Origin of the sequence: Azospirillum endophyticum (genome assembly GCF_016595245.1) — a bacterium.
GTDB lineage: Bacteria > Pseudomonadota > Alphaproteobacteria > Azospirillales > Azospirillaceae > Azospirillum > Azospirillum endophyticum.
The window spans coordinates 1-57671 of sequence record NZ_JAENHM010000004.1; the positions used below are offsets into that span (position 1 = coordinate 1).

Genomic DNA, 57671 nt, shown 5'->3' on the forward strand with positions numbered 1-57671 from the left:
TCGCCTGTCTCATGCTCGGAAAAGCTGTCGCCATCCTACAAGTCCCTAACAGCCTCTAGGGGCCGTCTGCCGCCGTTCCGTCGATCAGCCTTGCCGGACGGCCCTTGCGCAACGGCGCCGCCAGCTTCTCCCAGGACCGGGTGCGCAGCAGCCGGCCGGCCACCCCCAGCCCGACCGCCAGCAGGCCGGTCAGGCTGATCGCCGCGCCCACCGGCCCGCCGACCAGCAGCCCGGCCAGCCCGGCCGCCCCGGCCAGCAGGGCGCGCAGGCCGATGGTCAGCGCCACCGCCCCGGTGCCGGGCGCCAGCCGCGGCAGCAGGACCAGTAGAAGCCCGCAATCGACCGCGGTGCGCAGGCTCCAGGCCATGGCGGCGCCGACGGCGCCGTAGCGCTCGGCCAGCAGCCAGAGCACGCCCAGATAGACCGGCAGCTCGGCCAGCTGCAGCCGGGCGGTCACGTCGACGCGGCCGACGCTCTGGATCAGGGTGTTGGGCACATAGGCGGTGGCGTTGAAGAAGACGCCCAGCATCAGGATCGACAGGACCGACGCGCTGTTGGCGGCGAAGGCCGGGCCCAGCCACAGCTCCAGCGCCGTCTCGCCGCCGACGATGGTGGCGGCCTGCATCGCCAGGAAGACCGCCAGCGTCAGGTGGCCGCCGGCGTCGAGGATGCGGCCCAGCGCCGGCGGATCGCGCCGGAACAGGCTGGAGGCCAGCGGGAACAGCGCCAGCGACAGGGCGCCGGGGATCACCATCAGCCGCGACAGCAGCTCGAACGGGGTGGTGTAGAAGGCGACCATCGCCGCCGGAACCAGGCTGAGCAGGATGAAGCGGTCGGCATAGAGCATCGCCGGGCCGACCAGATTGTTCAGCATCATCCAGGCGCTCATGGTGAACAGCCCGCGTAAGGCGGGACGGCCCCAGCGGCCGGGGCGCAGCAGATCCGGTACCTGCCGCACCGCCAGGACGCCGTAGCCGACCAGCCCGATGAAGCGCCCGACGGCGATGGCGGCGATCACCGGCACCAGGCTCTGGCTGAAGGGCAGCACGAAGAGCGGGCTCAGATAGTTCAGCACCCCCACCGTCATCCGCACCAGGCTGATCGGGCGGAAGCGCTGGTGCGCCTCCAGCACGCCGCGCAGGCCGGCGGAGACCAGCGCGATCGGCACGATGGCGGCGGCCACCAGCAGGCTGGCCTGGATTTCCCCCGGCGAGGTGCCGGTCTCCAGTTGGAAGCGGTCGGCCAGCAGCCCGGCGCCCAGCGCCACCGCCCCGCCGGTCAGGATGCCGATCCCCCCCATCAGGGCGATGGCCGGTCCGGCGATGCCCGCCTCGTTGGCGGAGCCGTTCGCGGGCTCCGCCCCCTCCGCATGGCCGATCCGGTCGGCGACGACCTGCACCAGCGACCGTCCCAGCCCGAGGTCGAGCACGCCCAGATAGCCGAGCAGAGCCCAGATCAGGGTCAGAGCGCCGAAGCGCTCCATCCCGACGGCGGAGATGAGCCACGGAATCGACAGCAGGGCCGCCGCCATGGGCAGCCCCTCGCCGAGCAGATTCCAGAGCGTGTTGCGAAGCAAATTCGGAGATCCGTAGGCGGAACACTGTGGAGCGGCGTTCGGGATGACCCGGCCCCGGCCCTGCGGCTCCAGCCGTTGGACCTAGGACTATGCCGTCCTGACGATGCCATTGTTATCGGTCCATCCTCTCCAAAACGCTAACGGAATCGCTTGGGCGAAACGGTCGGAACCTGAAGTCCCCCAGGCTTCCCGGATAGACCCCCGGGGATACCCATCAGGACAGGACCCGCTCCAGCGCCGCGGCGACCCGGTCCACGTCGCCGTCGGCCATGGCCGGGAACAGCGGCAGCGACAGCGTGTGGGCATAATGGCCCATGGCGCCGGGCAGGGCGAGGTCGCCGTAGCGGCGGCGCCAGTAGGGTTGGCGATGAACCGGGATATAGTGCACCTGGGTGCCGAGCCCCAGGGCACGCAGGGCCGCCATCACGGCCGAACGGCTCCGTCCCGCGGCATCGAAGTCGATGCGCGCGGCGCACAGGTGCCAGGCCGGCCGGCACCAGGGCACCAGGGCCGGCGGCCGCACCAGCGGGGCCAGCGGCGCCAGCCGCTCGGCGTAGAGCGCCATCAGCCGGGCCCGTCGCCCGATGTAATGGTCGAGCCGGCCGAGCTGGCTCAGCGCCAACGCCGCATGGATGTCGGACAGGCGATGGTTGAAGCCCGGCTCCGCCATCTCGTAGTACCAGGGGTTGGGCTTTCCCTCGGCATCCAGTGCCGCGTCGGGATCGGCGAACTCTTCCCCCTTCTCAGGATCGCGCATCATGCCGTGGTTGCACAGGCGCCGCACCCGCGCCATCAGCGCCGGGTCGTCGCCGGTGACCGCCCCACCCTCCCCGGCCGCGATGGTCTTGACCGGATGGAAGGAGAAGACCGTGAGCGAGCCCGCTGCCACGTCCGGGCGCCCACCGCCGACCGGGATTTCCCGGCCTCCCGGCAGATCCCCGCCCGGCAGGTCGGCCGTGCCGATGGCGTGGCAGGCATCCTCGACCAGCGCCAGCCCCTCCGCCCGGGCGAGGGCGGCGAGCGCGGTCATCGGCGCCGTCTGCCCGGCATAATGGACGGGAGCGAGTGCACGCACGCGCCAGCCGGCCTTGGCCGCGCGGGCGAGGGCGGCCTCGGCCTCGGCCACGCCCATCAGGCCGCTGTCGGGATCGACGTCGGCGAAGGCGACCTCGGCACCGGCATGGCGGGCGGCGGATGCGGTGGCGAGGAAGGTGTTGGCCGGCACCACCACCGCGTCGCCCGGCCCGATGCCGAGTGCGGCATAGGCCAGCCGCAGCGCCGCGGTGCCGTTGGCGCAGGCCACCGCGTCCACCGCCCCGACTCGCCCGGCCAACGCCCGCTCGAAGGCGGCGACCGCCGGCCCCTGGGTCAGCCAGTCGCCGCGCAGCACCGCCGCCACCGCGGCGACGTCCTCCTCCTCCACCGACTGGCGGCCGTAGGGAAGGAAGGGCAGGCCCGTCTTCACGGGGTTTCGGCCAGCAGGGCACGCAGCCGCTCGCCGTCCAGCCAGTCGTCGTTGCCGTCGCTGGCATAGCGGAAGCCGTCGGCCACCGGGCGGGCGTTCAGACGCTCGTACGGCGCGTGCTGCCAGAAGGCGAAGGCCGGCTCGATGACGTAGCGGTCGGTCAGCTCGTAGGTCTGGCGGGAATCGTCCTCGGTGATCATCACCTCGTGCAGCTTCTCGCCCGGCCGGATGCCGACGATCTTCTGGGGAAGCTCCGGCGCCATGGCGCGGGCGAGATCGGCGATGCGCATGCTGGGGATCTTCGGCACGAAGATCTCGCCGCCCTGCATCATGGCGAAGCAGGACAGCACGAAATCGACGCCATGCTGCAGCGTGATCCAGAAGCGGGTCATCCGCTCGTCGGTGACCGGCAGATGGTCGGCGCCCTCGGCGACCATCTTGCGGAACAGCGGAACGACGCTGCCGCGCGATCCCACCACGTTGCCGTAGCGCACCACCGCGAAGCGGGTGTCGAGCGCGCCCGACAGGTTGTTGGCGGCGATGAAGATCTTGTCCGACGCCAGCTTGCTGGCGCCGTAGAGGTTGATCGGGTTGGCCGCCTTGTCGGTCGACAGCGCGACGACACGCCGCACCCCCGCCGACAGCGCCGCCCGCACCACGTTCTCCGCCCCGTAGACGTTGGTGTGGATGCATTCCATCGGGTTGTATTCGGCGGCCGGCACATGCTTCAGCGCCGCGGCATGGACGCAGAAATCGACCTCGCGCATCGCCAGGTTCAGCCGCTCGCGGTCGCGCACGTCGCCGATGAAGTAGCGCAACGTCGGCGCCCACTCCGCCGGCATGCGCTGCTGCATCTCGTATTGCTTGAACTCGTCACGGGAGAAGATGATGACCCGGCGCGGCCTGGCATGCCGCATCACCGTCTCGACGAAGCGGCGCCCGAAGGAGCCGGTGCCCCCGGTCACCAGGATCGACCGGCCGTCCAGCATGCGCAGCCCCGCCTCAAGCCCGGTGCCGGACAGGGCGGACTCCTCGGATCCATCCGCCGCAGTCCCTGGCTTGGGTCCGCCCGCCTTGCTGGAGTGTATCGTCACGCCGGTTCCGTCCCATTGAAGCCGCATCGCTCGAAGCCGCCGGGCCATACGCCCCGCCGACCGGATGATCGAGGATGGGCGCGGCATCGGGATCGACATGAACCCCGACCGTAACCGGTGCTTTCTGACAATCGGGTTAATTCACTCCGCCCTTCGGCGCAAGATCCGTGGCGGCCGGCGCAAAGCCGCGGGGAGTCAGCGGGAGGACGCGGGGGCAGGCGGCAACCGCCCGGCCTGCACCTCCTCCAGCAGGCGGATCTGCGCCGGCAGGCAGACGGTGGCGAGGTCGAAGCGCTCCATCGCCGTCCGCCGGGCGGCCTCCGACAGGACGGCGCGCAGCTCCGGATCGTCCAGGGCCGTCTCCACCCGGTCAGCGAGCGCAATCGGATCGAAGAATCCCGTCAGCAGCCCGTTCACCCCGTCCTCGATCACCTCGGCGACCGGTGGCGTGTCGGACCCGACGATGACGGCGCCGCAGGCCATCGCCTCCAGCATCGACCAGGACAGGACGAAGGGGAAGGTCAGGTAGATGTGGGCGCGCGAGACCCGCAGCACCGACAGGTACTGCTCATAGGGCAGCTTGCCCAGCACATGCAGCCGCGCCGCTTCCGGCCTGGGCGCGCCGGCGGCGTCCAGCATCGTCTCCCGCCACATCGCCTCGCGCCAGGTGCCGCCGCCCTCGGGCGGGGCGCCGTAGCTGACCTCGTCGCCGCCCACCATCAGGATGTGCAGGCCGGGCCGGCGCCGCAGCAGCTCCGCCGCCGCCCGCATGAAGGTGGGAAAGCCGCGGTAGGGCTCCAGGTTGCGGGCGACATAGGTCACCACCTCGTCGCCACGGGTCAGGACGCGGCCGTCGGGCAGGGTGACGGCGGCAGCCGGATCCGGCCGGCAGAGCGCGGTGTCCACCCCGTCATGGATCACCGAGATGCGCGGACGGAACGGCTCGGGATGCTGGCGCCGCTGCCATCCGGTCGGGCTGACGCCCCAGTCCATCGCTTCCAGCCCGGCCAGCAGGGAGGCGTTCTTGGTGCGGATGCGGCAGCGCGTCTCCAGCGTCACCGGGCGCTCCGGGTCGAAGCCGACGTCCGACCCGTCCGCCCGATAGAAGAACTCGCAATAGAGCAGCAGCCGGGCGTCCGGGAACAGGTCCTTCAGGAACAGGGCCTCGCCCCAGCCGGGATGGGCGCAGATCACGTCGGGGGTGAAGCCCCCCTTCTGCAGGGCCAGCCCGGCGCGCACCGCGCCCTGCCCGTGCAGGACCTGCCCCTCGAACAGGCGGATATAGGGATGGGTGCCCTCCCCCGGCTCGCGCGTTGGCCGGTAGAGCGCCATGCGCACGCCCGGCAGCTCGCGCTTGGTCTTGCCGATGAAGGCGACCTGATGGGCCGGATCGGCCGCGAAATGGCGGACGAGATGCTTGTACTGGCCGGGGGTATTCTGGTGGACGAACAGGATCCGCATGGAAGGACAGGGCTCGGAAACCGGAGAACGGGGCGACAGCCTGCAACCATCCGGCAGCGCTGTCGATGGATAAGACCGTGGATGGTCGAGGCGACAGGCTGGCATATGCTTGCGGAAAAGTTTAACAACGGGAAGCGATCACAACCGAATACCCCGCCCAGCCATGCAGCCCCGGCTCCTCCATCCCTGGCAGCAGGTCACCATCGGCAGCGGCCTGATGCTGCACGCTCCCCTGACCGTCCGCGCCGACCCTATTCTGCTTGAGCGCGAGTTCGCGGCCCTCGACGCTGCGACGGGGAATGAGGGCCGCATGTTCATGGCGGGCGACGGCAGCTGGTCGTCGATCACCCTGATCCAGGAGGGGCTCGGCCCCGACGGCCTCCGCATCACCGGCCGGCCGACCCCGGCGCTCGACCTGATGCCGAGCGTCCGCATCCTGCTGGAAGGGCTGGGTTGCCGCATCCTGTCCTGCTACGTCCACCGGCAGGAACCCGGCGGCCTGCTCCGCTGGCATTACGACAGCGCCGGCCTGCACCGGCCCGAAGCCCGGCTGATCGTGCCGGTCATCGCTCCGCCCGCCGCGGTGACCTGGATCGGCGACAGCCCTGCCGCCTATCCGGCCGGCATGCCATGGGCCGCCGACTTCACCTTCCCCCACCAGGTGGAGAACGCGCCCAGCGAACAGCGGATCGCCCTGCTGGTCGACGTGGCCAGCGACGACCGCGCCCGCTCCCTCGTCCCGATGGCGCTGTACGACCGACCGGCGCTCCGCTCGGCATTGGCGGAGCGGGCGGTCAACAGCTTCCTGGCGAACCGGGACGAGGGAGCCGGCCTGAAAGCCTGAAGCTTCGAAACCCGGCAGGCGCGGGACAAAGGCATGCCCTTACCCGTTGCGGGCCAGCAGGGCTTCATAGCGCCGGACGGTTTCGCGCATCTCCTCCAGGATTTGGCGCTGCTCGTCGGCAGCCACCCGCGCCTGCTCGGCATAGAGCCGCGCCTGCTCGGCGGACAGGCGGGCCTCCTCGTGGAACCGTCGCATCCGCTCTTCGGCCTGGCGCGCCTCTTCCGCCGCGCCTCTCGCCTGCTCCCCCGACCGGCGTCGCTCCTCGTCCTCGATCCGTCCTTCCTCGGACTCCTGCCGTTGCGTCTCGCCCGTGATCCGTCCCTCCTCGGCCATCAGGCGGTTATCCTCCGCCTCGGCCTGGAGCCCGGATGCCGCGCTGCGATCCCCTTCGGCCTGCTCGCGCCTCAGTTCGGCGGCGTGGCGGGCCTCCTCGTTCCTGTTGCGGCGCGCCTCGCTGCGCCGCCGCCAGTCTTCGGCATCAGCGCGCCGGTCCTCGGAAGGATCGGGGAGAGGCTGATCCAGGGGGAGGTGCGGGCGGGTCATCGTGCTTTCCCTCCATCGGGCCTTCCATCGGGCCCTCCATAAGGCGATGGGACGCAACCAGCGTCCTTTCGGCCAGGCGCAGGCGTTCGTGGCTTTGGTCCAGAAGGCGGCGCCTTCTTTCCAGCGCCTCACAGAGCATCGCTTGCAGGGCCTTGAGGCGATCGAGGGTTTCCATTCCACCGTCAACGCGCAAATCCGGCAACCCGCCCCAACGGCATAGCTGCGGGTTGGGAACGGCTCCGTCCGGAGGGGGCCTGCGCCGGGCTGTACCCCGGCCCTGTAGCCGGAAGGAGCCGTTCCGCCCCCGCCGCCTTGCGCCTATAAGGTGTCCGCCCGCCGGCTACGCTGGCCCATCGCGCGACGGAGCGCCGACGCCCCTTGCCCTCTTCCCCATCCTTTCACTCCTCGCCCCTGCCGTCCTCGCCCTGGCGCTTCCTGTGGATGTTCGTGCGCGACGGCTTCCTCGGCCGCGCCATCCTGCTGAACCTTGCCGCCGCCGGCGGGATCGGGCTGATGGGGCTGGAGCCGGTGGCGATGCGCGGGCTGGTCGACGCGCTTGCGGGGCTGTCGGGACAGCAGCCCTCCGGGACACCCGCCGGCGCAGCGGGCTGGACGGCCGAGGTGATGCACTGGTTCCTGCTGCTGGGCGGGCTGTGGATCGCGTCCGCCCTGTTCAACCGCCTACGCGAGCTGGTGGACCTCCACACCTCGCCGGCGCTGCGCCATGCCATCCAGGTCCGGCTGTTCGACCACCTGATCGACCATTCGCCGCGCTACTTCCAGGACAATTTCGCCGGCAACCTGGGCCAGAAGGTCAAGCAGGCCGGGCAGAGCGCCATCCAGATCCTGGAAATCCTGACCAACGACATCATCCGCATCGTCGTCATCCTCACCATCGGCCTGACCTTGCTGGCTTCGGCCCAGACGCTGTTCGCCGGCCTGCTGGTCGGCTGGACCGCGGCGCACCTGACCCTGTCGGCCCTGCTGGCGAGACGCTGCCTGCGGCTGTCCCACGCCTTCTCCGAGGAGGTGTCGTCGACCACCGGCCGCATGGTCGACATCATCGCCAACGCCGAGCTGGTGCGCGCCTTCGCCCGCCGCCGCCAGGAGCTGGCCGGCCTGTCCGACGCGCTGACCGGCGAGATCGCCCGGTCGAAGGAACTGCGCTGGTTCCTGACCAAGATGTGGTTCTGGCTGTTCAACGCCCTGCTGGTCTTCCAGATCACCCTGATCGGCATCGCCGTGTCGGAGGCGATGGCCGGGCGGATGAGCGTCGGCGACTTCGCCATGATCTTCTCGCTGGCCAGCATCGTCGGCACCAATGTCTGGGGCCTGTCGACGCGCATGCTGGGCTTCTTCGAACAACTCGGCATCCTGTCGGGCGCGCTGGAACTGATCGTCCGCCCGCACGAGATCCCGGACCCGCCCGGCCGCCCCAACCTGACCGTCAGCGAGGGCGCCATCCGCTTCGAGGAGGTCCGCTTCGCCCATCCCGGGAACGGGGCCGTCTTCGACGGCCTGTCCTTCGCCATCCGGCCGGGCGAGCGGGTGGCGCTGGTCGGCCCGTCGGGGGCGGGCAAGAGCACGCTGGTCCGGCTGCTGCGCCGGCAGTTCCCCGTAGAGGATGGCCGCATCCTGATCGACGGCCAGGACATCGCCACGGTCAGTCTCGCCTCGCTCAACCGCGCGGTGGCCGAGGTGCCGCAGCTGCCCAGCCTGTTCCACCGCTCCATCCGCGACAACATCGCCTATGGCAGCGAGGGAGCCGGCGACGACGCGATCCGCGCCGCCGCCGCCCGTGCCCATTGCGACCGCTTCATCGACGGCCGCGCCGCCGGCTACGACACCGTGGTGGGGGAGCGCGGCCTCCAGCTGTCGGGCGGCGAGCGCCAGCGGGTCGCCATCGCCCGCGCCTTCCTGAAGGACGCGCCGGTGCTGGTGCTGGACGAGGCGACCTCCTCGCTGGATTCCGAGACGGAGCACCTGATCCAGGACGCACTTCTCGGCCTGTTCGAAGGCCGCACGGTGATCGCCATCGCCCACCGGCTGTCGACCGTCACCGGTATGGACCGCATCCTTTATATGGAGAAGGGCCGCATCCTGGAGGACGGCGACCACGCCACCCTGCTGCGCCGCGATGGCCCCTATGCCCGGCTGTGGCGCCGTCAGGTCGGCGGCTTTCTGCCCGACGATGCCGGAGCGGTTTCCGACACCGAGGAGGTGCGATGAGACGATGGAGCCACTTGGCGCTGCTGCTCGCCGCCCGCCTGTTCACCCACGTCACGGAGGCCGCCGCTATGTCGCCCCTGCCCTTCTTCCAACAGGTCGAGCGCGTCGGCCTGCTCTGCGCGGTGGATGCCGAAGGCGGACCGGCCGCCGACATCGGGGATGACACGCTGTGCGGCCGCGCCGCGGTGGTGCTGTCGGGGCTGCTGACCTCCGGTCCGGCGGTCGCGGTCCTCGCCCCCAACGATGTCCGCATCGCCGCCCCCGGCACGCTGCTGGTGCTGGTCCATGCCACCCTGCGGCCGGAGGGCAAGGACGGGCGGCTCCTGGCCTTTGCCGCCACGCTTCAGCGCAGCGGATCCGGCAGCGGCCCGCCCTTCTTCATGACGCCGCCCCAGGCCCTGACCCTGTCCGGCAGCCTGGAAGAAAGCCTGCTGGATTCGGCTCTTCGCCGTCTGCTCGCCCCGTTGGCCGCGGCATTGCGGACCAATCCCTGAACGGCGGGGTTTGGAGTCTTGTCGCAGGGGGGAGGAAGCGGCAGCGCAGGCTTGAATTTTCACAAGCCGCCGTCCCCGCGAAGGGGGAATCCAGTCAGGTCAATTATTCGGATTGGAGGCCCGGATCCCCGCCTTCGCGGGGATGGCTATCGAACAGGCAGGGCGCAGGCTCCGCCGTCACCGGCAAAGCTGTGCGAACTTGCGCTCCGGGATCGGTGGCAGCGAGGGGTGCAGCATCAGCCCTTGCTCTTCCACATCCACCCGGGCGTCGGGATAGACGGCGAGCGCCAGTTGGAGCGCCTCGATGAAGCGTTTGCGGAAATCGCGCAGGCGGCTGTAGCCGGCACCGAATTGCTCGAACACCGCCGGCCAGGTGATGGGGGTGGAGCGGTTCAGGCTGTGCAGCCGGTAGGCCAGCCAGATATAGATGTCGATGCTGGTGCTGTTGTTCTGGATGTGGCGCAGCGCCGGCTCCCAGATCGGTACCGGATGGGCCTTCAGCTCGCGGAAGAAGGCTTCGGACAGCAGGACGCGGTCCTCCCACAGGGATCCTTGGCCGGGCTCCGCCCCGGCATTGGCCGAGAAATGGATGCCGCCCTTGACGATCGAGCCCTTTTCGAAGCCGATGCTGTGGGCGTCCTCCCAGGCGAAGGTCAGGTTGCAGGCGGCGATGCGCGAGGCCTGCTCGCGGATGTCGCGATAGGTCTGGCCGCCCACCGACAGGCCCATGCGGTCCAGCCATTCGTGCATGCTGCGGCCCAGCTCGACCTCCCGGCTGTCGGTCTGGATCGCCCGGGTCTGCAGATACAGCAGGATCATGCGCGCGCGGCTGCCGTACGGAACGCCGTAAAGCTTGAAGCCGCCGTTGCGGATCGGCAGTCGTCCAGGCTCGATCAGCAAGCGGATCTTATGTCCGCGACGCTCCCACGGCTGGTCGTCGGGAAGACGACGATGCGGAAGAGCCGTCAGTGCAAAACCCGAATAGGTGATGCCAAGCTCCTGCCGCTCCTCTTCGAGGACGGCAGCGGCGACATCGACTAGCGAACGCTGATCCGGATCGGTTTGCAGCGCCTTCGCTTGGTCGCGTCCAAGCTGGGTGATCAGGGTGTGTATCTGTCCCATAGCGAGCTGACCTTGGCACGACTTTGCGGAAAACGCTATATCACGGCCGGTCGGCCCCCAGCAATTTGGAGTCTTGTCGCTCAAACTATTTGTACGGTTATTTGATTCAGTTAATAGTTTGCGCGACAAGACTCCAGTAGAGAATCGCGAGTCGCGCGACAAAACTCCAGAACTCCCGCGACAAGACTCCAGCGGATAGTCCCGATTGCCTGTGGATTTTTCGGCCGACGCGACAAGACTCCAGGCAGGACATTTCGATTCGGTCGCGAATCGCCTCCGATTCGCTTTTTTCCGAGTCGCAGAAGCGGATCAGTGGCGACTCGTCCCCCCGGTTACGGCCGAGTCATCCCTTTTGCCTGCCGGATCCGTGTCGGAGTTTGGAGTTCTGTCGCGCCCCCTCCCGCCCGATCGCTCCCGTGGCGCCGCGGAAGCGGTGCCGCCGCTCCCGGATCCGGCCTTGGAGGTGGGGGGGCGCGACAAGACTCCAACCTCAATCCTGGCCGCGGTCCTGGTTTCCGCCCTGTCGCCGCTTTGGCTTTTGTCCCCGCCCCGCATCGTTCGGGGCCGGGGCCGGGAGCGGTCCGGCCGGGACCGGTTTGGAGTCTTGTCTCGCCCCTCCCGGGCTTCCTCCCGCCTCCCGTCCGTCCCCCTTCCATAAGAGGCGCTCCGGTCGGGTGGGTCTCGGAGGGGTGCTTGTGAAGCGTAGAAAACGCGGTCTATAACGAACCGCCATGGCGTCGGCCATTGGTTTCGGCCCCGGTTTCGGCCTCCGGCTTGGACCTTTGCTTTCCGGCGTTCGACCATATGCTCCCACAACAGATGGCGTCAGGATGAACGGCAATTCCGCGCAGAAGATCGTCCCGGTGCTGCTGTCCGGCGGTACGGGGTCCCGCTTGTGGCCCTTGTCACGCGAACTGTATCCCAAGCAGTTCCTGCCGCTCTGCTCCGACCGGACGATGCTGCAGGACACGGCGCTGCGGGTCAGCGCCCAACCCGGTTCCGGGACTGCCGCCGGGGTCGCCGCCGAGGCCGTCTTCTCGGCCCCCCTGGTGATCTGCAACCAGGAACACCGCTTCCTCGCCGCCGAGCAGCTGCGCCAGTCGCGCTGCACCCCCCGCGGCATCATTCTGGAGCCGGCCGGCCGCAACACCGCCGCCGCCTGCGCGCTCGCCGCCCTCGCGGTCGCGGCCGAGGATCCGGACGCGCTGCTGCTGATCCTGCCGGCCGACCACGAGATCCGCGACGCCGAGGCCTTCCGCCGCGCCGTCGCCATCGCCGCCCGCGCCGCCGAGGCCGGCCGCCTCGTCACCTTCGGCATCACCCCGACCCGGCCGGAGACCGGCTACGGCTATATCCGCCGCGGCCATTCGATGGACGAGGCCGATGGCGCCTACAACGTCGCCGCCTTCGTCGAGAAGCCGTCGCTGGAGGTGGCCGAGCGCTACCTCGCCGAGGGCACCTATGCCTGGAACAGCGGCATGTTCCTGTTCCCGGCCGGCCGCCTGCTGGCCGAGCTGGAGCGCCATGCCCCGGCGGTGCTGGCGGCCTGCCGCGAGGCGCTGGACCAGGGGTCGAAGGACCTCGACTTCTTCCGTCTCGACGCCGCCGCCTTCGCCAGGGCGCCCGGCATCTCCATCGACTATGCGGTGATGGAGCGCACCGACCGCGCCGCCGTCGTCCCCTGCGAGATCGGCTGGACCGACGTCGGCGCCTGGTCGGCGCTGTGGGACGTCGGCACCAAGGACGGCGAGGGCAACGTCGTCGTCGGCGACGTGCTGCTGGAAGGGGCGCGCGACTGCTACGTCCGCAGCGACAACCACCTGACCGCCGTGGTCGGGGTGGAGAACGCCGTTGTCGTCGTGGTGGACGACGCCGTGCTGGTCGCCGACCGCTCCCAGGCGCAGGACGTCAAGCGCATCGTCGACCGGCTGAAAGCGGAAGGGCGCAGCGAGTCGGTCAGCCACCGCCGGGTCCACCGCCCCTGGGGCTCCTACCAGTCGCTGCACACCGGCGACCGCTTCCAGGTGAAGAGCCTGACCATCGCCCCCGGCTCGCGCCTGTCCCTGCAGAAGCACCATCACCGCGCCGAGCACTGGGTGGTGGTCAACGGCACGGCGCTGGTCACCCGCGGCGAGGAGCAGCTGATGGTCTACGAGAACCAGTCGGTCTACATCCCGATCGGCACGGTCCACCGGCTGGAGAACCCCGGCAAGGTGCCGCTGACCATCATCGAGGTGCAGTCCGGCTCCTATCTGGGCGAGGACGACATCGTCCGGCTCGAGGACGTCTACGGCCGCAACTGAGCGGTCGACCGCGAACCCGGCGGCACAGCGATGCCGCCGGAGGGCCGCGGCTGCGGCCCCGCGGGCACAGGCCCGCGATGGAAAAGGGGCCGGACGGCCTCGCCGGCGATCGAGGTAGACGGACAAGCGCCTCCGCGCAAGCGGAGGCGTCGCCTGTGTCTCTTTGCGGCTGCGGGGATTGGCAGCTTGGTCCGGGTCGCCGCCTTCCGGTACAACGAAGGCGCGAGGGTGCCGCAGCGGCGCCCCGCCTTCTGCTGCCGGGACCATCATGACCATCGATCCGCCGCCGGACGACCGCATCCCCGAACTCTATGCCGACGGGGTCTTCGACATCGGCTTCGGCAACGGCATGGTCCGCATCGACCTGTTCAGCCTGTCGGCCCTGCGCAAGGACGACAACGGCCAGCCGCTGCCCGCCATCCGCCAGCGGGTGGTGATGAGCCTGCCGGGCTTCCTCGCCAGCCTCTCCGCCCTGGAGGGCATGCGCCAGCGGCTGGAGGCCGCCGGCGTGCTGCCGCCGAATTTGCCGCCGAATCCCGGCGTCGTGCCGGCTCCTGCTCCCTCTCACGCTCCTCCTTCCGCTCCGGCCTTCCAAAACCCGGTGCAGGCGACGATCCAGCCCGCTTCCCCTTCCCCCACGACTCCGGCCACCCAGCCTGGACGGCCCCGCTCGCCGAATTTCGGCTGACCGATGCCGGACGCCAGCACGACCGTCGCGCCGCCGTCGGACGCCGCACCCGGCTCCGACCCGGACGAGAGCACCGCTCTGCGTTGCCTGACGCTGGTGGCGCGTCATCACGGCCTGTCGGCCTCGCCGGCGGCCCTGCGCGCCCGCGTTGCTCCCGGCCGCGGCGAGCCCTCCACCGCCGACCTGCTGCGCATCGCCGCCGCCGCCGGCTTCAAGGCGATCGCCCGCCGGCTGGACTGGAAAGCCTTGCAGGCCCTTCCCCCCGTCTTCCCGCTGCTGGCGCGTCTGGCCAACGGCAACACCGTCATCCTGGTCGGGCTGTCGCGTCCTGTGAACTCCGCCGAGGAGCCCGCCGAGGAGCCGGTGGTCGGCGTCGTCGACCCGCTGGCCGACCGGCTGGACGTCATCGACGTGCCGCGCGACCGCTTCCTGGAGCGCTGGGACGGCGAGCTGGTCTTCCTCAAGCCGCGCCGCGGCCTGGCCGATCCGCGGCAGCCCTTCGGCCTGCGCTGGTTCGTGCCGGAGATTCTGCGCCAGAAATCCGCCTTCCGCGACGTGGTGGCGGCGGCGCTGGTCCTGCATGCCCTCGCGCTCGCCGTCCCGGTCTATTTCCAGATCGTGATCGACAAGGTGCTGGTGAACGAGACGGTCGCCACCCTGCAGGTGCTGACCATCGGGGTGCTAGCCGCCCTGCTGTTCGAGGCGGCCTTCCGCTTCCTGCGCCAGTTCATCCTGCTGGCGGCGGCCAACCGCATCGACATCCGCCTGCTGAACCGCACCTTCGGCCATCTGCTCGACCTGCCCATCACCTTCTTCGACGGGCATTCGGCCGGCGTCACCGTGCGCCACATGCAGCAGGTGGAGCGCATCCGCGAGTTCCTGACCGGCAACCTGCTCTCCACCGTGCTGGACAGCCTGGTGCTGCTGGTCTTCCTGCCGGTGCTGTTCTTCTATTCGGTCAAGCTGACGCTGGTCGCTCTGCTGTTCGCAGCCCTGATCGCCGGGGTGGTGGTCGCCCTGGTGCCGGTCTACCGCAGCCGGCTCGGCGAGCTCTACAACGCCGACGCCGAGCGGCAGGCCATGCTGGTGGAGACCATCCACGGCATGCGCACCGTCAAGTCCTCGGCGCTCGAGCCGCAGCAGCGCCGGGCTTGGGACCGCAAGGCGGCCCGCGCGGTGACCAGCCATTACCGGGTCGGCCGCATCTCCATCGCCGCCCGCACGGTGACCGAGTTCCTGGAGAAGGCGATGATGGTGGCGGTGGTCGCCGTCGGCGCCTTCGACGTCTTCGACCGCCAGCTGTCGGTCGGCGCGCTGATCGCCTTCCAGATGCTGTCGGGCCGGGTGGTGACGCCGCTGGTCCAGATCGTCTCGCTGATCCACCAGTACCAGGAGACCGCGCTCTCCGTCCGCATGCTGGGCGAGGTGATGAACCACCCGGCCGAGCCCCGGCGCGAGGGCAGCGGCGCCTGCCCCGCCCTGATCGGCCGCATCGAGATCGAGGATCTCGGCTTCCGCTACGACCGCAACCGGCCGTCGGCGCTCGACGGCGTCACCCTGACCGTGCCGGCCGGATCGGTCGTCGGGCTGGTCGGGCGCAGCGGGTCGGGCAAGAGCACGCTGATGCGGCTGCTCCAGGGATTCTACCCGGTGCAGGAGGGCAGCATCCGCTATGACGGGCTCGACATCCGCGAGCTGGATCTGGGCCATCTGCGCCGTTCCATCGGCGTGGTCTTGCAGGAGAATTTCCTGTTCCGCGGCACCATCCGCGACAACATCGCCATGACCATGCCCGAGGCCAGCCGCGAGGAGATCGTCGAGGCCGCCCGGCTGGCCGGCGCCGACGAGTTCATCCACCGCCTGCCCGACGGCTACGACACGCTGGTGGAGGAGGGGGCGAGCAACCTGTCCGGCGGCCAGAAGCAGCGCATCGCCATCGCCCGCGCCCTGCTGCCCCAGCCGCGCCTGCTGATCCTGGATGAGGCGACCAGCGCGCTCGACCCCGACAGCGAGGCCATCGTCATGGCCAATTTGCGGCGCATCGCCCATGGCCGCACCGTGCTGATCGTCACCCACCGGCTGTCGACCCTGACCGGCTGCGACACCATCGCCGTGCTGGAGCAGGGTCGCCTGCTCGACCTCGCCCCCCACCTCACCCTGCTCGACCGCTGCGCCGAATACCGGCATCTGTGGCAGCAGCAGAACCGGGGGCGCTGAAGCCATGCCCGACGCACGCATATCCGAAGCAGGGATGCCCGGAATCGACGGCCAGGACGCCGTGCCGGCCGCGACCGGCCGCGAGGTCGTCCCGGCCAAGGCCGCCCCCTCCCCTCCCCCCGCTCCTGCGCGGCGCCGCGCCGTCCTGACGGCACCGTCGGCACCGCCGCCGGGCTTCGCGCTCGATTACCTGCCGGATGGGGCGGCCATCGAGCATGCGCCGCTGCCCTGGTTGGCACGCTCCACCCTCTATGTGCTGGCCGGGCTTCTGGTAGCGCTGATTCTATGGGCCGGCTTCGCCCAGGTCGACCGCATCGTCACCGCCGGCGGCCGGCTGGTGACCACCGCCCCGCTGGTGGTGGCCCAGCCGCTGGAGACGGCGGTGGTGCGCGGCGTCGACGTCCAGGTCGGCGACCGCGTCCGGGCCGGCGACCGTCTGGCGACGCTCGATCCCACCTTCGCCGCGGCGGATCTGGCCGACCTGACCGCCAAGCTCGCCAGCGTCGAGGCCCAGACCGGCCGGTTGCGGGCCGAGCTGGACGGCGGCGACTACACCCCCGCCGACACCCCCGATGCCGCGGTTCAGGCCGCCATCCTGGAGCGTCGCCGCGCCGAATACCGCTCCCGCCTCGCCTCGCTCGACGAGAAGGCGGGGCAACTGGACAGCGCCATCGCCGCCGGCCGCCGCGCCCAGGCCGGCCTTGCCGAGCGGCTCGCCGTGGTCGGCGAGGTGGAGGAGATCCGCCGCCAGCTTCAGGAACGCCAGACCGGTTCCCGCCTGACCTGGCTGGAGGCGCGGATCGAGCGGCTGCGCATGCGCGACGACCTCGTGGCCTTGCAGGACCGTGAGCAGGCGAGCGCGCACGAGCTGCGCGGCGTCCAGGCCGACCGCGCCGCCTTCATCGACGAATGGCGGCGCAAGACGGCGGAGGAGCTGGTGGAGCAGACCCGCCAGCGGGCCACCCTGGTGGAGCAGATCGCCAAGGCGGAGCGCCGTCGCTCGCTGGTCACCCTGACCGCCCCGGTCGACGCGGTGGTCCTGGAGGTCGCCAAGCGCTCGGTCGGGTCGGTCGTCAAGGAAGCCGAGCCGCTGGTCACCCTGGTCCCCGCCGACGTGCCGCTGGAGGTGGAGGCGGAGATCCCGTCCCGCGACATCGGCTTGGTCCGGGTCGGCGATGTCGTGCGGGTGAAGCTGGACGCCTTCCCCTTCCAGCGCCACGGCACCCTGCCCGGCGAAATCCGCACCATCAGCGCCGACGCCTTCACCCACGACGCCCAGGGTGGAGCCCAGGCGGCCGTCAACCCCGACGCTTCCCGGCCCGCGGCGGGCGCCGTCTTCCGCGCGCGCATCCGCCTGACCGACACCAGGCTGGAGGAGGTGCCGCAGGGAACGAATCTCAGCCCCGGCATGGTCGCCTCGGCGGAGATCCGCGTCGGCACCCGCTCGGTGCTGTCCTACTTCCTCTACCCGGTCATCCGCGTGCTCGACGAGGGCATCCGCGAGCCGTGAGGTCTGTGGCCCGCTTATTGGCCTGCGGGCTTCAGGCTGATCTGCTCGAGCCGGTAGTAGGTGGCGACGCAGGCGTTCAGCCAGTATTTGGGATCCGGGGTGATGTCGCCGATGTAGAGCCAGCGGGCCGGTTCCAGGGTGAACTGGTTGACCGACAGCGTCTTCTGCCCGGCGGCCAGAGCTTGGTTTATGGCTTGGATACGCGCCGTCTGCTCGATGCCGTAGCCGGGCGCGAAGCTGCGCAGATCCTGATTGAGGCTGAGGAACTCAGGGTGGAGAAGCTGGGCGAGGCCGGCGGCGAGAACGGCATAAGGGGCTGCGGCGGCTGGCCATCCCTGCCCATGACGCGCAACCGGCAGATGCCATCCCACCGCCAGCGACAAGAGGATCACCCCCAGCCACAGCAGGCTGCCCGACTGGTCGATGACCCGCCCGGGGGCCGGTTCGCCGGCAAGGAACGAATAGATGAACAGCTGGATGGGGAAGCTGAGCAGCAGGCAGGCCGCCATCGGCCCCCAGGCCCGCCAAGCCTCCAGCTTCAGATGCTTGCGGGCGCCCATGCCGATCAGCACGCCGCTGGCCAGGGCCAGCAGCAGGGCCGGAACGGTCGGACGCATGGCGCTTGACCAGTAATGCCGCAGAGCGGCGATCAGCATGTCGGTGGCGGGGCCGATCTTGTGGCGTTCGGTGGTCAGGCCGCCGTCGCGAAAGAAATTGCCGGGAGCCAGCACGGTCACCGCCATGAACACCGCCCAGGCCGCCATCAGCAGCACGGCCTTGCGGTTCCAGCCATGGCGTCCATGGGCAAGCGTGTACAGGCCCAACAGCATGCCGGCACTGATCGCGAGCAGCTCGTTGAAGCCGATCACCGCGAACAGCAGCAGCATCGTCGATGCCGTGGGCCAGCGGGCCTCGAGCCGCGTGGTGTACTCGTCGTGGATCCGGACTGCCAGGAGCAGGAAGGCGCTGATGGCGATGCAATACACGGCCGAGCCGGTGACCCAGTAGATGCCCATCGCCTTGTCGGGCATCAGCAGCAGGCAAAGATCGGTGACGAGCAGCGAGAGCAGCAGGCGCAAGCCCGTGTTGTCGGTCAGGATCCGGCTGAAGGCATAAAAGGCGGCGAAGACCGACAGCAGATAGGCAAAGACGAACAGCCGGTAGACGGTCAGGATGTCGAAGGGAACGATGCGGGAGACCGATCCCGGCAGGGCGATCAGAAAGCTCGACGTGTAGCGGCCGGTCCATTCATTGTAAAGGAATGCCGTTTCCGTAAATGGGTTGCTGTTGTGCAGATAGAATAGGCGTCCGAATGTGCAGAAATCATCCCCCTGCAAGAACGTGTAGAAGGATGTCAGCAGAAATATACCGCCGATATAAGCCAGTAGAAGGGTGGATGCATGTTGGATTTTCTGGTGAGACATTGTTTTTATCAACCATGCATTGGCGGGGGAAAAGCAGGAATCACGTCCAGGCCAGCAGAACGACCCCGCCGACGATCAGTGCGATGCCCCCCAACTGCGGGAGGCCGAGGGGTTCATGGAAAGCCAGATTGCCGAGCACGGCGACGGCGACATAGGACAGCGACACGCTGGGGAAGGCCACCGACACCGGCAGCCGGCGCAAGGCCACCAGGTAGAGAAGGGCGGAGACCACATACAGCGCCAAGCCGCCGACGGTGTGCGGGCGCAGCATTTGCGCGACGAAGGTCTGTCCGTCTATGGCGCCCTGCTTGAGCAGGATCTGGCCGCCCACGCCCAGCAGGATGGAGATGCCGAGGCACACGTAATATACCATCGCGGATTTCCTCATCCTGATGTCGCGTCGCCGCCGCTGGGGAGGGCGGCCAAAGGGGGATCGTAGAGAGGTGGCCGGCGCCGGGCTCAGCCTGCCGCCAGATCGGCCATGGCTTCGCGCACCATGGCGATGACGGTGTCGACGCGCTTGTCGTCGAGTTGCGGGAACATCGGCAGGCTGAGGACCCGGCCGGCGGCGGCCTCGGTGCGCGGCATGCCGGCCGGGCCGAGCGGAACGCGGCCGGCATAGGCCGGCTGCTGATGGACGGGCTGGGGATAATGGATGTTCGTCATCACCCCCCGCACGCGCAACGCCTCGCGCAAGGCGTCGCGATGGGGCGTTTCGATGACGTACTGATGGAACGTGCTGGCGCTGCCCGGGCGTCGGCGCGGCAGGTCGAGGGGCAGCCCCTCCAGTCCGCGGTCGTAGGCGGCGGCGATGGCTTGGCGGCGGGCGTTGTCGGCGGCGAGCCGCTCGAGCTTGACCCGCAGGATCGCCGCCTGCAGCTCGTCGAGGCGGCTGTTGTGCCCGGCCAGATGGCTGATGTAGCGCTCCTTCCAGCCATACTCGCGCAGATGGCGCAGCCGCTCGGCCAGGGCGTCGTCGCCGGTGATCAGGGCGCCGCCATCCCCGATCGCGCCGAGGTTCTTGGTGGGGTAGAGGCTGAAGGCGGCGGGGGGAGCCNCCGCCGAAGGTGGCGCCATGGGCCTGCGAGCAATCCTCCAGCACCGCGACGCCATGCTGCCCGGCAATGGCCATGATGCGGTCGAGGGCGACAGGCTGGCCGTACAGATGCACCGGAATGACGGCCTTGATCGGCTCCACCAGGCTGGCTCCCGCCGCCAGACGGCCGGCCAGCACCGCATCGAGCTGGTCGGGATCCATGCCGTAGAACTCGTCGGTATCCACGAGCACCGGGCGGGCGCCGGCCAGTTCGATGGCGGCCACCGTGGCGACGGCGGTGTGCGAGACGGTGACCACCGCATCGCCGGGTCCGACCCCCAATGCACGCAGGCCGAGCACGAGGGCGTCGGTGCCGTTGGCCACGCCGATGCCGTGGCCGACACTGTGGAAGGCGGCGAACTCCTGTTCGAAGGCGGCAACCTCGCGTCCCAGGATGTACCATCCGCTCTCGAGCACGCGGGCGATCGCCTGATCGATGGCGGCGCGCTGGGCCAGATAGGCGGCCTTGGGGTCAGTCTGCGGGATGGTGGTGCTGGACATGGGAGGACGCAAACCCTTCTTGGTGGAGCGTGCCCTGGACAGGCGCACCGTGCCGTTGCACAAGGGCGCCTGTGGCAGGATGGAACCGGCGGTCGCTTGTCGGCAGGCCTGTCCGGAGAAGATTGCGGCTGTCAGGACGGGGCTGCTGTCAGCGGGACCGTGACGGCGGGCGATCCAAGGCAGCCAGGAAGGCATCGTAGTCCCGGATGTAGTCGTCCGCATCATAGTGATCGGAGGCGAAGACCAGCAGGACGGCGTCGGACGAATATTTGTACTGGACGCCCCAGATCATCGGCGGCATGTAGACCGCGATGTTGGGAGCGTCGAGACGGATTTCCTCGCGCCGGTGGCCGTCATCGACCATGACGGAACAGGACCCATGCGGGCAAATCAGGAACTGGTGGCAGATTCTGTGGGCATGCTGCCCGCGGACGTTGCTTCCGGGGACGTCGAAGACCATGAAGAAGCGATTGGGCGTGAAGGGCACATGCTGCCCGACCTCGCCCACCGTCAGATTGCCGCGCATGTCGCCGACCAGCGGCAGGGTGTGGATCGTGACACCCGGCACGGAGCAGTCCCGCACCCCGGTCTGCAGAGCGGGGGTCAAGGGAGCGGGAGCATCCTGCACGGCATCCGCGTAATTGATGATGCGGGCCGGGTTGCCGGCGATGACGGCGTTGGCCGGCACGTCGCGCGTGACCACCGCACCGGCCCCGACCATGGCGTTGGCACCGATGCGCACGCCCGGCAGGATGGTGGCGTTGGCACCGATCGAGGCGCCGCGGGCCACCACGGTCTGGGCGAACTTCTCGGGATAGCTCTTGCTGCGCGGGAACGGATCGTTGGTGAAGGTGACGTTGGGTCCGACGAAGACGTCATCCTCCAGGCGCACGCCGTCCCACAGTTGCACGCCGCACTTAACCGTTACGCGGTCGCCCACGATCACGTCGTTTTCGACGAAGACATGATCGCAGATGTTGCAGTCGCGCCCGATCCGGGCTCCCGGCAGCACATGCGCGAACGCCCAGACGCGGCTGCCGGCCCCGATGTCGTCGGATTCACACAAGCCTTGAGGATGGATGAAGACACTCATTGCGGGGTTCCACCTGAAAAGCGTTCGCGCGACATCTCGATGCAGTTCGGTCGGTGCTTGGTGTTCTCGAAGGCTCGCCAGATGTAGGAGCCGAGCAGACCTAAGCCGAAAATATTCAAGGCCCCGAAGAACATGATGCTGAGCATGATCGGGGTGTAGCCGGAAATCTGGATCCAGCCAAGACTCCAGAACAGGAAAATGGCCGTTCCTATCACAAATGACGTTATGACGCCCAAAAGGCCGACGATGTTCAGCGTGATGATCGGTAGGTTCGAGAAGGCGAACATGCTGTCGGTCATATAGCGGAACTTGCGCCGGAAGGTCCAACCGCTCTTGCCTTCCTTGCGCGGAAGCCTGTGATAGGGAATTTCTTGGCGACGGAAACCGATCCAGAGCAGAAGCCCGACCAGCGTGCTGTTGGATTCCTCCAGAGACAGCAGGCAGTCGCGGACCTTCTGGTTGCATCCGAACATGTCGACCCCGCCGCGCGGCATCTCGGGCTGGATGAAGCGGCAGTAGGTCGCCCAGAACAGGCGGGACAGGGCTTGGCTGAGCGCCGGATCGTCGCGTGAGGCGCGCACACCGAGCGTGACGTCCGCATTGTCCCGACGCAGGGTGGCGAACATTTCGCGCACAAGGTCTGGCGGTTCCTGGAGGTCGGCCGCCATGACCGCAAAGAACGAGCCCTGCGCAGCCTTCAGCCCGGTGCGGATCGCTGCAAAGGAGCCGAAATTACGGGAGTGATTGATGAGTATCGCCGGGAACGGGGCATTGGCCAGACGGGTCGACAATTCCCGATAAGAGTTGTCCGGGCTGCCATCGACCACAAAGATAGCTTCGAGCAGCCCATCCAAATCCCTGTTCAGGTTCGTAATGGCGTCAACAAGTTCTTGAATTGTTTTTTCATTATTGTAAACTGGAATTATCAATGAATACATGCTACAATCCAGTCACTAACAATCTTTTTCTGCGCTCCTTTTGTGGAGCATTGCCAATGCCAGCGTTTAGAGCCCGCACAGGCTTGTAACATGCAAAAGGTTCGAAGTACATCCGTAACTGCTTCCGGAGCGGGCGTTCATACTCCTTCGGCATGACGGCCAAGGGGTTTATGTGCTTTTCGGCGGGTATACCGCCAAGCTGTCTTGGGGGACGCCGCGCAACGAATCCGGGCCGCCCGCTCATGCAAATGTCAGGCTCAGCGCTTCCCCATCAGTTTCACAAGAATGGTCCTGTGGCCGGCCACAGTGTCTCTCTGCCATCGGTTGATGAGCATGGTCTGGAGCGGCTTGGGAGCAGAAAGAGGTGGCCGCTGGCTCTCGGATCGCTTGGTCATCGTGTCGCAGGGGCAACCCCTAATTCTTATAAGAATATTTCTATAAATGGACAGGTTATGATTGCTACCATTTGGCAATGCAAGTTATCTGTAGAGTTGTGGCGAATTCTGGAGGTTGGTGTGTCCTCGCCGTTTAGTCGCTCGATCCAAGCTCTACGAGGGATTGCCTCCTCGTGGGTCGTTCTTTCCCATATCCTGGTCAACGCGGGCGGTCTGTCGTCCGACTGGCTGTGGGTCGGATTTGCCAAGGCCATGGAGCCTCTGGCAGTTGCCGGCGTGGATTTGTTCTTCGTCATCAGCGGGGCCATCATGGTCATGGTGACCAGCCGGCCGAAGCACTCCACGGCCATCGGGGAGGCAGCCGACTTCGCGTTCCGGAGGATCTTCCGGGTCTACCCTCTATACCTTCTCACACTCGCCGTTACGGCCACCGTTTTCTTCCGGGTCCAGGGGGCCTGGGCTCCCGAAGTCGGCAACCTCCTTGGCATCGCGACCCTGATCGATGGACCCGGGCTGGCGCATCCCGTTGCTTGGACACTCATTTTCGAGGTGCGGTTCTATCTGGTCGTGGCGCTCCTCCTGCTGATCGACCGCTGGCACATGGAGTGGCTCTTCATGGGCTGGATGGCCCTCCAGACGGCAGCTGTTCTCGCTGCCTTAATGGGGTGGATCCCCACGACCTTCTGGACGATGCCCTTCATGATCGAGTTCGTGCTGGGCGCCGCCGCCGGTCTCCTGATCGTCAAGGGAAAGCAGGGGGGGGCCACGCTCAGCCTGATGGTGGGCGCCGCATGGATCGTTGCCGGCTACTCGCTGGTCTTGCTGGACGGCCCCTCGATGGCTCCCTATAGGGCCATCCTCTTCGCGGCTCCCTGTGCGCTCCTGCTGTATGGCATTGTGACGAAGGAACGTGACGGGAAGCTGCGCGTCCCGAAATCGATGAACACCATCGGTGATGCGTCCTACTCGATCTACCTGTGGCATTACCCGATCCTGGTGCTGATCGTTTCCTCCTGGACTCTCAAGGGGACCAGCAGCGGCAGCTTTCTGTACACGGTCACTGTGCTAGCGGTCACCGCGGTGGTGTCTGGGCTTAGTTATTACTGGTTCGAACGTCCGGCCGTCCGAGCCGGACAGGGGGCATATCGGTGGCTGTCCAGGCTCTGTTCCCAGAGGCAGGCAGCATCGGCTGTCGTTTCCGTCGAGGAGGATTTGACGCCTTCCAGGAAGCGCTCCATGTGAATGCGCTCATGGCGTCCATTCGGACCTGGCCGGTGCCGCCGGCCTGTCCGGCACGGTACAGCGAGGCTGTTCACAAGGTGGTAACGCGGCGGAAGCCGGCATCCTCTCCGACCTCTCCGGAAGTCCTTGTTCTAAGCCGGAAAACCAGATGCCGGGAGCTTTGGACACGCTACTTTCAAGGGGATGCGTGCCAACGACGACGAGCGGACCATGACCACGAGCGAGAACGAGACCGTATTGGTGACCGGCGGCGCCGGCTATATCGGCTCCCATGTGGTGCTGGCGCTGCGCGACCAGGGGCGGGCCGTCGTGGTGCTGGACGATCTGTCCACCGGCCGGCGCTCGGCGATCCCGGACGGCACGGCCCTGGTCGAGGGCGACGTCGGCGACAAGGCGCTGCTGGCCGAGACCTTCGCCCGCCACGGCATCGGCACTGTCTTGCATTTCGCCGGCAGCATCGTCGTCCCGGAATCGGTGGAGCGGCCCCTCGCCTACTACCGCAACAACACGGTCAAGAGCCACGCCCTGATCGAGGCCTGCGTCGAGGCCGGGATCGGCCGTTTCATCTTCTCCTCCACCGCCGCCGTCTACGGCATGCCCGACCGGCTGCCGATCGACGAACAGACACCGACCAAGCCGATCAACCCCTACGGCTCCTCCAAGCTGATGACGGAGTGGATGCTGCGCGACAGCGCGGCGGCGCATGATCTGCGTTATGTGGCGCTGCGCTATTTCAACGTCGCCGGAGCCGACCCGCAGGGTCGGTCCGGCCAGGTTTCGAAGGTCGCCACCCACCTGATCAAGATCGCCGCCCAGACCGTCACCGGCCAGCGAGCGGAGCTGCAGATCTACGGTGACGACTACGACACGGCCGATGGCACCTGCGTGCGCGACTATATCCATGTCAGCGATCTCGCCGACGCCCATGTCGCGGCGCTTCGCCATTTGGAGGCGGGCGGCGCCTCGGAGGTGCTGAATTGCGGCTACGGCCGCGGCTATTCGGTGCGCGAGGTGCTGGCGATGGTGGAGCGGGTCACCGGCAAGCCGCTGCCCATGCGCATCGGCCCGCGCCGCGCCGGCGATCCCCCGGCCCTGGTGGCGGGGGTGGAGCGGATCGGCCGCACGCTCGACTGGACCCCGCGCCACGCCGAGCTGGAGACCATCGTCGCCTCGGCGCTCGCCTGGGAAGAGCGGCTGGTCCGCCAGGGCTGAGGTCGCTGGGCCAAGAAAAAGGGCGCCGGTCCAAAAGGCCGGCGCCCTTTTTCACGGACGGTTTCCGTCAGGCGAAGAAGCGGCCGCGGAAATAGGCGATGGTGCGCTCCAGCCCTTCGTCCAGCGGCACGGCCGGTTCCCAGTCCATCAGTGCGCGCGCCTTGGCGATGTCGGGCCGGCGCTGCTTGGGATCGTCCTGCGGCAGCGGCTTGTGCTCGATCGTCGAAGCCGAGCGGGTCAGGCGGACGACCTTTTCCGCCAACTCCAGCATGGTGAACTCGCCGGGATTGCCCAGGTTGATCGGGCCGGTGATGCCGGCCGGCGTGTCCATGAAGCGCAGGAAGCCTTCGATCAGGTCGTCGACATAGCAGAAGGAGCGCGTCTGTTGTCCATCGCCGTAGATGGTGATCGGCTCGCCCTTCAGCGCCTGGATGATGAAGTTCGATACCACACGCCCGTCGTTGGGATGCATGCGCGGGCCGTAGGTGTTGAAGATGCGGATGACCTTGATGTCCAGCTTGTGCTGGCGGTGATAGTCGAAGAACAGCGTCTCGGCGCAGCGCTTGCCCTCGTCGTAGCAGGCGCGCGGGCCGATGGTGTTCACGTTGCCCCAGTATTCCTCGGGCTGCGGATGCACCGCCGGGTCGCCGTAGACCTCCGAGGTCGAGGCCTGCATGATCCTGGCATCGACCCGCTTGGCCAACCCCAGCATGTTGATGGCGCCGTGCACGCTGGTCTTGGTGGTCTGGACGGGGTCGTGCTGGTAATGGACCGGCGAGGCCGGGCAGGCCAGGTTGTAGATCTCGTCGACCTCGACATAGAGCGGAAACGTCACGTCGTGGCGCATCAGTTCGAAATGCGGGGCGTCCAGCAGGTGCAGGACGTTGTCGCGGCTGCCGGTGAAGAAGTTATCGACGCACAGCACGTCGTTCCCAGCCGCCAGCAGCCGTTCGCACAGATGGGACCCCAGGAAGCCGGCGCCGCCGGTGACGAGGACACGCTTTCGGTTGGTGAGGGCCGGCAAGGTTGTCTTCCTGTCTTGGTTGTTGGCATCGGCAGCGTCCGGCGGCCGTCGACGGGCGGCCCCGGCAGCCACAAAGGGCAACGCGGCAGGAGGGCCGCCCGATCCTCTGTCTTCGGCCCTTTGTCTTCAGCCCTTGGTCTTTAGCCTAGCAGTCCGAGCAGGTAGCGCCCGTAGTCGTTCTTCTTCAGCGGTTCGGCCAGTCGGCCCACCTGCTCGGCGTCGATCCAGCCGGAGGTGTAGGCGATCTCCTCCGGGCAGGCGATCTGCAGGCCCTGGCGATGCTGGATGGTGCGGACGAACTCCGCCGCTTCCAGCAGGCTGTCATGGGTGCCGGTGTCGAACCAGCCATAGCCACGGCCCATCTGCTCGACCGACAACCGGCCCTGATCCAGATAGGCGGCGTTGACCGAGGTGATCTCCAGCTCGCCCCTGGCCGACGGCTTCACGGCCGCGGCGATGTCCAGTACGTCGTTGTCGTAGAAATAGAGGCCGGTCACCGCCCATTTGGAGCGCGGCTGGACCGGCTTCTCCTCAATGCTCAGCGCCCGGCCCTGGCCGTCGAATTCCACCACGCCGTAACGTTCGGGGTCGCGCACGGCATAGGCGAAGACGCTGGCGCCATCCGCCTTCTCGCCGGCGGCGCGCAGGATGTTGGTCAGGCCGTGGCCGTAGAAGATGTTGTCGCCGAGAACGAGCGCGCAAGGATCGTTGCCGACGAAGGCGCGGCCGATGATGAAGGCCTGGGCCAGCCCGTCGGGCGAGGGCTGGATGGCGTAGGTCAGGTTCAGGCCCCACTGCGATCCGTCGCCCAGCACCGTCTGGAACAGCGGCTGGTCGTGCGGCGTGGTGATGACCAGGATGTCGCGGATGCCCGCCAGCATCAGGGTGCTGAGCGGGAAATAGATCATCGGCTTGTCGTAGATCGGCAGCAACTGCTTGCTGATCGCCCGCGTTACCGGGTAGAGCCGGGTGCCGGACCCGCCGGCCAGGATGATGCCCTTCATGGTCTTCGTCCTCACGCCTGCGGCGGGTTGGTGAACAGCTCGTCGATCACGCGGTCCAGGCTTTCCTGCCACGGCGGGCAGGAGACGCCGAGCATCTGCTTGGCGCGGCTGCAGTCCAGCCGCGAATTGGCCGGGCGGCGCGCCGGGGTCGGATAGTCGGCGGTGCCGATGGCGGTCAGGCGCGGCCGCTTGCCGGTGCGCTCTTCCAGCCGCCGGAAGATATGCTCGGCGAAATCATGCCAGGTGGTGTAGCCGCTGCCGGTCAGGTGGTAGGTGCCCCAGGCGGCGGCGCCGGTCTTTTCAATCGTCCCGGCGATCTGCACGATGGCGGCGGCGAGGTCGGCGGCGGCGGTGGGGGAGCCGTGCTGGTCGGAGACCACCCGCATCTCCTCGCGCTCCGGGCCCAAGCGCAGCATCGTCTTGACGAAGTTGTTGCCGTAGGCGCTGTAGACCCAGGAGGTGCGCAGGATGACGTGTTCAGGCGTCGCCGCGCGCACCGCCTCCTCGCCCGCCGCCTTGCTGGCGCCATAGACGCCCAGCGGGTTGATCGGGTCGTCCTCGGTGTAGATGCCGTCCTTCGTCCCGTCGAACACATAGTCGGTCGAGACATGGATGAAGGGGATGCCGCGCGCGGCGCAGGCCGCCGCCATGGCGCCCGGCCCGTCGCGGTTGACGGCGAAGGACAGGTCGACCTCGCTCTCGGCCTTGTCGACGGCGGTGTGGGCGGTGGCGTTGACCAGCAGGTCGGGCGCGTGGGCGGCGACCGCCTTTTCCACGTCGCCCGGCCGGGTCACGTCGAACTCGGGATAGGGCAGGCCGACCACATCGGTGCCCGGCGCCCAGTTTGCCCGCATCAGCTCGAAGCCGAGCTGGCCGTTGCTGCCGAGGACGAGGACCTTCATTGGGCGGCCCCCTCTTCCTTGAGGCCGAGCCGTTCGCCCTGGTAGGAGCCGTTGAGGATGGCCTGCCACCAGTCGCGGTTCTCCAGATACCAGGCGACGGTCTTGCGCAGGCCGCTCTCGAAGGTCTCCTGCGGGGTCCAGCCCAGCTCGCGCTCGATCTTGCCGGCGTCGATGGCATAGCGCTTGTCATGGCCGGGGCGGTCGGTGACGAAGCTGATCAGGCGGTCGTGCGGGGCGCCGGCCGGGTCCATCTCGTCGAGATGCGCGCAGATGGCCTGGACGACCTCCAGGTTGGTGCGCTCGTTGTGGCCGCCGATGTTGTAGCTCTCGCCGACCCGGCCCTTCTCCAGAACCAGCCGCAGGGCGCGGGCATGGTCCTCGACATAGAGCCAGTCGCGGATGTTGTCGCCCTTGCCGTAGACCGGCAGTTTCTCGCCGGCCAGACCCTTGAGGATCATCAGCGGGATCAGCTTCTCCGGGAAATGGTAGGGGCCGTAATTGTTGGAGCAGTTGGTCAGCACCACCGGCAGCCCATAGGTCTCGTGCCAGGCGCGCACCAGATGGTCGCTCGACGCCTTGCTGGCCGAATAGGGCGAGTTGGGGCTGTAGGCGGTGGTCTCGGTGAAGAAGCCGTCATCGCCCAGCGTGCCGAACACCTCGTCGGTCGAGATGTGGTGGAAACGGAAGCGCTCCTTGCGCTCGGCCGGCAGCGCCGACCAGTAGCCACGCGCCGCTTCCAGCAGGCGGAAGGTGCCGACCACGTTGGTCTGGATGAACTCGCCCGGCCCGTCGATGGAACGGTCGACGTGGGATTCGGCGGCCAGATGCATGACCGCGTCGGGCTGGTGGGTGTCGAACACCCGCCTCAGCTCGGCGGCGTCGCAGATGTCGACTTGCTCGAAGGCGTAGCGCGGATTGCCTTCGGCCCCCGGCAGCGAGGACAGGTTGGCCGCATAGGTCAGCTTGTCGACGTTGACGACGAAGGCGTCGGTTTCGGCGAGAAGCTGGCGGACCACCGCCGAGCCGATGAAACCGGCGCCGCCGGTGACGAGAATGCGCGTCATCAAATCACCCTGCCCCAACCATGCCGAAAATCGAAAAGCGGTCCGCCCTGGTAGCGTGGGGACCGTCCCCACTCCATAGCGCGGTCAGAACAAATCGCCAAGCCGGGCGAGGGTCGGATGCTTGTGATCCTTGTCCGACAGCCGCGCCTTGTCCGCCGGTACCGGCCAGTCGATGCCGAGGTCCGGGTCGTTCCACAGCAGGCCGCGGTCATGCTCGGGCGAATAATAGTTGGTCACCTTGTAGATGACCTCGGTGTCGGGCTCCAGCGTGCAGAAGCCGTGGGCGAAGCCGACCGGCACCAGGATCTGGTTCCACTCCGCCGCGCTGATCACCGCGCTGACATGGCGGCCGAAGGTGGGGGAGTCCTTCCGGATGTCGACCGCCACGTCCAGGATGGCGCCGCGCACCACCCGCACCAGCTTGTCCTGGGCGAAGGGCGGCAGCTGGAAATGCAGGCCGCGCACCGTGCCGACCTCGGCCGACAGCGAGTGGTTGTCCTGCACGAAGTCGTAATGCAGCCCGGCCGCCTCGAAGGTCTTCTTGGTGTAGGTCTCCGAGAAGAAGCCGCGATGGTCACCGAACTTCTTCGGGCGGATGATCTTGATCTCGGGAATGTCGAGGGAAACGACGTCCATGCTTCATCTCCGGCTGGCGGCCGGGCGGATCGGACGCCAGCGGCACGGTTTGGCAAACATTGGTGCGCAAGGGCAGGCGCAGGGACAGGCAGAAGGGCGGACGCCGGGGATCAGCGGGCGCCCGTGAGTTCCCCCAGCTTCTGCCTGATCCGGCCATTGGTCCGGAGCTGGCGGTGCAGGTCCTGGATCGACAGGCCGTTTCGCGGATGCGGCAGGCCGAGCTGCGCCTGGATCGCGACCGACACCGCGGTCATCTCCTTGCGCTCGCGGATGCGGCGCTGCACCGTTTCGTAGAGCGCCAGCTTCTCGCCATCGAGCCCGCCGGCCTGGCCGACGGTGTTGCTGCCGTCGGTCTTGTAGACGTAGTAGCCGATCTCCGTGCCGATCAGCGAGAAGTCCGCAGGATGCTGGGCGCAGATCCGCAGGAGCAGATCGTAATCCTCCTCGATCGTCAGCGTCGGATCGAAGCGCAGGAGATCGGCGGGAAGCTTCGAACGGTCGATCAGATAGCTGTGGATCGGACAGAAATTATGGTCGAACAGATCGCCCAGATCCCGCCCCCGGTATGTGGGGGTCTGCGGCCCGATGGTGCGGAAGAAGCGGTCGCGCACCTCGACCTGCATCACCTGGACCGAGGCGAAGGCGATCGCCGCCTCGCGGTCGCGCAACTGCGCCGCCAGCAGCTCGTAAGCCTCGGGGAACAGCAGGTCGTCGTAATCGAGGAAGGCGAGATAACGTCCCCGGGCGGCCTCCACCCCGCAGTTGAGCAGATGGGTGCGGGCGTCGGCGATCCCGTCCTGGTTCCAGTTCCGCACCGTCAGGCTAGGGGCGCCGGGCAGCTGCAGCAGCGGGGCGAGCCCCGCTTCGGTCGCCGCGACCTCGGCCGGGCTGAAGCGCTGGAGCACCAGGACGATGTTGAGCGGTCGGTAGCGCTGACCGACCAGGGAGAAGACGCAGCGCTCCAGCTCCGCCAGACGGCGGATGTCATGGAAGCGGACGATGCAGTCCAGCAGTTGGGTGTCGTCTTGCATGCCGTGCATGAGTTTACCAGCGCGCCTTTGCGAAGCTGAAATGGTGCGAGAAGTCGGCGTAGCGCCGCCAGTCGGCGGGCACCGGGGTCGGCTGTGCGTCCGGCGGCTGATGGCCGAGGCCGCGCAGTTCGCCGGTCACCCAGCTCTGGAAGGCCGGCGGCGCTCCCCACTTGCGCGCCAGAAGCACCCCGGAGTCGTGGATCATGCGGAGGACGGCCGGATTGCGCGGCCGGTTGGTCACCTCGTGCAGGAACAGCGCCGTCGGGCAGCTGCGCAGGACGAAGCCGCCGGCCCGCGCCCGCCAGGACAGATCCACGTCCTCGCAATACATGAAGAAGGTCTCGTCGAAGCCGCCAAGCTCCTCGAAGGCCCGGCGCGGGATCATCAGGCAGGCCCCCGACAGCCAGGGAGTCTCGAAGGTAAAGGGGTCGTAGGGCTTGGGATGCTCGACCGGGAACTGTAGGGCCTCGACGAGGGCGCGGTCCTGCTGGGCTTGCATCATGCGCAGCAGCGCCAGGATCGCGTCCGGGTGGAAGGCGCCGTCGGGGTTGGCGGCGATGTAATGGTCGGCATCTGAGGCGAAGGCGGCGGCCATCAGGCGGTTGTGGCCGGCGCCGAAGCCGATGTTGCCCGCAGTTTCCAGCCGGTGGACGGCCGGGTCGCCGGCCGTCATCGCCGCGCTCGACGATCCGTTGTCGATGACCAGGATGCGGCCGTCGGTCGGGCAGCCGGCCTTCGCCAGGGCGATGCGGGTGCTCTGGACGATGCGACGGACGGCATCCTCGTCGTTGTTATAGGTGACGATGCCGACGGCGACGGTGGCCGGTGCGACCGCGCGGTCCAGCCCGAGGGCTCCGGCGCTGCGGCGGTCGATCAGGGCGGGATCCGGCTGGGCGATCGGCACCGGATGGACGGCGCGCGGCGCCGGCAGGTCGGTGCCGGTCAGCTTGAGGCCATGCTCGACGATGAAGCGGTCGAGGTCGGCCGGGCCGGCGATCGCCGCGATCGCCGGAGTGTTGGGGTACAGCGCGGGGACGGCGATCTTGAGCCAGCCGAAGCCGGCGCTCTCGCAGACGTGGAAATAGCTGCGCTCGATGGCGTGGGCGAGCGTGCCGTCGATCTGGCCGCGCTCCTCGGCGAAGTCCTCATAGGACAAGTCGAGGTCGAGCAGCGGCTTCAGCGCGGCGGCGCGGGCCCAGAACATCGAGCCCGAGGGGAAGTCCAGCACCTGGGTCTCTTCCAGCGACAGCCCCAGCCGGACCATCAGCCTGGCGGCGTAGGGGAAGTTGTTGCCCCAGTTGATCCAGTGGCGGACCGGCTCGAAATGCTGGGCGGCGACCATGCCGAGGTCGGGGCGCTGGACGAAGGCGCCGATGATGCTCTCGACGATCTCCGGCGAGCCCAGCATGGTCTCCAGCAGCTGGCCGCGCCAGTTGGCCAGCACCGAGGCATGGTCGGACTGCTTGGAATGCAGGTGCAGGACCAGGTCGTAGCGGTCGTAGACGTCGCGGAACCCGAGGAGCTTGGGCGCGATGTCCCGGCCGCGGTTCGGAGTGACGCGGACCTCGACCGTGCCGCGGTCCCAGCCGGCGAAGGCCTTCTCGATCACCGACTTCTTGAAGGGGTCGGAGGTCGACAGGAACAGGTCGGCCGGGACCGGGATGTTCAGGAAGTAGCGGCGGAACTCCACCGCCAGGTTCTCGTGGAACAGGTGGCAGACGATGGCGACGGCCGGCGGCGTGCCGCCGGCCCCGGCCAGGGGCAGGCGATAGCCGAACGGCACGGCGACGCTGTGGTCGGTCTCGATCGGGCGGGCGACCTCGGGGAAGGAGGGGGCCTCCAGCGCCGCCGGGACGGCGACCGGCGTCTGGCCGCCCTGGACCTGCTGGATGATCCGGCGCCAAGCCGGGCGAAGGCCCTCGCGGTGCAGGGCGTCCAAGGTCTGGCGCCGGCAGTCGGGGCGGGCCAGCAGCATCGGCAGGGCGCGCCGGGAGATGCCGACGATGAAGCGTGCCTTGACGGCGGCGGTGCGGGAGCGGGTACTCGCCCAGCGCAGGCCCGCGGTCGCCCGCCAGGAGGTCGAGCGCTCCATGGCGTCCAGCCGGTGGGTCTGGCGGGCGATCTCCGCCTGCGCCTCGGCCAACGCGTCCTGAAGCGCACGCGCATGCGCCGTCTGGCGCCGGATCTCTTCCTCGGCGGCGGCGAGCTGATGCTCGCGCTCGCCCAGCGCATCCATCAGCAGATGGAGCTGCCGGTCGGTCTGGGCCTGCAGCGCGTTGATGTCGGCAGCGAGCGCATCAATCTCGGCGTCGCGGTCGGCGGCATGGGCCCGCAGCGTGCCGATGTCGGCGTCGCGGTCGGCGACCCAGCCGGTCAGCCGGTCGATCGTCGCCTCGCGGTCGGCGACCTGCGCGGATAGGGCGTCGGCATGCCTGGTGTAGTCGCCGATCTGCTTCAGCCGGTGTTGCGCCCAGAAGCGGTCGACCAGACCCTGCCCCAGCCGGTCGAAATGGCGCCGGACCAGGGCTTGGCGGTCGCGATTGCCAGTCACCTCGAACAACCAGCGCAGGGCGGGCGGCATCGCCTCGGGCTTGCCGACATAGGCCACGCCCAGGCCGTTGGAGTGCAGGAAGGCGAAGGAGGGATAGGCGGCACTCACCTCCTCCCAGACCTGCCAGACGCCGAAGCCGCGCTCGCGCACATTGATGTCGTGGAACAGCACCAGCCCACGGCCGCTCATCTTCGGCAGCCAGCTGCGAAAGTCCTGGCCGACCGCCTCGTAGGTGTGCAAGCCGTCGATGTGCAGCAGGTCGATGCCGCCGTCCGGGAAATACTCCAGCGCTTGGTCGAAGGTCATCCGCAGCAGGCGCGAGAAGCCGGCGTAGCTGGCGTCATGGTGGGCGCGCAGGTCGTCATAGACCTCGTCGCCGTAAAGGCCGGCGTGGGGGTCGCCTTCCCAGGTGTCGACCGCATAGCAGGAGGTCGACAGGCCGCAGGCGGCGATCGCCTGGAGGAAGGCGCAGTAGGAGTTGCCGCTGTGGGTGCCGAGTTCCACCAGGGAGGCGGGCCGCAGGGCGTCGATGATCCAGAAGGCGAAGGGGATGTGCCCGATCCAGGGGGGCGGGAAGACGAGCCGGTTCGGTTCGCTCAGCACGATGGGCCGGTAGAGGGCCTGCAGATCCTGGGGGGGCGCCTCGGGGCGGTCTTCGGGACGGCCCTCGATCGGTGTGGCGTCAGGATGGAGGCTGAAGGCGGGCTCGGGCATCTGAGGCGGCATATCCGGCTGGTTCTGGGAGTACGGAAGAGACGATGGCGCGGTGCGTGTCCCCGCCCGGCCGGTACCGTCCCGGGGGGCCGCATCGGCGTCAGGAGGATGGGGGCTGGAAACGGGGCCGGTCGGCCGGCTGGCGCACCTCGCAGCCGGCAGGCTGGGCGGCTTTGTGTTGGGTGGCGCCATGGCGTCTTGAAGGCCTGTCCTGTCCCGACCGAGTTCTCACGCATTCCGTCGAGCGGCACGACAACCGACAGCAATGACAAGAGACCACAAGAAGCTGTGGCTTATCGTCAAACCCCCTGCCCTGTCAACCTGGACCCCCGGCCACTCCGGTGCCGCGAACCGGTGCTGCGGAAGGCCTTCCGCGCCGGTGCCGGTCAGGCCGGGCCGGCCTGCTTGGCATCGCCCACACCATTGCCGGCCCCATTGCCGGCGACGGCGCCGTCGATGGCGATGTCCAGCATCGGAATGCCGACCAGCCCCTGGACCACATGGCTGGAATGGACCTTGAAGAACAGCGCGTCCTCGATCCAGTGATGCTGCACATGGTCGTTCTGCGTGCCTTCGGCGAGAGCGACGGTGATCGAAAAGTCGCCGCTCGGCAGATAGGGCATCTGGAAGCGGAAGCGGGCGGTGAAATTCTGGCCGGCCGCTATGCGGAGGGGGGTGAGCTGATAGGTGAGATGGGTGTTGTCGCCGAACAGGTTCTGGCCGAGCCGGTCGCGGACATAGAAGCCGACGATCGGCTGGAACACCTCCTTTTCGGTGTGGCAGATCACCTCCAGGACGATCTCTTCGCCGCCTTCCAGCGTGCTGAGCGGAGCGTGGCTGCCGTCGAGCAGACGGACACTGGTGATGCTGGCCCCGCGTTCGCCGAACCAGGGCGCATCGGGATTGAAATCGAAGATTTCGATGGCGTTGCGGTGCTGCGAGCCTTTCAGCAGCTCGGCGCGGGCATCCTCCACCGGCTCCTCGCGCTTGGCCTGGGGCAGCGCCTGGCGGGCGCCGCCGATGCGGAAACCGCGCGAAGTGTCCTGGTCGCTGTACAGAGCGGCGAGGTAATCGTGGCAGACTTCCTTGGCCGGGCCGATCGCCCGCACCGACCCGTTGTCCAGCCAGACCACCCGGTCGCACAAATTCACCACCTGGCCCGTGTCGTGCGACACGAAGAACAGGGTGCCGCGCTCCTTGAAGCGGTGGATGAAGCGCATGCATTTCTGGGTGAAGGAGGCGTCGCCGACCGCCAGGATCTCGTCGACGATCATGATGTCGGCGTCGACATGCGCCGCCACCGCGAAGGCGAGGCGGGCGTACATGCCGCTGGAATAGAGCTTCACCGGCTGTTCGATGAAGTCGCCGATGCCAGCGAATTCGGCGATGGAGTCGTAACGCTCGGCGATCTGCTCGTTCGACAATCCCAGCACCGAGGCGGCGAGATAGACGTTCTCGCGCCCGGTGAATTCGGGGTTGAAGCCGGCGCCCAGCTCCAGCAGCGCGGCGATGCGGCCGTCGACCACGATGCGTCCGGAGGTCGGCGTCAATGTGCCGCAGAGGAGCTGCAGGAAGGTCGACTTGCCCGAGCCGTTGCGGCCGATCAGCCCGACCGTCTCGCCGCGGCGGACCTCCAGATCGACGCCGCGCAGCGCCCAGTACTCGTCGTAGTATTTGCGCCGGCCGCGCACCAGCATCTGCTTCAGCCGGTCCTGCGGGCGCTTGAAGATGGCGTAGGCCTTGCCCAGCCCCTCGGCGCGGATGACGACAGGGGTGTCGGCGGCAGGGGAAGCGGCGGCGGGGGTTGCGGTCTCAGACGACATCGGCGAACCCCCGGCGGGTCTTCATGAACCAGAGATAGCCGAGCCACGCCACCACCCAGGCGCCCAGCGTCGCCAAGCCCCATTCGACCGGCGACGGGACGCGGCCCCAGAACAGCAGGTCCTTCGACTGCTCCAGGATCGCGGTCATCGGGTTCAGGTGCAGGATGGCGCGGAAGCGCTCGGGGATCGCGGTCATCGGATAGAAGATCGGGCTGAGGAACATCAGCACGGTCACGCCCACCGTCACCACCTGCCGCAGGTCGCGCAGGAACACGCCGGCGGCGGCGAAGAACCAGCTCAGCCCCAGCGTGGTCAGGCAGAGCGGCGCCAGCACCAGCGGCAGCAGCAGGGCCGTCGGTGGCGGCAGCCCGGCCACCAGCAGGTGGAACACCACCAGGATGACGAAGCCGATGCCGGCGTTGAACAGCGCCACCGCCAGCGACACCAGCGGCAGGATCTCCAGCGGGAAGACCACCTTCTTGATGTAGCTGACATTCTCCAGCAGCAGGCCGGGCGCCCGGTTCAGGCATTCGCCCAGCACGTTGAACAGGATCAGACCGGAGAACAGCAGCAGGGCGAATTCGGTGTTGCTTCCCCCTGTCGCCCCCCAGCGTGCCTGGAACACCACCGAGAAGACGAAGGTGTAGACTGTCAGCATCAGGATCGGGTTCAGCACCGCCCAGACGATGCCCAGCACGGATCCGCGGTATCGGGCGTCGATCTCCCGCCGGGCCAGCCGCAGGATCAGCGACCTGTGATGCCAGGCGGTCTGGAAAAGGGCAAAGGGACCGGCGCCGAAACCCGCCACCTTAGGGTTTCCCGACTGAGAGTTAAACAATTTAAAGTATTCCCCGTCTGCGGCCGGCCGACCATACCCCCCGCCTCCACGGCGTTCAAGCGAAAGCATCCGGGACGCTTGGAGGCCATGGGGAGAGGGGTTGAAGGGAGCGGCGGAGGCCCGGAGGAGAGAGCGTTTCCCGACAAGAAGGGTCGGGGGAACAAACCTTCGGTTTTCCCCGTTTACCCGAAAGATCGGATGAGTGGTGACTTCAGCCAAGGATTTTCGTTATCACAAAAGAAAACTATATAATAAACATTTGGGAATTTCATACTATAAGAGCTAATTCCACAGACAGTGAAGGAGTGATGCGCCCTATACGTATCAGTAGAGTACAAATACCAATCAGAAGGTATTTTCCTATTATCAAGATAGAGACATTCATTATCACGAGTCTGCCACCAGAGATGCGACGCACCATTGATGGCGGTATCGGTATGTCTGTACACCCATGGGGTTAGATCCGGATTAGAACTAAAAAAGCCCATCCGATGGGACCATAACTGGCCTTGAGAGGTGGCGATTGCCCGATTTGCAGGAAAGACGCACCGATTGCCGATGCCCGGGAAAAATTGGGCTGCCCGGTGGAGCGGTGACGCAAAAGGAGGCCGTTGTGTTTTGGAATACAAAGACGCTGACAGCCGATCATTATGCCGCGTCGTTAAGAAACCATTTCGGCGATGGTGCCGCCCATCGACTTCAGAGAGAGATCGGCTTTGTCGGGAAGCGGCTTTTTAGACTTCCAAGCACGGAAAGATCGAGCTTCTTCGATCCCTGGTTCACGGAAGACAATGCCCGTCATCTGCGGTCGGTGGCCCGGTCGGTTCGCGGGATCGCGGCGGAGGCCTCCGGCACCGCCGCCGCCGTTTCCCGCTCGGCACCCCGCATCGTCTTCCTGCACGGGGTGATGCCGCGCAGCGGCACCAACTATCTCCAGAGCCTGCTGGAGCTGCATCCCGACGTGGCGGTCAATCCCTACGGCGTCCGCGAGCTTCCCTTCCTGAACACGGTCGAGGACGCGCGCGCCTATGAGGGGCGCTTCCTGCGCCTTTACCAGCGCAACCGGGAATCGTTCCGCGACCTGGAGATGTTCTGCTATATGGTGAGCGGCTTCCTGCGCCGCATCGAGAGCGAGTTCCCGGCGGACAAGACGGTCCTGATCAAGTCGCCCCACACCCGGATGATGCGCTATTTCCCCTACCTGTTCCCGACGGAGCGCTGCCTGATCGTGCTGCGCGACGGCAAGCGTGCGGTCCAGTCCACCATCGACACCTGGCCGCTGCGTTTCCTGGGGCGGACCTTCGCCGACGTCTGCCGCGAATGGAGCTTCGGCACCGAGGCGGCGCTGGAGGCGCAGAGCCGGATGAGCGCCGACGCCTGCCGTCTGGTCCGCTTCGAGGACGCGGTGGCCGCCCCCGACGGCGCGGCCCGCGACCTTATGCGCTTCCTGGATCTGGACGAGGGGCGCTATCCGTTCGAGCGGATCGGCGAACTTCCCATCCTGGGATCGTCCCGCGTCTCGCGCCGCGACGGCGAGGTCAGCTGGACCCCCGTCAAGAAACCCGAAGGCTTCGATCCGTCGAAGCGCCCGATCGACTGGTCGCGCAAGCGTCGGACCGTGTTCGACGCCGTGGCCGGAGACATGCAGAAGAAGGCCGGCTATGCTGCTTGATCCATTGCTCGACACCCGCCCCGCGGCCCGGGATCTTCCCGGTCCCGGCCCCGCAACGGGCCCCGTCCCCGGTCATGAGGACCGCTTGCCCGCCATCCTGACCACGCCGGCCCGCCTCACCCATCTCCAGCGGCTGGAGGCGGAAAGCATCCACATCATGCGCGAGGTGGCGGCCCAGTTCCAGAAGCCGGTCATGCTCTATTCGGTGGGCAAGGACAGCTCGGTGCTGCTGCATCTGGCGATGAAGGCCTTCCACCCGTCGAAGCCGCCCTTCCCGCTGCTGCATGTCGACACGACCTGGAAGTTCCGGGAGATGATCGCCTTCCGCGACCGCATGGCGCAGCACTTGGGTGTCGACCTGATGGTCCACATCAACCAGGAGGGCGTGCGCCAGGGAATCGGCCCGGTCAGCCATGGCTCGGCCGTCCACACCGACGTGATGAAGACTCAAGGGTTGAAGCAGGCGCTCGACGCCCACGGCTTCGACGCCGCCTTCGGCGGGGCGCGCCGCGACGAGGAGAAGAGCCGCGCCAAGGAGCGCATCTTCTCCTTCCGGACCTCCAACCACCGCTGGGAGCCGAAGAACCAGCGGCCGGAGCTGTGGAGCCTCTACAACGGGCGCATCCACAAGGGCGAGAGCATCCGCGTCTTCCCGCTGTCGAACTGGACCGAGCTGGACATCTGGCAATACATCCACCAGGAGAACATCCCGGTGGTGCCGCTCTATTTTGCCAAGCCCCGTCCGGTGGTGGAGCGAGACGGCACGCTGATCATGGTCGACGACGACCGCCTGCCGCTGAAGCCCGGCGAGACGCCGGAGATGGCCTGGGTGCGCTTCCGCACGCTCGGCTGCTATCCGCTGACCGGGGCCGTGCGCAGCACCGCCGCCACCCTGCCCGAGATCATTCGCGAGATGCTGCTGTCCACCAGCTCCGAACGGCAGGGCCGCGTGATCGACCAGGATGCCGCCGCCTCGATGGAAGCCAAGAAGCAGGAAGGCTACTTCTGATGCTGAAGGAACTCGATCCCGCCACCGCTCCTGCGGATGCCGCCCCTTCGGATGCCGCCAATGAGGTGCAGGAGTATCTGGCCCGCCAGAACGGCAAGGACCTGCTGCGCTTCATCACCTGCGGCTCGGTGGACGACGGCAAGTCCACGCTGATCGGCCGGCTGCTCTACGACTGCAAATGCCTCTTTGAGGACCAGCTGGCCAGCCTGGAGGCGGACTCCGGCCGCTTCGGCACCACCGGCGCCGGCCAGCTCGACCTCGCCCTGCTGGTCGACGGGCTGGCGGCGGAGCGCGAGCAGGGCATCACCATCGACGTCGCCTACCGCTTCTTCACCACCGACCGCCGCAAGTTCATCGTCGCCGACACGCCGGGCCACGAGCAGTACACCCGCAACATGGTCACCGGCGCCTCCACCGCCGACGCCGCGGTGCTGCTGGTCGACGCGCGCAAGGGCGTGCTGACCCAGACCCGGCGCCACAGCACCATCGTCTCGCTGCTGGGCGTCCGCCATGTCGTGCTGGCGGTCAACAAGATGGACGCCGTCGGCTGGAGCCGCGAGACCTTCGAGCGCATCGCCGCCGACTACCGCGTCTTCGCCCAGCGCATCGGCATCACCGACGTCACCTGCATCCCGGTCTCGGCGCTCACCGGCGACAACGTCACCAAGCCGTCGGAGCACATGGCCTGGTACGGCGGCCCCACCCTGCTCGGCCATCTGGAGAGCGTGGACGCCTGCGCCGAGGAGAAGCTCGGCGCCTTCCGCCTGGCGGTGCAGTGGGTGAACCGGCCGAACCAGGATTTCCGCGGCTTCTGCGGCACGGTGGCCGGCGGTGCGGTCCGCCGAGGCGACGACGTCGCCATCCTGCCCAATGGTCGGACCAGCCGGGTGGCGCAGATCGTCACCATGGACGGCGAGCTGGAGACGGCGCTGCCCGGACAGGCCGTCACCCTGGTGCTGGCCGACGAGGTCGACGCCAGCCGCGGCGACATGATCGTCGCCGCCGCCGGCCGGCCGGAGGTGGCCGACCAGTTCGCGGCGCATGTGGTGTGGATGGACGAGCAGCCGCTGCTGCCCGGCCGCTCCTACCTGCTGCGCGCCGGCACGGCGACGGTCGGCGCCCAGGTGACCGAGCTGAAGCACGCCATCAACGTCAACACCCAGGAGCATGCCGCCGCCAAGCACCTGGATCTCAACGACGTCGGCTTCTGCAATCTGGCGCTCGACCGGCCGATCCCGTTCGACGCCTATGCCGACAGCCGCGAGACCGGCAGCTTCATCCTGATCGACCGGCTGACCAACGCCACCGCTGGCTGCGGCATGATCCGCTTCCCGCTGCGCCGGGCCTCGAACATCCACCGCCACGCCTCGAAGCTGGACAAGGCGGCGCGGGCCGGCGGCCTGCAGAAGCCTTGTGTCCTGTGGTTCACCGGCCTGTCCGGCTCCGGCAAGTCCAGCGTCGCCGACCGGCTGGAGCAGGAACTGCACCGGCTCGGCCGCCGCACCATGATCCTCGACGGCGACAATGTCCGCCACGGCCTGAACCGGGATCTGGGCTTCACCGACGAGGACCGGGTCGAAAACATCCGCCGGGTGGCGGAGGTGTCGAAGCTGATGGTGGAGGCCGGGCTGATCGTCCTGGTCAGCTTCATCTCCCCCTTCCGCGAGGAGCGCCGCATGGCGCGTTCGCTGGTGGAGGACGGCGAGTTCCTGGAGATCTTCATGGACACGCCGCTGGAGGTCTGCGAGGCCCGCGACCCCAAGGGCCTCTACAAGAAGGCGCGTGCCGGCCAGCTCCCCCACTTCACTGGCATCGACAGCGCCTATGAGCCGCCGGAAGCCCCGGAGATCACGCTGAAGGGCGGCGAGCACGGCACCGACGAGATGGTCGCCCAGGTGATCGAGGAATTGCGGCGGCGCGAGGTGATCTGAGGGGCGGCGTAGAGGCACCGTGCCGGACAGGGGCGACCGGAGCGCGCGGGTTTTCCCAATGGCTTTCTAGGCTTTTGATTTTTCCGTGTGATCGGTTCAAGCGGAGACGCTTGAACCGATCACGCTCTATCCCCCCGTTGGGGGTCAATTCACCCACCCTCCAGCCTCATGAATCGATTCATGATCCTCCAGGGCAGCGTGCGTCACTTTCAAACCGCATGAGCATCGAGCTTCGAGCCGCGTGGCGAGGCGTCGCCGCGCCGCCGTCTCGCCGGTGCTGAGCACCCGGCTTACCCATGATCGCCGTCGCGATCCCCACCTGTCAGCGCGCCGCGGCTTGCCGGGCCGGCAAGCCAGCCGCCACCGCCTTCGGCACGCAGTCCCGCAAGCATTGCTTGCTGTGCGTCTGTGAAGCGCCTTCCAAAGTTCTGCGATTGCGGCCTGGCTACTGCCGGTTTCCCGCTGCGGATATTTCTTCTTTCGACGCTGAGCACGGGGTTCAGCCTGGAAAGAAGGTTCAAGACGATGGCACTCAAGGATATTCTGCCGGGGAAGCTCGGTTTCGGCGCCGCGCCGCTGGGCAATATGTTTCGCGACATCCCCGAAGCGGAAGCCCGCGCGACGGTCGAAGCGGCCTGGAATGACGGCATCCGGTATTATGACAATGCGCCCTTCTACGGCGCGGGTCTTGCCGAGATCCGCATGGGCGCGGCGTTGGCCGATAAGCCGCGCGGGGATTTCGTCATCAGCACCAAGGTCGGCCGTATCATTCTCGATGAGATCGAGGATGTGAGCGCCCGTGATCTGGGCGAGAAGGGCGACGTCTTCAAATATGGCCGTCCGAACAAGATCGTGAACGACTACTCGGAAGAAGCCGCCTACCGCTCGATCGAAGACAGCCTCAAGCGCCTGAAGACCGACCATATCGATATCGCCTGGGTCCATGACATCGCGCAGGACTTCTACGGTGACGAATGGCTCGCCATGTTCGAGCAGGCGCGGCGCGGGGCGTTCAAGGCGCTGGACCGGATGCGTGACGAGGGCGTCATCAAGGCCTGGGGCCTGGGCGTCAATCGCGTCGAGCCGATCGAGCTGCTGCTCGATCTCGAAGGGCCGCGTCCCGACGGCTTCCTGTTGGCCGGGCGCTATTCGCTGCTCGACCATGACCGCGCGCTCCAGCGCGTCATGCCGAAAGTGGCGGAGCGGGGGCTGGGGATCGTGGTCGGCGGCCCCTACAGCTCCGGTGCGCTCGTCGGCGGACCGAATTTCGAATATGCGCCCGCCACACCGGCCATTCTGGCGAAAGTTGCAGCGATCAAGGCGATCGCCGATCGCCACGGCATCTCGATGAAGGCGGCCGGCCTTCAGTTCGCGCTCGCCAATCCCGCGGTCGCGGCGGTGATCCCTGGCGCCAGCCGTCCCGGCCGCATCGCCGAAGATCGCGCCGCGCTCGATGAAGCCGTGCCGGTGGAATTCTGGCGCGAGCTGCGCGATGCCGGTCTCGTCAATCCGGCGGCGCCGCTTCCCGTCACCGGCTGAACGCTCCCCCCTCCTTGACGCTTTCCCGGTCACTGCGCCCTGCGGCGACCGGAAGGATCCCTGCGCCTTGTATCGGGTGCTCCCCAATCAAACCGAAGGAGAATGATCATGGACAGCGTGCGTAAAGATGATGCCACCAATCTCGGCAGGCGGGACGTCCTTCGCACCACCGGCGCCGTACTGGCGATCGGCGCCGCAACCGGCTTGGGCGGTCAGGCAATCGCGCAAACCGGAGGGAGCGTGTCGGCCGCCTCCCGCAATGCCGCGCCGCTCGGCCTGCGGCTCCAGGGCGTTCAGCATTTCGGCCTGACCGTGCAGAACATGGAACGGGCCTATGAGTTCTATACCGAGGTGCTGGGTGGCACCGAGGTGTTCCGCCACGGGGATTTTCAGGGCGATCCGGTCCAGAACACCCTGCTCGCCGATCAGGAGATCCGCGCCAATGAGTTGCATGTCGACCCGGCCACGATCGGCGTGCCGAACCTGCGCGATGGCGACCAACGCCTCGACGTCCGTTTCATCCAGTTCGACAATGTGGTGATCGAGCTTCTGCAGTATCGCAACGCCGACCAGCCGATGGGCGGCCCCAACAGCTTCGCGCCGCCGCTGGAGAATATGAGTCCGGCATTCCCTCGGATGATGCACATCTGCTTCCATGTCGCCGATGACGTCGACTTCAACAGGTTCATCACCGATCTTGAGGCCGAGTCCGCACGTCGTGGCATGACGCAGGTGCGCGCGAACCGCACCATCCGCGTCCGCAGCGAGGCCGAGCGGCGTGCCGCCCCGCAGGATACCAACACCAACAAGGTCACGGTCGCGCCTTCCGATGGTTGGGAACTGATCTACTGCAAGGGTCCGGAGGGCGAACAGCTCGAGTTCGTCAAGGCGATCGGGCCGGTGAAGCAGCGCTTCGCCACTGCTTTTGCGGGGCGCCAGCGTGCACGCTCCAGCCTGTGATCCTTCCGGGATGGAACGGGCCGTTCCGTCCCGCCCCTCCCCCTTCGGCATGAGGAGATCCGCATGCGCATCCCGTTCATCACGCTCGCACTCCCTGCACTGTTGATGGCTGCCATCCCCGCACAGGCGCCGGCTCAGGAAAGCGCTGCGCCCAGGGAGGGCGTCCATTACGCCCGGATCCCGCAAGGTGCCTGGTCGATCGTTGCTCAGGTACGGGCAAAACCGGGCAAGGCCGCCGAACTCCGCGAAGCCACTCTTCCTCTCGTGGCGTCGGTTCGAAGCGATCCAAAGAACCTTGTCTATTTCCTGCAGGAGGATCGGGTCGAGCCTGGGCACTTCATTTTCTATGAAATCTTTGCGACGCGCGAGGATTTCGAGGCGCATAACGCCATGCCCTATGTCCAGGCATGGTTCGCAAAGCTTCCCGAACTGGCAGAAGGCGGCGTGGAGGTGATGCGCATGGAGGTGCTCGGACAGAGCCGGCCTTGACTGGAGGCTGGCCGGTTCGTTTCCCGAGCGGCTCGGTCGCCTCGATCACTCCAGGAATTTCTGCATTCGGGGCACCATGAAGTCCAGAAAGCTTCTCACCCGCGCCGGCAGGAACTGGGATCCGCGAAACAGGGCGTGGACGTCGTCCACCACGCCGATGTCGCTGTCGGCGAGAAGCTCGACCAGTTCGCCGCGCTCGATCGGGCCGCGCAGATGATAGTCGGCCAGCCGGATGATCCCGACGCCGGCGATCGCCATCCGGCGCAGCGTGTCGCCATTGTTGACCAGCAGCGATCCGCTCAGCATCCGCTCGACGATCCGCCCGCCCTCGCGCATCGGCCAGACCGGCATGGCGCGGCGGAAGTTGAAACCCAGACAATTGTGGTGGATGAGATCTTCCGGCGTCTTCGGCGTGCCGTGCCGCTTGAGATAGGCGGGGGACGCCACGATGCACCGCTTCGTCTCGCCGATCTTGCGCGCCATCAGGTTCGAATCCGTCAGCTTGCCGACGCGGATCGCGACATCGGTGCGGTCGAGATAGAGATCGACCACCTCGTCCGAGAGCGAAAGATCGACGATCACCTTCGGATAGGCCTCGAAAAAGGCGGGCAGCAGCGCTTCGAGCGCTGTCGTGCCGAAGCTTACCGACGAGGTGACGCGGACGACGCCCTCGGCCTCGGCGCCGCCATGCGCGATCTGCTGTTCCGTCTCGTCAAGCTGGCCGAGCAGTTTCTGGCTTCGCTCATAATAGAATTGCCCCTCCTCGGTCAGCGCCAACCTGCGCGTCGAGCGCTCGATGAGCCGCACTCCAAGCCGGGCCTCCAGCCGGGCGATCAGCTTGGACACGGTCGAGGGCGTCATCAGCATCAGTCGGGCGGCCTCGGAAAAGCTGCTCGCCTCGACGACCCGAACGAACACCATCATTTCGCCTGCGCGGTTGTCCATGTCCCGCCTGTGACGCGATTTCCCGAAACGGCACTCCTTATAGCATGGCCGGCGCCGCCCTGTCGCCCGATCTGTGAACCAGACTATCAAATCCGGTGAAAAGCGGCTGTCTAATCAATCCTGCGGAGACATGCGATCTGTATCGGCGACGGGCCAACCCAAAGAGGTCCGCAGGGTCAGCACGAAAGGAATGTCGCCATGTCCGATAAGAAAGCCACCGACCTGTTCACACCGACATCCATCGGCGCCATCGCGGTTTCCAACCGCATCGCCATGGCGCCGCTGACGCGTTCGCGCGCCGGAATGGATGGCGTGCATGGCCTGCTCGCCGTCGACTATTACCGTCAGCGCGCATCCGCGGGTCTCATCATCACCGAAGCCACCAACATTTCACGCCAAGGCCGCGGTTACGCCTACACACCGGGGATCTATACCGAAGCCCACGTCGAGGCCTGGCGCGCGGTGACCGAGGCGGTGCATGGGGAAGGCGGCAAGATCGTGCTCCAGCTCTGGCATGTCGGCCGCGTGTCGCACAGCAGCCTGCAGGAGAATGATGCCGCGCCGGTCGCGCCATCGGCAATTCGCGGTGGCGGCCGCGTCTACACGCTGGCCGGCGACGATGTCCCCTCCATGCCGCGCGCGCTGGAGACCGACGAAATACCAGGCCTGGTCGAGGATTATCGGCACGCCGCCCGACTGTCCATGGAGGCCGGGTTCGATGGCGTCGAGGTGCATGCCGCCAATGGCTATCTGCTCGACCAGTTCCTGCGCGACAGTACCAATGTGCGCACGGACATCTATGGCGGTTCGATCGAGAACCGTGCGCGCTTTCCGATCGAGGTCGTGAAGGCCGTCGCCGGACTCTGGGGCGGGGATCGGGTCGGCGTCCGGCTGTCGCCGCTCTCCACAGCGATTGGCGAGACGCCGCTCGACAGCGATCCGCAGGCCACCTATGGCCATTTCGTGCAGCAGATCGGCACCCTCGGCCTTGCTTATCTTCACTGTGTCGAAGGTCAGTTGCGCGAAGAAAACGCGTCTTCGGCGTTCGATTTCAAAGCCCTGCACACGGCGTTCGGCGGCAGCTACATCGCCAACAACGGCTATGATCGGCAAATGGCCATGAACGCCATCATGTCCGGCCATGCCGACATGATCTCGTTCGGCCGCGCTTTCATCGGCAATCCCGATCTGGTCGAGCGACTGGGTCGTAACGCGCCGCTCTTCGATGCCCCGCCCAGCGCCTATTACGGCGGCGGGGCCGAAGGATACACCGACTTCGCAAGTCTGGCCGACTGAGCGCGTCGATGCCCGGGCATCGCGCCGGGCACACCATACATTTATGGAGGTTGAAATGAGCAAGTCAGCATCGCTGGCGCTGGACGACCCACGCCTTCATCGCCCCGCCGGGGCATCGGCCCATGCGCCCCGTCACCCGTCATCCATCGTCCGGAACAAGACCCTGCCGCTTCTGGCACTCGCTCTTGGCAGTTTCGTCATCGGCACATCCGAGTTCGCGAGCATGGGGATCATCCAGCTCTTTTCAGAGAGCCTTGGCCTCACCGTGCCGGAGGCCACCAACGCAATCACCGCCTATGCTTCCGGCGTCGTGATCGGCGCACCGCTGGTGACGTTGGCGGCCGCCCGGCTCAACCGGCGCACGCTCCTGCTGATGCTCATGGCCCTCTTCGTCGTCGGCAATCTGCTTTCGGCCATGGCGGGCAATCTCGGATGGCTGATGGTTGCCCGCTTCATCAGCGGCATGCCGCAGGGCGCCTATTTCGGGGCCGGCGCCGTGGTTGCGTCCCATGTGGTCGGACAGGGGCATGCCGGCAAGGCCTTTGCGATCGTCATGACGGGCCTGACGGTCGCGACGATCTTCGGCTCGCCGCTCGCCACTTTCATGGGCCAAACCCTGGGGTGGCGCGAAACCTATGTCGCCGTCGCTGTCCTTGCGGCTTTCGCGTTCGCATCGATCTATCGGTGGGTGCCGCAGACCGATGCGCTGAATGGCGTGCCGGTGGTTCAGGAGCTGTCGGCACTGCGCAAGGGATCCGTTTGGGGCGTCATGCTGGTCGCCGCGGTCGGCGTCGGCAGCATCTTCGCCGTCTACACTTTCATCGGCCCGATCGTGACGGATGCCACGCATCTTTCCGCCACCATGATCCCGATCGCACTCACCGTTTTCGGCATGGGGATGACCACAGGCAACCTTATCGGCGGCCAGTTGGCGGATCGCTATCCCGCGCGAGGCATCATTGTGGGTTACGGCAGCGCCCTCGTCATATTGGCTGGGCTTGGCTTTGGTGGGGCCAATCCCTGGCTGCTCTTCCCCGCCCTGTTCGGCGTTGGGGCGGCGATGATGGTGGCGATCCCGACGATCCAGGTGCGCCTCACCCGTTTTGCACCGGAAGCGCCGAGCCTGATGGGGGCGATGAATCTCGCTTCGCTCAACGCCGCCAATGCCCTGGGCGCCTGGATGGGCGGGCTGACCATCGACGCCGGGTTCGGCCTTCTGTCACCCGCCTGGGCCGGCTTCGGCCTCACGCTCGCCGGCCTCCTCCTTTTCGGCCTGACCCTCTGGGGTCGGCACCGGACTGCGACAGGCATCTGAGCCGAATTCTTACCCATCACGTTCGAACTCAAAGGAAAGTCGCCATGGCAAAAGCATATGCAAGCATCGATATCGCCCGCAACGCGGTCGAAGTCTGGCAGCTTATCGGTGGCTTCAACTCCCTGCCGGACTGGTTGCCTTACATCAATGCCTCGCGCCTGGAGGAAGGCGGCCGGGTCCGTCACATTCGCAATCTCGAAGGGGAGGAGATCGTGGAGCGGCTGATCGCTTTCGACGAGGAGCACCGGAGCTACAGCTACCATATCCTCAAGGCGCCCTTTCCGCAGAAGGATTATCTGGCAACGCTGCGTGTGATCGATATCGCCGATGGGCGGGCGTCGCGCGTGGAATGGTTCGGCCAATTCGAACCGGTCGGCGTGACGGATGCCGAGGTGACCAGCCTGTTCAAGAATATCTATGAAGAAGGCTTGGCTGCGTTGGCGGCACTATTCGCCGCGGATCAGCAAACGGTTACTCATGCCCCCCGATAACAACAAGAAGAGTTTCATAAGGCACCTGTAATACGCGGGATCTCCAACCTGCCAAACGCTTGAGACGATCAGGCAAGAAATTGAGCGTATCGGGCGGGATCGCGGCATGCCGGTCGTTTATCTAATTGGATGTCGGACGGGGGGCTTGGCCACGACGATGGCCAGCCTTTTCGGTCGCTGCGAGACATCAAAAGGACGAAGCTCATGACGCGCCTGAATGGAAAGCGCACCCTGATCACCGGCGGCACCTCGGGCATCGGTCTCGAAACCGCCAAGCAGTTCCTGGAGGAAGGCGCCCGTGTCATCGTGACCGGCAACAATCCCGACTCCATCGAACGGGCGAAATCCACGCTCGGCTCCGAGGTTCCCGTTCTCAGGGCCGACAGCGCGAACGTAGAGGCGCAGCGGATGCTCGCCGACGCGGTGAAGGAGCATTACGGTCAGCTGGATGTCGCCTTCCTCAACGCCGGCGTTTCGGTCTGGCAGCCGATCGAGCACTGGACCGAAGAGGCGTTCGACCGGTCCTTCGCGATCAACGTAAAGGGTCCCTACTTCCTGATCCAGGCCTTGCTGCCTGTTTTCGCCAATCCGGCATCCGTGGTGCTGAATACCTCGGTCAACGCCCATGTCGGTGCCGCCACCTCGTCGGTCTATGGCGCGACCAAGGCGGCCTTCCTCAACCTGTCGAAGACGCTGTCCGCCGAATTCCTTCCGCGCGGCATCCGCATCAACGCGGTCAGCCCCGGCCCGGTCGATACGCCGCTCTACGACAAGCTTGGCATTCCCGACGCCTATAGGGACCAGGTGAACAAGGACATCGTCTCGACGATCCCGCTTGGCCGCTTCGGCAGTCCCAAGGAGGTTGCCAAGGCCGTCGTCTATCTGGCGTCCGACGACTCTGCATGGACCATCGGTTCGGAGATCGTGGTCGACGGCGGGCGGACCCTGAACATGTGATCGGACCGGTCACGCCCGCATGGTCTGGTACGGCACCGACAGCGCCAACCGCAGCGATCCTGCGTCCGCGGTGCCGGCATCTTCGAAGCGGTACCAGCTCCATCAGGGCGTGGCCGACATCGCGCGCATCTCGGCCCTGATCCAGTTGGCGGTCGTCCGCACATCGACGCGTCCCCGCAAATGATCGGCGATCCACAGCTGGAGTTCATAGGGACCGGCAACGAAACCGAGAGGCGCGACAAGGTGACCCGATCGAATTTCGTCATCGACCAACAGCCTTGGGGCCAGTGCCAAGCCCAGTCCGCAAGCGGCCGCTTGTATGACGAGATAAAAATGCGCGTATACTTCATTCGGCGTCATCCGAAGCTCCGGGCGGCCTAAGGCAGCGGCCCAGTCGGTCCAAGCCTGTGGGCGTGTCGCACTGCCAAGGATCCGCGCACGCAGAAGGTCGTCCGGCTTTGAAAGGCCAAGCCGGTCTGCATAGTCGGGATGGCAGACCGGGCCGATCTCCTCATGGATCAGCGTCTCGGCGACAGCGCCTGCCGGTGCCCGGTATATGCTTGTACGGATTGCGAGGCTGATCTCCTCGCGAATGAAGTCGACATTGTCATAGTTGATGTTGAGCCGAAGCTCGATCGCCTGATTTGCACGCTTGAATTTTTCGAGCCGCGGGATCAGCCAACGCATCATCACCGTCGACGAACATGAAAGCGTAAGCGGACCTGGCTGAACGCGCGAAACTGCGATCTGCATCCGATCGAACGCTTCGGCGAGTTCCGACGCAAGCTGGGCACCCTCGCGGGTCGGCACGATGGCCCTTGGATGCCGCTCGAACAATGGCAGGCCAAACCTCTCTTCCAACGCCTTTACATGGCGGCTCACAGCGCCATGCGTCACACCGAGTTCCGTCGCCGCGGCGTTCATGCTGCCGAGGCGTGCTGCCGCCTCGAAAGCCCGCAGGGCATTCAGTGGCAGGTGGGTGATGGGCATCGCAGCCTCCCTTGAGACGTTCGAGTGAGTTTTTATCACATCAAGCCGCGCCGATCTCGCCTGGGCAATGTTTGTGCCCTGTATTATGTTTCTGCCCAACAAGGAAGAACGTAAGCCAATATTGAAAATTTTTTTGAAAAGCATAAGAGACGTTTTGCGGAATATATTAAATCACGAGATCACTTATCGTTTTATGATCAATAGAATTTTAAAGGTAAACTTTGAGTTTGAGATCGATAAATTGATGATATTTGCGAAATTTCACTGCGAACTTTGAGAGCGAATACGGCCACCTCGTGCAATAGAGCGCGTTCGGCCTTGTGATCCAAGGGAGGACATCGTGCCTGTCACCGCTCCATCCGTGCCTGCGCCCCCACTGCGCATTGAGGCTGACTATCTTGTCGAAACCATCGGTGATCCGCGCCGAGCCGTCGAGATCATGGCAGGGGAGCAGTCGAGCGGGACCTTCGTGCCCGTTCCCGGAGAGACGCCCGAGTTGAAGGCGCGTTCCGCGGCCCGTGTCGAACGCTTGGAAATCCTGGATGAGCGGATCGAAACCCCGACGCTGCCGACCACCGCGGCGACCTCCGGCGTCGAGATCCGTCGGGCTCGGGCGACGCTGTCCTGGCCGATCGAGAATTTCGGCGCCTCCCTTCCGAACCTGCTCGCCACCGTCGCCGGCAACCTGTTCGAGCTGAAGTCCATCACGGGCCTACGCATCCTCGACATCCGCCTGCCGGCGGCCTTCGCACAGGCCTATCCGGGGCCGCGCTTCGGCATCGAAGGCACGCGCCGCCTCGCCGGGGTCAAGGATGGCCCGATCATCGGGACGATCATCAAGCCGAGTGTCGGTTTCGACCCGCAACAGACCGCCGATCTCGTCGCCAGCCTCTGCGAGGGTGGCATCGACTTCATCAAGGACGACGAGTTGCAGGCGGACGGGCCGCACTGCCCCTTCGACGCGCGCGTCCGCGCCGTGATGCAGGTCGTCAACGCCCATGCGGACCGCACCGGCCGCAAGGTGATGGTCGCCTTCAACCTCACGGGCGATCTCGACCAGATGCGCCGCCGCCACGACCTCCTGGTCGCGGAGGGGGCTACCTGTCTGATGGCGAGCGTGAACTCGGTCGGCCTCACCGGCATGATCGAACTCGGCCGCTTCAGCGCCCTGCCGATCCATGCGCACCGCAATGGCTGGGGCTATCTTTCACGCCATCCGCTGCTCGGCTGGTCCTATGTCGCGTGGCAGAAGATCTGGCGCCTCGCGGGTGCCGACCACATGCATGTCAACGGGCTCGCCAACAAGTTCTCCGAAGACGACGACAGCGTGATCGCCTCGGCGCGCACCTGCCTGACACCGCTCTTCCCGGACAAGCCCTGCCTCGCCATGCCGGTCTTCTCCTCGGGCCAGGGCGTGCGGCAGGCGCCCGGCACCTACGCGGCGCTCGGCTCGACCGACCTCATCGTCACGGCGGGCGGCGGCATCGTGGCCCATCCGGGCGGGCCTGCCGCGGGCGTCGCGGCCCTGCGCCAGGCCTGGGAGGCGGCGGTCGCCGGCATCCCGCTCGACCGGCACGCCCGCGAGCACAGGGAACTCGAACAGGCCCTGGGAGCCGCCGCATGAGCCCCTCTGCTCCGCGCGCCCTGCCCGACGGGCCGCTCGTCGCCTTCTACGGCGACGACTTCACCGGCTCCTCCGCCTCGATGGAGGTGCTGGCCTTCGCCGGCCTGCCCACCGTCCTGTTCCTGCAACCGCCCTCCCGGAAACGGCTTGCGGACTTCGCGTCGATGCGGGCGATCGGCATCGCCGGGACCGCGCGGGCACAGTCGCCCGCCTGGATGGACGCACATCTGCCGGACATCTTCCGGCTGCTGGCCGGGCTCGGGGCACCGGTGGCGCATTACAAGGTCTGCTCGACCTTCGATTCCGCTCCCCATGTCGGTTCGATCGGGCGGGCTGCCGACATCGGCGCGGCCGTCTTCGGGCCCGCCTGGATGCCGATGGTGGTCGGCGACCCGGGGATGGGCCGCTACCAGAGTTTCGGCCATCTGTTCGCTCTTGCCGACGGCACCGGCTATCGCCTGGACCGGCATCCGACGATGGCGCGCCATCCGGTCACGCCGATGGATGAGGCGGACCTCGGTCGCCACCTCGCCCGCCAGACTGAAAAGCGCATCGGTCTTGTCGATTTCGTGACGATGAAGCGTGGGCATGCCGAAGCCCAGCTCGACCGTGCCTTGGACAATGCCGCCGAGATCATCTCCCTCGACGTGCTCGACCGCGAGACATTGACCGAGGCCGGGCGCCTGATCTGGGAACGGGGCGGAGCACCCGCCTTCGGGATCGGCTCGCAAGGCTTCGAAGCGGCGCTGGTGGCCTACTGGCAGGCGGCCGGTCTGCTCCCTACGGAGCCGGACCTTCCCCATCCCAAACCCGTCGGGCGGATCGCCTGTGTGTCCGGCTCGGTGTCGCCGGTGACGGCTGCACAGATCGCCCACGCGCTCGACAACGGCTTCGCCGGTATCCGGATCGACGCCCGGCGCGTGGTCGATCCTGCCGCGTGGGAGCGCGAGATCGGCCGCGTCGGCGAGGCGGCATTGGCGGCCCTCGGCGAGGGTCGCGACCCGCTCGTCTACAGCGCCACCGGTCCGGACGACCCGGCGGTTTCGGATTTCCTGACTGCGACCCAGGCGGCCGGGCTTTCGGTCGAACTGGTGAACGAGCGGCTCGGGGCGGGGCTCGGACAGGTCCTACGCGCCGCGATCATCGGCGGCGGCCTGACCCGGGCGGTGATCTCCGGCGGAGACACGTCGGGGCGGGCCGCGGCACAGCTTGGCATCGACGCATTGACCGCGATCGGTCCGCTCGATCCCGGCTCGCCGCTCTGCCGCACCCATGGCGAGGAGTGCCCGGTCGACGGGCTGGAAATCGCTCTGAAGGGCGGTCAGGTCGGACGTCCCGACTTCCTCCAGGCCGTCAGGCAAGGCGGACGTTCATCATGAGAAGGGAAACCGTGATGCACCGAAGAGTGGCCGCGAACGTCGCGCCGGTCACGGGCGGCGCACGCGGCATCGGGCTCATGACCGCCCGCGCCTTCTGATATTCGAGCGCGCCGCTCCGCCCATGGCCCGAGTGGCGTCGCGATCCAGCAAAAAGAACACGATCCGACGGAGGAAACCATGACCCTGATCCTTTCACGGCGGCGCTTCGCGACCTTGGGCGCGACGGTGGCGATCGGCGCGGCGCTGCCCCTGCGTTATGCCCGCGCGGCCGAATTCAGCTTCAAGCTCGGCACCAACGTTCCCGAGACGCATCCGCTCAACGTGCACGCCCGCAAGGCCGCGGCGGCACTTCTGGAAGCCACCGGCGGCCGGGTCGAGCTGAAGCTCTTCCCCAACAACCAGCTCGGCGGCGATGCCGACATGTTCTCGCAGCTGCGCTCCGGCGCGCTCGAGTGCTTCACCCTCTCCGGCGTCAACGTGCTTTCGACGCTGATCCCCTCCACGGCGATCTCGGGTGTGGGCTTCGCCTTCAAGGACTACCCGACCCTGTGGAAGGCCCTCGACGGCCGTCTCGGTGAGCATCTGCGCGGTCAGATCTCGAAGGCCGGCCTCGTTGCCATGGAAAAGATCTGGGACAACGGCTTCCGGCAGGTGACGACGAGCACGAAGCCGATCGTCACTCCCGACGATCTCAAAGGCATGAAGATTCGCGTCCCGGTCAGCGCGCTCTGGACCTCGCTGTTCAAATCGCTGGGCGCTACGCCGGCCGGCATCAATTTCGCGGAGGTGTATTCCGCCCTGCAAACCCGGATCGTGGACGGCCAGGAGAACCCGCCGGCGATCATCTCCGCGGCAAAGCTGTACGAAGTGCAGAAATACTGCTCGCTGACGAACCACATGTGGGACGGCTGGTGGTTCCTGATGAACCGCCGCGCCTGGTCCCGCCTGTCGCCCGAGCTGCAGGAGACGTTCGCGCGCGTGGTGAACGGTGCCGCCATGGCCGAGCGCCAGGAGGTGGCGCAGCAGAACGAAACCCTGAAAGCCGACCTCGCCGCCGCGGGAATGACCTTCAACACCGTCGATCCCACGCCATTCCGCGAGACGCTGACGAAGGCCGGCTTCTATCGGGACTGGAAGGAGAAGTTCGGGGCAGAGGCCTGGAGCATCCTGGAGGAAGCGACCGGCGAGCTCAGCTGAGGTCCGCCGCGAAGCCGACCGGCGCCCGTGATCTCCTCGACGGGCGCTGCCGGCTGGCTGCGGGAGGATGCCTGTCGGCATGCCGACCTGCTCCGCAGCATCGCGTTCATCCTTGGAAATTTCCGACGACAGCATCGTCCGCGGCTGGGCGGTCGCCAACGCGCGATCCCGCTTGCCAGCCCGCAACCGAACCAGAGGCGGCCGAGAGGCCGACAGAACCATGCGCCGCCACCGCCGCGCCAAGATCGTCGCCACCGTAGGTCCCGCAAGTGCCGCGCCTGACACGCTGCGGGCCCTTTTCCTTGCGGGCGTCGATACCTTCCGGCTGAACTTCAGCCACGGCCTGCAGGAGGACCATGCCAGGGTCCATGCGGCGATCCGCGCACTGGAGCAGGAGGTCGGCCGTCCGATCGGCATCCTGCAGGATCTCCAGGGTCCCAAAATCCGGATCGGCACCGTCAAGGATGGCCGGCTCGACCTTACGGCGGGCGAGACGGTGCGCTTCGTCCTCGACGGCAGCGAGGGCGACAGGCAGGCGATCCCGCTACGCCACCCGGAGATCTTCGCGGCGGCCGCTCCGGGCCAGGATTTGCTGATCGACGACGGCCGGATACGGGTACGGGTCGTCGGGCTCGACGCCGAGACACTCACCGCCGAGGTGATCACCGGCGGCCCGGTCTCCAACCGCAAGGGCGTGAACCTGCCCGGCACTCTGCTCGACCTCTCTCCCTTGACGCCCAAGGATCGCGCGGACCTCGCCTTCGGGCTGGAGCTTGGGGTCGATTGGGTTGCGCTCTCCTTCGTGCAGAAGCCCTCGGACGTCGTGGAGGCGCGCGCGCTGATCGGCGACCGCGCCGGCATCCTGTCGAAGATCGAGAAGCCGCAGGCGCTGGAGCGGATCGGGGACATCATCCGCCTGTCCGACGCCGTCATGGTCGCCCGCGGCGATCTCGGCGTCGAGATCCCGCACGAGGACGTGCCGGGGCGCCAGAAGGAGTTGATCCGCGCCTGCCGGCTCGCGGCCAAGCCCGTCGTGGTGGCGACCCAGATGCTTGATTCGATGGTTGCGGCACCCGCCCCGACCCGGGCGGAGGCATCGGATGTGGCGACCGCAATCTATGACGGGGCCGACGCCGTGATGCTCTCGGCGGAATCGGCCACCGGGCGGTATCCGGTCGAAGCGGTGACGATGATGGACCGCATCATCCGTAGCGTGGAAGGACACAAGCTCTACCGTTCGATCGTCGCCACCTCCGATCCCGGCGAGGAGGAGACGCCGCCGCATGCGGTCGCCTCGGCGACCGCGACGCTCGCCGAAGCGGTGCAGGCCAGTGCCATCGTGACCTATACGACGAGCGGCACCACGACCGCGCGCGTCGCCCGCAAACGGCCCGCAGTGCCGATCCTGGCCCTGACCCCGCATCTGGCGACGGCACGGCGGCTGTGCCTGATGTGGGGTGCCCACAGTGTCCACACGGATGACGTCGACTCCTACGAGGAGATGACGACCAAGGCTGCGGACTGTGCCGTGCAGGAGGAGTTCGCCAGACGCAGCGACCTCATCGTCACCACGGCCGGCATCCCCTTCCAGATGGCCGGAAACACCAACAACATCAGAGTAATTCAGATCCAATAAAATCCAGAGTGTCGCCAACAAAATATTAATTGCTTCACTCAATGAATTTAGCGCCCAATATTTGTGATTCACGCAAGAGAAGAGCGAATAACCCCAATTGATGAGACGCGCAGGCAGTCGTTCAATTCTCAAGTCCGCACCTCAATACAATCGGTCAGGATCGGCTGTCAGTCGCTCCGATAAGGTCAAGCAAGGGAGGAGCTACCATGCATATCGATAGCGCGGCCGCAGAGACTGCGCCCGGCACCGGGTTCCAAGGGCCGCCGTTGAGCGACAGATCCTGGCTGAGGCGGATCGATGCTGCGATCGGGTATCTTGTCGAGGTTCCAGCCGCTCTCCTTGTGGTCGCTGAAATCGTAGTGCTGTTCACCGGCGTGATCAGCCGCTATGTCCTCCATCAGCCGCTCGTCTGGTCGGACGAACTGGCCTCGTTCCTATTCCTCTGGCTCGCCATGCTCGGCGCGGTGGTCGCCTTCCGTCGCTCCGAGCACATGCGCATGACCGCCATCGTTTCCATGACCGGGCCGCGAACGCGTGCCTTCCTTGAAACGGTGGCACTGGTCGCCGGCCTGATCTTTGTCGCCCTCATGCTGCATCCGGCCTACGAGTTCGCCGCCGAGGAAATTTTCGTTCAGACACCCGCGCTGGAAATCAGCAATGCGTGGCGCGCCTTCGCTTTGCCGATCGGCTTGGGCCTGATGCTGTTGATCGCCGTGATCCGTCTGCTCGAGACGGCCGACTGGCGCTTGACGGTGGGCGCGCTGGTTCTGGGTTTGGCGATCGCAGGCGGGCTGGTGGCCCTGCATCCGGTGCTGGTCGAACTGGGAAACCTCAATCTGCTGCTGTTCTTCGTTCTGGGCGTCGGCGCATTGGTGCTCTCCGGCGTGCCGATCGCCTTCGCCTTCGGCCTGTCCACCTTCGCCTACGTGGCACTCACCACCCAAGCGCCGTCGATGGTGGTGGCCGGCCGCATGGACGAGGGGATGAGCCACCTGATCCTGCTCGCGGTGCCGCTCTTCGTCTTCCTCGGCCTCCTCATCGAAATGACGGGAATGGCCAAGGCGATGGTGGGCTTCCTCGCCACGCTGCTGGGCCATGTGCGCGGCGGGCTGCACTATGTGCTGGTCGGGGCGATGTATCTCGTCTCCGGCATTTCAGGTTCGAAGGCGGCCGACATGGCGGCGGTCGCCCCCGTGCTGTTTCCCGA

At 66.9% G+C, this 57671-nt stretch carries 47 protein-coding genes and 1 pseudogene (1 of these 48 running past the window's edge); 24 read left to right on the top strand and 24 right to left on the bottom strand.

Going from position 1 to position 57671, the window contains the following annotated elements:
• Positions 1-55: 55 nt before the first annotated feature.
• The 4 genes from JHL17_RS01225 to JHL17_RS01240 all read right to left on the bottom strand — a co-directional run bounded on the left by JHL17_RS01225 (position 56) and on the right by JHL17_RS01240 (position 5596).
• Complete coding sequence (locus tag JHL17_RS01225) at positions 56-1576, bottom strand: flippase (protein ID WP_200190236.1); 1521 nt, start codon at positions 1574-1576, stop codon at positions 56-58.
• A 214-nt stretch (positions 1577-1790) separates the two neighbouring features.
• Positions 1791-3041, bottom strand: a complete 1251-nt coding sequence (locus JHL17_RS01230) for an aminotransferase class I/II-fold pyridoxal phosphate-dependent enzyme (RefSeq protein ID WP_200190237.1) — start codon at positions 3039-3041, stop codon at positions 1791-1793.
• The gene (gene pseB, locus JHL17_RS01235; RefSeq protein WP_425599571.1) at positions 3038-4135 is read right to left on the bottom strand and encodes a UDP-N-acetylglucosamine 4,6-dehydratase (inverting); all 1098 of its coding nucleotides are present in this window, start codon (positions 4133-4135) and stop codon (positions 3038-3040) included. The genes JHL17_RS01230 and pseB overlap by 4 nt, the downstream gene beginning before the upstream one ends.
• 195 nt (positions 4136-4330) lie before the next feature.
• The gene (locus tag JHL17_RS01240; protein WP_200190238.1) at positions 4331-5596 is read right to left on the bottom strand and encodes a glycosyltransferase family 4 protein; all 1266 of its coding nucleotides are present in this window, start codon (positions 5594-5596) and stop codon (positions 4331-4333) included.
• A gap of 163 nt (positions 5597-5759) precedes the next feature.
• On the opposite strand from JHL17_RS01240, the gene JHL17_RS01245 reads away from it, so the two are divergent.
• Positions 5760-6440 (top strand): aspartyl/asparaginyl beta-hydroxylase domain-containing protein, encoded by a 681-nt coding sequence (locus JHL17_RS01245; RefSeq protein WP_200190239.1) that lies wholly within the window; start codon positions 5760-5762, stop codon positions 6438-6440.
• A 39-nt stretch (positions 6441-6479) separates the two neighbouring features.
• Here the strand turns inward: JHL17_RS01245 and JHL17_RS01250 are convergent, their stop codons facing one another.
• A complete protein-coding gene (locus JHL17_RS01250) occupies positions 6480-6983 on the bottom strand; it encodes a hypothetical protein (protein WP_200190240.1) in 504 nt (167 codons plus the stop codon).
• A 378-nt stretch (positions 6984-7361) separates the two neighbouring features.
• Between JHL17_RS01250 and JHL17_RS01255 the strand changes: the two genes are divergently transcribed.
• A complete protein-coding gene (locus tag JHL17_RS01255; protein ID WP_200190241.1) occupies positions 7362-9212 on the top strand; it encodes an ABC transporter ATP-binding protein in 1851 nt (616 codons plus the stop codon).
• The gene (locus JHL17_RS01260) at positions 9209-9706 is read left to right on the top strand and encodes a hypothetical protein (RefSeq protein WP_200190242.1); all 498 of its coding nucleotides are present in this window, start codon (positions 9209-9211) and stop codon (positions 9704-9706) included. Before JHL17_RS01255 ends, JHL17_RS01260 begins: the two co-directional genes overlap by 4 nt.
• A gap of 177 nt (positions 9707-9883) precedes the next feature.
• Here JHL17_RS01260 and JHL17_RS01265 read toward each other — a convergent pair whose 3' ends face one another.
• Positions 9884-10828: a replication protein RepA gene (locus JHL17_RS01265; protein WP_200190243.1), complete on the bottom strand. Its 945-nt coding sequence runs from the start codon at positions 10826-10828 to the stop codon at positions 9884-9886.
• An 830-nt stretch (positions 10829-11658) separates the two neighbouring features.
• Between JHL17_RS01265 and JHL17_RS01270 the strand changes: the two genes are divergently transcribed.
• From JHL17_RS01270 to JHL17_RS01285, 4 genes are all read left to right on the top strand, one after another.
• Complete coding sequence (locus JHL17_RS01270) at positions 11659-13131, top strand: mannose-1-phosphate guanylyltransferase/mannose-6-phosphate isomerase (RefSeq protein ID WP_200190244.1); 1473 nt, start codon at positions 11659-11661, stop codon at positions 13129-13131.
• Between the two features lie 268 nt (positions 13132-13399).
• The gene (locus JHL17_RS01275; protein ID WP_200190245.1) at positions 13400-13819 is read left to right on the top strand and encodes a hypothetical protein; all 420 of its coding nucleotides are present in this window, start codon (positions 13400-13402) and stop codon (positions 13817-13819) included.
• Between the two features lie 3 nt (positions 13820-13822).
• The gene (locus JHL17_RS01280; RefSeq protein WP_200190246.1) at positions 13823-16036 is read left to right on the top strand and encodes a peptidase domain-containing ABC transporter; all 2214 of its coding nucleotides are present in this window, start codon (positions 13823-13825) and stop codon (positions 16034-16036) included.
• Between the two features lie 34 nt (positions 16037-16070).
• On the top strand, positions 16071-17546 hold the full coding sequence (locus JHL17_RS01285; RefSeq protein WP_247893246.1) for an HlyD family type I secretion periplasmic adaptor subunit: 1476 nt from the start codon (positions 16071-16073) through the stop codon (positions 17544-17546).
• A 14-nt stretch (positions 17547-17560) separates the two neighbouring features.
• Here the strand turns inward: JHL17_RS01285 and JHL17_RS01290 are convergent, their stop codons facing one another.
• The 6 genes and pseudogenes from JHL17_RS01290 to JHL17_RS01310 form a co-directional block, all read right to left on the bottom strand.
• Positions 17561-18970: a DUF6056 family protein gene (locus JHL17_RS01290; RefSeq protein ID WP_247893247.1), complete on the bottom strand. Its 1410-nt coding sequence runs from the start codon at positions 18968-18970 to the stop codon at positions 17561-17563.
• 40 nt (positions 18971-19010) lie between these two features.
• A complete protein-coding gene (locus JHL17_RS01295) occupies positions 19011-19343 on the bottom strand; it encodes a DMT family transporter (protein ID WP_200190249.1) in 333 nt (110 codons plus the stop codon).
• Positions 19344-19429: 86 nt separating this feature from the next.
• A complete protein-coding gene (locus JHL17_RS37835) occupies positions 19430-20083 on the bottom strand; it encodes a DegT/DnrJ/EryC1/StrS family aminotransferase (RefSeq protein ID WP_425599572.1) in 654 nt (217 codons plus the stop codon).
• A gap of 4 nt (positions 20084-20087) precedes the next feature.
• Positions 20088-20792, bottom strand: a pseudogene (locus JHL17_RS37840) (DegT/DnrJ/EryC1/StrS family aminotransferase); the annotation flags it as partial.
• A complete protein-coding gene (locus tag JHL17_RS01305) occupies positions 20716-21660 on the bottom strand; it encodes a WxcM-like domain-containing protein (RefSeq protein ID WP_200190250.1) in 945 nt (314 codons plus the stop codon). The pseudogene JHL17_RS37840 and the gene JHL17_RS01305, both read right to left, overlap by 77 nt.
• A complete protein-coding gene (locus JHL17_RS01310) occupies positions 21657-22598 on the bottom strand; it encodes a glycosyltransferase family 2 protein (protein ID WP_200190251.1) in 942 nt (313 codons plus the stop codon). The genes JHL17_RS01305 and JHL17_RS01310 overlap by 4 nt, the downstream gene beginning before the upstream one ends.
• Positions 22599-23050: 452 nt before the next feature.
• Between JHL17_RS01310 and JHL17_RS01315 the strand changes: the two genes are divergently transcribed.
• Both JHL17_RS01315 and galE read left to right on the top strand, forming a co-directional pair.
• Entirely contained in the window at positions 23051-24235 is a 1185-nt protein-coding gene (locus JHL17_RS01315; protein ID WP_200190252.1) for an acyltransferase family protein, read from the top strand.
• 210 nt (positions 24236-24445) lie between these two features.
• Positions 24446-25447, top strand: coding sequence for a UDP-glucose 4-epimerase GalE (galE, locus tag JHL17_RS01320; RefSeq protein WP_200190253.1), 1002 nt, complete (start codon positions 24446-24448; stop codon positions 25445-25447).
• Positions 25448-25514: 67 nt separating this feature from the next.
• Here galE and JHL17_RS01325 read toward each other — a convergent pair whose 3' ends face one another.
• From JHL17_RS01325 to JHL17_RS01370, 10 genes are all read right to left on the bottom strand, one after another.
• Positions 25515-26471 (bottom strand): UDP-glucuronic acid decarboxylase family protein, encoded by a 957-nt coding sequence (locus JHL17_RS01325; RefSeq protein WP_200190254.1) that lies wholly within the window; start codon positions 26469-26471, stop codon positions 25515-25517.
• Between the two features lie 140 nt (positions 26472-26611).
• Positions 26612-27475, bottom strand: a complete 864-nt coding sequence (rfbA, locus tag JHL17_RS01330) for a glucose-1-phosphate thymidylyltransferase RfbA (RefSeq protein WP_200190255.1) — start codon at positions 27473-27475, stop codon at positions 26612-26614.
• A gap of 11 nt (positions 27476-27486) precedes the next feature.
• Positions 27487-28377, bottom strand: a complete 891-nt coding sequence (rfbD, locus tag JHL17_RS01335; protein ID WP_200190256.1) for a dTDP-4-dehydrorhamnose reductase — start codon at positions 28375-28377, stop codon at positions 27487-27489.
• Entirely contained in the window at positions 28374-29441 is a 1068-nt protein-coding gene (rfbB, locus tag JHL17_RS01340) for a dTDP-glucose 4,6-dehydratase (protein WP_200190257.1), read from the bottom strand. The genes rfbD and rfbB overlap by 4 nt, the downstream gene beginning before the upstream one ends.
• An 84-nt stretch (positions 29442-29525) precedes the next feature.
• The gene (gene rfbC / locus JHL17_RS01345) at positions 29526-30077 is read right to left on the bottom strand and encodes a dTDP-4-dehydrorhamnose 3,5-epimerase (RefSeq protein WP_200190258.1); all 552 of its coding nucleotides are present in this window, start codon (positions 30075-30077) and stop codon (positions 29526-29528) included.
• A 110-nt stretch (positions 30078-30187) separates the two neighbouring features.
• A complete protein-coding gene (locus JHL17_RS01350; protein ID WP_200190259.1) occupies positions 30188-31117 on the bottom strand; it encodes a glycosyltransferase family 2 protein in 930 nt (309 codons plus the stop codon).
• Positions 31118-31121: 4 nt separating this feature from the next.
• The gene (locus JHL17_RS01355) at positions 31122-34373 is read right to left on the bottom strand and encodes a rhamnan synthesis F family protein (RefSeq protein ID WP_200190260.1); all 3252 of its coding nucleotides are present in this window, start codon (positions 34371-34373) and stop codon (positions 31122-31124) included.
• 386 nt (positions 34374-34759) lie between these two features.
• Complete coding sequence (locus JHL17_RS01360) at positions 34760-36196, bottom strand: ABC transporter ATP-binding protein (RefSeq protein ID WP_200190261.1); 1437 nt, start codon at positions 36194-36196, stop codon at positions 34760-34762.
• A complete protein-coding gene (locus tag JHL17_RS01365) occupies positions 36186-37004 on the bottom strand; it encodes an ABC transporter permease (protein WP_200190262.1) in 819 nt (272 codons plus the stop codon). The genes JHL17_RS01360 and JHL17_RS01365 overlap by 11 nt, the downstream gene beginning before the upstream one ends.
• Positions 37005-37695: 691 nt before the next feature.
• Positions 37696-37836, bottom strand: coding sequence for a hypothetical protein (locus JHL17_RS01370; protein ID WP_200190263.1), 141 nt, complete (start codon positions 37834-37836; stop codon positions 37696-37698).
• 9 nt (positions 37837-37845) lie between these two features.
• On the opposite strand from JHL17_RS01370, the gene JHL17_RS01375 reads away from it, so the two are divergent.
• From JHL17_RS01375 to JHL17_RS01400, 6 genes are all read left to right on the top strand, one after another.
• Entirely contained in the window at positions 37846-38706 is an 861-nt protein-coding gene (locus JHL17_RS01375; RefSeq protein WP_200190264.1) for a sulfotransferase, read from the top strand.
• Between the two features lie 157 nt (positions 38707-38863).
• The gene (gene cysD / locus JHL17_RS01380; protein WP_247893251.1) at positions 38864-39715 is read left to right on the top strand and encodes a sulfate adenylyltransferase subunit CysD; all 852 of its coding nucleotides are present in this window, start codon (positions 38864-38866) and stop codon (positions 39713-39715) included.
• Positions 39715-41646: a sulfate adenylyltransferase subunit CysN gene (cysN, locus tag JHL17_RS01385; RefSeq protein WP_200190265.1), complete on the top strand. Its 1932-nt coding sequence runs from the start codon at positions 39715-39717 to the stop codon at positions 41644-41646. The genes cysD and cysN overlap by 1 nt, the downstream gene beginning before the upstream one ends.
• 525 nt (positions 41647-42171) lie before the next feature.
• Positions 42172-43185: an aldo/keto reductase gene (locus JHL17_RS01390; RefSeq protein WP_200190266.1), complete on the top strand. Its 1014-nt coding sequence runs from the start codon at positions 42172-42174 to the stop codon at positions 43183-43185.
• A gap of 108 nt (positions 43186-43293) precedes the next feature.
• On the top strand, positions 43294-44145 hold the full coding sequence (locus JHL17_RS01395) for a VOC family protein (protein WP_200190267.1): 852 nt from the start codon (positions 43294-43296) through the stop codon (positions 44143-44145).
• 63 nt (positions 44146-44208) lie between these two features.
• Entirely contained in the window at positions 44209-44634 is a 426-nt protein-coding gene (locus tag JHL17_RS01400) for a putative quinol monooxygenase (protein ID WP_200190268.1), read from the top strand.
• A gap of 45 nt (positions 44635-44679) precedes the next feature.
• Here JHL17_RS01400 and JHL17_RS01405 read toward each other — a convergent pair whose 3' ends face one another.
• Positions 44680-45558 carry a LysR family transcriptional regulator gene (locus tag JHL17_RS01405; RefSeq protein WP_425599573.1) on the bottom strand — a complete coding sequence of 293 codons (879 nt, stop codon included), beginning with the start codon at positions 45556-45558 and terminating at the stop codon, positions 44680-44682.
• A 219-nt stretch (positions 45559-45777) separates the two neighbouring features.
• Here JHL17_RS01405 and JHL17_RS01410 point away from each other — a divergent pair, with 219 nt between their 5' ends.
• The 4 genes from JHL17_RS01410 (at position 45778) to JHL17_RS01425 (ending at position 49638) form a co-directional block, all read left to right on the top strand.
• A complete protein-coding gene (locus tag JHL17_RS01410; protein ID WP_200190270.1) occupies positions 45778-46875 on the top strand; it encodes an alkene reductase in 1098 nt (365 codons plus the stop codon).
• Between the two features lie 55 nt (positions 46876-46930).
• Complete coding sequence (locus JHL17_RS01415; protein ID WP_200190271.1) at positions 46931-48190, top strand: MFS transporter; 1260 nt, start codon at positions 46931-46933, stop codon at positions 48188-48190.
• A gap of 44 nt (positions 48191-48234) precedes the next feature.
• A complete protein-coding gene (locus JHL17_RS01420) occupies positions 48235-48681 on the top strand; it encodes an SRPBCC family protein (protein WP_200190272.1) in 447 nt (148 codons plus the stop codon).
• A 204-nt stretch (positions 48682-48885) separates the two neighbouring features.
• The gene (locus tag JHL17_RS01425) at positions 48886-49638 is read left to right on the top strand and encodes an SDR family oxidoreductase (protein WP_200190273.1); all 753 of its coding nucleotides are present in this window, start codon (positions 48886-48888) and stop codon (positions 49636-49638) included.
• A 102-nt stretch (positions 49639-49740) separates the two neighbouring features.
• Here JHL17_RS01425 and JHL17_RS01430 read toward each other — a convergent pair whose 3' ends face one another.
• Positions 49741-50628 (bottom strand): LysR substrate-binding domain-containing protein, encoded by an 888-nt coding sequence (locus JHL17_RS01430; protein WP_200190274.1) that lies wholly within the window; start codon positions 50626-50628, stop codon positions 49741-49743.
• Between the two features lie 340 nt (positions 50629-50968).
• Between JHL17_RS01430 and JHL17_RS01435 the strand changes: the two genes are divergently transcribed.
• The 5 genes from JHL17_RS01435 to JHL17_RS01455 form a co-directional block, all read left to right on the top strand.
• On the top strand, positions 50969-52252 hold the full coding sequence (locus JHL17_RS01435) for a ribulose-bisphosphate carboxylase large subunit family protein (protein ID WP_345773733.1): 1284 nt from the start codon (positions 50969-50971) through the stop codon (positions 52250-52252).
• The gene (locus JHL17_RS01440) at positions 52249-53631 is read left to right on the top strand and encodes a four-carbon acid sugar kinase family protein (protein WP_200190275.1); all 1383 of its coding nucleotides are present in this window, start codon (positions 52249-52251) and stop codon (positions 53629-53631) included. The genes JHL17_RS01435 and JHL17_RS01440 overlap by 4 nt, the downstream gene beginning before the upstream one ends.
• Before the next feature lie 177 nt (positions 53632-53808).
• Complete coding sequence (locus JHL17_RS01445; protein ID WP_247893248.1) at positions 53809-54828, top strand: TRAP transporter substrate-binding protein; 1020 nt, start codon at positions 53809-53811, stop codon at positions 54826-54828.
• Between the two features lie 220 nt (positions 54829-55048).
• The gene (gene pyk / locus JHL17_RS01450; protein ID WP_200190276.1) at positions 55049-56464 is read left to right on the top strand and encodes a pyruvate kinase; all 1416 of its coding nucleotides are present in this window, start codon (positions 55049-55051) and stop codon (positions 56462-56464) included.
• A gap of 206 nt (positions 56465-56670) precedes the next feature.
• Positions 56671-57671, top strand: the 5' portion of a protein-coding gene (locus JHL17_RS01455) for a TRAP transporter large permease (RefSeq protein ID WP_200190277.1). It continues 892 nt past the right edge of the window; the window shows 1001 of its 1893 coding nt (coding positions 1-1001); its start codon is at positions 56671-56673; its stop codon lies beyond the right edge, outside the window.

Bases quoted from the DNA above. Each gene is read 5' to 3' on its own strand.
- JHL17_RS01240 (WP_200190238.1), bottom strand. From the start codon at position 5,596: ATGCGGATCCTGTTCGTCCACCAGAATACCCCCGGCCAGTACAAGCAT.
- JHL17_RS01245 (WP_200190239.1), top strand. From the start codon at position 5,760: ATGCAGCCCCGGCTCCTCCATCCCTGGCAGCAGGTCACCATCGGCAGC.
- JHL17_RS01250 (WP_200190240.1), bottom strand. From the start codon at position 6,983: ATGACCCGCCCGCACCTCCCCCTGGATCAGCCTCTCCCCGATCCTTCC.
- JHL17_RS01260 (WP_200190242.1), top strand. From the start codon at position 9,209: ATGAGACGATGGAGCCACTTGGCGCTGCTGCTCGCCGCCCGCCTGTTC.
- JHL17_RS01265 (WP_200190243.1), bottom strand. From the start codon at position 10,828: ATGGGACAGATACACACCCTGATCACCCAGCTTGGACGCGACCAAGCG.
- JHL17_RS01270 (WP_200190244.1), top strand. From the start codon at position 11,659: ATGAACGGCAATTCCGCGCAGAAGATCGTCCCGGTGCTGCTGTCCGGC.
- JHL17_RS01275 (WP_200190245.1), top strand. From the start codon at position 13,400: ATGACCATCGATCCGCCGCCGGACGACCGCATCCCCGAACTCTATGCC.
- JHL17_RS01280 (WP_200190246.1), top strand. From the start codon at position 13,823: ATGCCGGACGCCAGCACGACCGTCGCGCCGCCGTCGGACGCCGCACCC.
- JHL17_RS01285 (WP_247893246.1), top strand. From the start codon at position 16,071: ATGCCCGGAATCGACGGCCAGGACGCCGTGCCGGCCGCGACCGGCCGC.
- JHL17_RS01290 (WP_247893247.1), bottom strand. From the start codon at position 18,970: ATGTCTCACCAGAAAATCCAACATGCATCCACCCTTCTACTGGCTTAT.
- JHL17_RS01295 (WP_200190249.1), bottom strand. From the start codon at position 19,343: ATGGTATATTACGTGTGCCTCGGCATCTCCATCCTGCTGGGCGTGGGC.
- JHL17_RS01305 (WP_200190250.1), bottom strand. From the start codon at position 21,660: ATGAGTGTCTTCATCCATCCTCAAGGCTTGTGTGAATCCGACGACATC.
- JHL17_RS01310 (WP_200190251.1), bottom strand. From the start codon at position 22,598: ATGTATTCATTGATAATTCCAGTTTACAATAATGAAAAAACAATTCAA.
- JHL17_RS01315 (WP_200190252.1), top strand. From the start codon at position 23,051: ATGATTGCTACCATTTGGCAATGCAAGTTATCTGTAGAGTTGTGGCGA.
- galE (WP_200190253.1), top strand. From the start codon at position 24,446: ATGACCACGAGCGAGAACGAGACCGTATTGGTGACCGGCGGCGCCGGC.
- rfbA (WP_200190255.1), bottom strand. From the start codon at position 27,475: ATGAAGGGCATCATCCTGGCCGGCGGGTCCGGCACCCGGCTCTACCCG.
- rfbD (WP_200190256.1), bottom strand. From the start codon at position 28,377: ATGAAGGTCCTCGTCCTCGGCAGCAACGGCCAGCTCGGCTTCGAGCTG.
- rfbB (WP_200190257.1), bottom strand. From the start codon at position 29,441: ATGACGCGCATTCTCGTCACCGGCGGCGCCGGTTTCATCGGCTCGGCG.
- rfbC (WP_200190258.1), bottom strand. From the start codon at position 30,077: ATGGACGTCGTTTCCCTCGACATTCCCGAGATCAAGATCATCCGCCCG.
- JHL17_RS01350 (WP_200190259.1), bottom strand. From the start codon at position 31,117: ATGCACGGCATGCAAGACGACACCCAACTGCTGGACTGCATCGTCCGC.
- JHL17_RS01355 (WP_200190260.1), bottom strand. From the start codon at position 34,373: ATGCCCGAGCCCGCCTTCAGCCTCCATCCTGACGCCACACCGATCGAG.
- JHL17_RS01360 (WP_200190261.1), bottom strand. From the start codon at position 36,196: ATGTCGTCTGAGACCGCAACCCCCGCCGCCGCTTCCCCTGCCGCCGAC.
- JHL17_RS01370 (WP_200190263.1), bottom strand. From the start codon at position 37,836: ATGACGGGCATTGTCTTCCGTGAACCAGGGATCGAAGAAGCTCGATCT.
- cysD (WP_247893251.1), top strand. From the start codon at position 38,864: ATGCGCGAGGTGGCGGCCCAGTTCCAGAAGCCGGTCATGCTCTATTCG.
- cysN (WP_200190265.1), top strand. From the start codon at position 39,715: ATGCTGAAGGAACTCGATCCCGCCACCGCTCCTGCGGATGCCGCCCCT.
- JHL17_RS01390 (WP_200190266.1), top strand. From the start codon at position 42,172: ATGGCACTCAAGGATATTCTGCCGGGGAAGCTCGGTTTCGGCGCCGCG.
- JHL17_RS01395 (WP_200190267.1), top strand. From the start codon at position 43,294: ATGGACAGCGTGCGTAAAGATGATGCCACCAATCTCGGCAGGCGGGAC.
- JHL17_RS01400 (WP_200190268.1), top strand. From the start codon at position 44,209: ATGCGCATCCCGTTCATCACGCTCGCACTCCCTGCACTGTTGATGGCT.
- JHL17_RS01405 (WP_425599573.1), bottom strand. From the start codon at position 45,558: ATGATGGTGTTCGTTCGGGTCGTCGAGGCGAGCAGCTTTTCCGAGGCC.
- JHL17_RS01410 (WP_200190270.1), top strand. From the start codon at position 45,778: ATGTCCGATAAGAAAGCCACCGACCTGTTCACACCGACATCCATCGGC.
- JHL17_RS01415 (WP_200190271.1), top strand. From the start codon at position 46,931: ATGAGCAAGTCAGCATCGCTGGCGCTGGACGACCCACGCCTTCATCGC.
- JHL17_RS01420 (WP_200190272.1), top strand. From the start codon at position 48,235: ATGGCAAAAGCATATGCAAGCATCGATATCGCCCGCAACGCGGTCGAA.
- JHL17_RS01425 (WP_200190273.1), top strand. From the start codon at position 48,886: ATGACGCGCCTGAATGGAAAGCGCACCCTGATCACCGGCGGCACCTCG.
- JHL17_RS01430 (WP_200190274.1), bottom strand. From the start codon at position 50,628: ATGCCCATCACCCACCTGCCACTGAATGCCCTGCGGGCTTTCGAGGCG.
- JHL17_RS01440 (WP_200190275.1), top strand. From the start codon at position 52,249: ATGAGCCCCTCTGCTCCGCGCGCCCTGCCCGACGGGCCGCTCGTCGCC.
- JHL17_RS01445 (WP_247893248.1), top strand. From the start codon at position 53,809: ATGACCCTGATCCTTTCACGGCGGCGCTTCGCGACCTTGGGCGCGACG.
- pyk (WP_200190276.1), top strand. From the start codon at position 55,049: ATGCGCCGCCACCGCCGCGCCAAGATCGTCGCCACCGTAGGTCCCGCA.